54 protein-coding genes and 1 pseudogene (2 of these 55 running past the window's edge) are annotated in these 55,695 nt (G+C 70.8%); 34 read left to right on the top strand and 21 right to left on the bottom strand.

What is annotated here, in order from left to right:
• On the top strand, positions 1-634 hold the 3' portion of the coding sequence (locus AB0M88_RS03720) for a carbohydrate kinase (RefSeq protein ID WP_364094849.1). The gene continues 299 nt to the left of window position 1, outside the view; 634 of the gene's 933 nt are visible here — the last part of the coding sequence; its start codon lies beyond the left edge, outside the window; it ends in the stop codon at positions 632-634.
• Here AB0M88_RS03720 and AB0M88_RS03715 read toward each other — a convergent pair.
• Genes AB0M88_RS03715 through AB0M88_RS03700 form a run of 4 tightly spaced genes read right to left on the bottom strand, consistent with a single transcriptional unit; the run spans position 628 to position 3,228 of the window.
• A complete protein-coding gene (locus AB0M88_RS03715; protein ID WP_364094847.1) occupies positions 628-1,020 on the bottom strand; it encodes a hotdog domain-containing protein in 393 nt (130 codons plus the stop codon). The two genes, AB0M88_RS03720 and AB0M88_RS03715, sit on opposite strands and share 7 nt — an antisense overlap.
• A 10-nt stretch (positions 1,021-1,030) precedes the next feature.
• On the bottom strand, positions 1,031-2,476 hold the full coding sequence (locus AB0M88_RS03710; RefSeq protein ID WP_364094844.1) for a PH domain-containing protein: 1,446 nt from the start codon (positions 2,474-2,476) through the stop codon (positions 1,031-1,033).
• Positions 2,473-2,997: a PH domain-containing protein gene (locus AB0M88_RS03705; RefSeq protein ID WP_364094841.1), complete on the bottom strand. Its 525-nt coding sequence runs from the start codon at positions 2,995-2,997 to the stop codon at positions 2,473-2,475. Before AB0M88_RS03705 ends, AB0M88_RS03710 begins: the two co-directional genes overlap by 4 nt.
• 9 nt (positions 2,998-3,006) lie before the next feature.
• Complete coding sequence (locus AB0M88_RS03700) at positions 3,007-3,228, bottom strand: hypothetical protein (protein ID WP_364094838.1); 222 nt, start codon at positions 3,226-3,228, stop codon at positions 3,007-3,009.
• A 520-nt stretch (positions 3,229-3,748) separates the two neighbouring features.
• On the opposite strand from AB0M88_RS03700, the gene AB0M88_RS03695 reads away from it, so the two are divergent.
• From AB0M88_RS03695 to AB0M88_RS03685, 3 genes are all read left to right on the top strand, one after another.
• Positions 3,749-4,891, top strand: coding sequence for a MoxR family ATPase (locus tag AB0M88_RS03695; RefSeq protein ID WP_364094835.1), 1,143 nt, complete (start codon positions 3,749-3,751; stop codon positions 4,889-4,891).
• A 206-nt stretch (positions 4,892-5,097) separates the two neighbouring features.
• Positions 5,098-6,078, top strand: coding sequence for a DUF58 domain-containing protein (locus AB0M88_RS03690; protein ID WP_364094917.1), 981 nt, complete (start codon positions 5,098-5,100; stop codon positions 6,076-6,078).
• Positions 6,075-7,025, top strand: coding sequence for a VWA domain-containing protein (locus AB0M88_RS03685; RefSeq protein ID WP_364094832.1), 951 nt, complete (start codon positions 6,075-6,077; stop codon positions 7,023-7,025). Before AB0M88_RS03690 ends, AB0M88_RS03685 begins: the two co-directional genes overlap by 4 nt.
• Before the next feature lie 471 nt (positions 7,026-7,496).
• Here the strand turns inward: AB0M88_RS03685 and AB0M88_RS03680 are convergent, their stop codons facing one another.
• The 3 genes from AB0M88_RS03680 to AB0M88_RS03670 form a co-directional block, all read right to left on the bottom strand.
• Positions 7,497-8,408, bottom strand: a complete 912-nt coding sequence (locus AB0M88_RS03680) for an alpha/beta hydrolase (RefSeq protein ID WP_364094829.1) — start codon at positions 8,406-8,408, stop codon at positions 7,497-7,499.
• 63 nt (positions 8,409-8,471) lie between these two features.
• On the bottom strand, positions 8,472-9,119 hold the full coding sequence (locus AB0M88_RS03675) for a response regulator transcription factor (RefSeq protein WP_364094826.1): 648 nt from the start codon (positions 9,117-9,119) through the stop codon (positions 8,472-8,474).
• Entirely contained in the window at positions 9,116-10,363 is a 1,248-nt protein-coding gene (locus AB0M88_RS03670) for a histidine kinase (protein WP_364094825.1), read from the bottom strand. The genes AB0M88_RS03675 and AB0M88_RS03670 overlap by 4 nt, the downstream gene beginning before the upstream one ends.
• Before the next feature lie 86 nt (positions 10,364-10,449).
• Here AB0M88_RS03670 and fabG point away from each other — a divergent pair, with 86 nt between their 5' ends.
• From fabG to AB0M88_RS03650, 4 genes are read left to right on the top strand one after another with little or no spacing between them, the layout of a single operon-like run.
• The gene (fabG, locus tag AB0M88_RS03665) at positions 10,450-11,154 is read left to right on the top strand and encodes a 3-oxoacyl-ACP reductase FabG (protein WP_364094822.1); all 705 of its coding nucleotides are present in this window, start codon (positions 10,450-10,452) and stop codon (positions 11,152-11,154) included.
• 27 nt (positions 11,155-11,181) lie between these two features.
• Positions 11,182-11,949 (top strand): enoyl-ACP reductase FabI, encoded by a 768-nt coding sequence (gene fabI, locus AB0M88_RS03660; RefSeq protein WP_364094819.1) that lies wholly within the window; start codon positions 11,182-11,184, stop codon positions 11,947-11,949.
• Positions 11,950-11,969: 20 nt separating this feature from the next.
• Positions 11,970-12,986 (top strand): ferrochelatase, encoded by a 1,017-nt coding sequence (locus tag AB0M88_RS03655; protein WP_364094816.1) that lies wholly within the window; start codon positions 11,970-11,972, stop codon positions 12,984-12,986.
• Positions 12,986-13,765 carry an HAD-IIA family hydrolase gene (locus AB0M88_RS03650; protein WP_364094813.1) on the top strand — a complete coding sequence of 260 codons (780 nt, stop codon included), beginning with the start codon at positions 12,986-12,988 and terminating at the stop codon, positions 13,763-13,765. The genes AB0M88_RS03655 and AB0M88_RS03650 overlap by 1 nt, the downstream gene beginning before the upstream one ends.
• Here AB0M88_RS03650 and AB0M88_RS03645 read toward each other — a convergent pair.
• Positions 13,762-14,436 (bottom strand): MBL fold metallo-hydrolase, encoded by a 675-nt coding sequence (locus AB0M88_RS03645; protein WP_364094810.1) that lies wholly within the window; start codon positions 14,434-14,436, stop codon positions 13,762-13,764. The genes AB0M88_RS03650 and AB0M88_RS03645 overlap by 4 nt on opposite strands.
• A gap of 66 nt (positions 14,437-14,502) precedes the next feature.
• Between AB0M88_RS03645 and AB0M88_RS03640 the strand changes: the two genes are divergently transcribed.
• Positions 14,503-14,904, top strand: a complete 402-nt coding sequence (locus tag AB0M88_RS03640) for a helix-turn-helix domain-containing protein (protein WP_364094807.1) — start codon at positions 14,503-14,505, stop codon at positions 14,902-14,904.
• On the opposite strand, the gene AB0M88_RS03635 is transcribed toward AB0M88_RS03640, so the two are convergent.
• Positions 14,852-15,655, bottom strand: a complete 804-nt coding sequence (locus AB0M88_RS03635; protein WP_364094805.1) for a TIGR02569 family protein — start codon at positions 15,653-15,655, stop codon at positions 14,852-14,854. The genes AB0M88_RS03640 and AB0M88_RS03635 overlap by 53 nt on opposite strands.
• Positions 15,656-15,724: 69 nt before the next feature.
• Here AB0M88_RS03635 and AB0M88_RS03630 point away from each other — a divergent pair, with 69 nt between their 5' ends.
• Positions 15,725-16,039 (top strand): hypothetical protein, encoded by a 315-nt coding sequence (locus tag AB0M88_RS03630; RefSeq protein WP_364094803.1) that lies wholly within the window; start codon positions 15,725-15,727, stop codon positions 16,037-16,039.
• 104 nt (positions 16,040-16,143) lie between these two features.
• Here the strand turns inward: AB0M88_RS03630 and AB0M88_RS03625 are convergent, their stop codons facing one another.
• Complete coding sequence (locus AB0M88_RS03625) at positions 16,144-16,602, bottom strand: GNAT family N-acetyltransferase (protein ID WP_364094802.1); 459 nt, start codon at positions 16,600-16,602, stop codon at positions 16,144-16,146.
• 107 nt (positions 16,603-16,709) lie between these two features.
• Here AB0M88_RS03625 and AB0M88_RS03620 point away from each other — a divergent pair, with 107 nt between their 5' ends.
• Positions 16,710-17,564, top strand: coding sequence for a L,D-transpeptidase (locus tag AB0M88_RS03620; RefSeq protein ID WP_364094799.1), 855 nt, complete (start codon positions 16,710-16,712; stop codon positions 17,562-17,564).
• Positions 17,565-17,584: 20 nt separating this feature from the next.
• Positions 17,585-17,989: an NUDIX domain-containing protein gene (locus AB0M88_RS03615; RefSeq protein WP_364094798.1), complete on the top strand. Its 405-nt coding sequence runs from the start codon at positions 17,585-17,587 to the stop codon at positions 17,987-17,989.
• 101 nt (positions 17,990-18,090) lie between these two features.
• Here the strand turns inward: AB0M88_RS03615 and AB0M88_RS03610 are convergent, their stop codons facing one another.
• Positions 18,091-18,582, bottom strand: coding sequence for an NUDIX domain-containing protein (locus AB0M88_RS03610; RefSeq protein WP_364094797.1), 492 nt, complete (start codon positions 18,580-18,582; stop codon positions 18,091-18,093).
• Complete coding sequence (locus tag AB0M88_RS03605) at positions 18,575-19,357, bottom strand: hypothetical protein (protein WP_364094794.1); 783 nt, start codon at positions 19,355-19,357, stop codon at positions 18,575-18,577. The genes AB0M88_RS03610 and AB0M88_RS03605 overlap by 8 nt, the downstream gene beginning before the upstream one ends.
• Before the next feature lie 88 nt (positions 19,358-19,445).
• On the opposite strand from AB0M88_RS03605, the gene AB0M88_RS03600 reads away from it, so the two are divergent.
• A complete protein-coding gene (locus tag AB0M88_RS03600; RefSeq protein WP_364094792.1) occupies positions 19,446-20,243 on the top strand; it encodes a DUF3097 domain-containing protein in 798 nt (265 codons plus the stop codon).
• On the opposite strand, the gene AB0M88_RS03595 is transcribed toward AB0M88_RS03600, so the two are convergent.
• The gene (locus AB0M88_RS03595; RefSeq protein WP_364094914.1) at positions 20,230-21,564 is read right to left on the bottom strand and encodes a PLP-dependent aminotransferase family protein; all 1,335 of its coding nucleotides are present in this window, start codon (positions 21,562-21,564) and stop codon (positions 20,230-20,232) included. The two genes, AB0M88_RS03600 and AB0M88_RS03595, sit on opposite strands and share 14 nt — an antisense overlap.
• 203 nt (positions 21,565-21,767) lie before the next feature.
• Here AB0M88_RS03595 and AB0M88_RS03590 point away from each other — a divergent pair.
• Positions 21,768-22,070 (top strand): annotated as a pseudogene (locus AB0M88_RS03590) (EamA family transporter); the annotation flags it as partial.
• Between the two features lie 94 nt (positions 22,071-22,164).
• Positions 22,165-22,602 carry an EamA family transporter gene (locus tag AB0M88_RS03585; RefSeq protein WP_364094789.1) on the top strand — a complete coding sequence of 146 codons (438 nt, stop codon included), beginning with the start codon at positions 22,165-22,167 and terminating at the stop codon, positions 22,600-22,602.
• Here the strand turns inward: AB0M88_RS03585 and AB0M88_RS03580 are convergent.
• A complete protein-coding gene (locus tag AB0M88_RS03580; RefSeq protein WP_364094788.1) occupies positions 22,574-23,881 on the bottom strand; it encodes a serine hydrolase domain-containing protein in 1,308 nt (435 codons plus the stop codon). The genes AB0M88_RS03585 and AB0M88_RS03580 overlap by 29 nt on opposite strands.
• A gap of 100 nt (positions 23,882-23,981) precedes the next feature.
• Between AB0M88_RS03580 and AB0M88_RS03575 the strand changes: the two genes are divergently transcribed.
• Together AB0M88_RS03575 and AB0M88_RS03570 are read left to right on the top strand one after the other, a co-directional pair.
• Entirely contained in the window at positions 23,982-24,431 is a 450-nt protein-coding gene (locus tag AB0M88_RS03575; RefSeq protein ID WP_364094786.1) for an NfeD family protein, read from the top strand.
• A 21-nt stretch (positions 24,432-24,452) separates the two neighbouring features.
• Positions 24,453-25,589, top strand: coding sequence for an SPFH domain-containing protein (locus AB0M88_RS03570; protein ID WP_364094783.1), 1,137 nt, complete (start codon positions 24,453-24,455; stop codon positions 25,587-25,589).
• Between the two features lie 69 nt (positions 25,590-25,658).
• On the opposite strand, the gene AB0M88_RS03565 is transcribed toward AB0M88_RS03570, so the two are convergent.
• The gene (locus AB0M88_RS03565) at positions 25,659-26,639 is read right to left on the bottom strand and encodes a hypothetical protein (RefSeq protein WP_364094780.1); all 981 of its coding nucleotides are present in this window, start codon (positions 26,637-26,639) and stop codon (positions 25,659-25,661) included.
• A gap of 484 nt (positions 26,640-27,123) precedes the next feature.
• On the opposite strand from AB0M88_RS03565, the gene AB0M88_RS03560 reads away from it, so the two are divergent.
• Together AB0M88_RS03560 and AB0M88_RS03555 are read left to right on the top strand one after the other, a co-directional pair.
• A complete protein-coding gene (locus tag AB0M88_RS03560; RefSeq protein WP_364094778.1) occupies positions 27,124-27,798 on the top strand; it encodes a hypothetical protein in 675 nt (224 codons plus the stop codon).
• Positions 27,799-27,849: 51 nt separating this feature from the next.
• Positions 27,850-28,437: a dihydrofolate reductase family protein gene (locus tag AB0M88_RS03555; RefSeq protein ID WP_364094777.1), complete on the top strand. Its 588-nt coding sequence runs from the start codon at positions 27,850-27,852 to the stop codon at positions 28,435-28,437.
• Positions 28,438-28,483: 46 nt separating this feature from the next.
• Here AB0M88_RS03555 and AB0M88_RS03550 read toward each other — a convergent pair whose 3' ends face one another.
• A complete protein-coding gene (locus AB0M88_RS03550) occupies positions 28,484-29,275 on the bottom strand; it encodes an RNA methyltransferase (RefSeq protein ID WP_364094775.1) in 792 nt (263 codons plus the stop codon).
• A 58-nt stretch (positions 29,276-29,333) separates the two neighbouring features.
• Here AB0M88_RS03550 and AB0M88_RS03545 point away from each other — a divergent pair, with 58 nt between their 5' ends.
• Complete coding sequence (locus AB0M88_RS03545) at positions 29,334-29,864, top strand: hypothetical protein (protein ID WP_364094774.1); 531 nt, start codon at positions 29,334-29,336, stop codon at positions 29,862-29,864.
• 24 nt (positions 29,865-29,888) lie between these two features.
• On the opposite strand, the gene AB0M88_RS03540 is transcribed toward AB0M88_RS03545, so the two are convergent.
• Positions 29,889-30,902, bottom strand: coding sequence for a phosphotransferase (locus AB0M88_RS03540; protein ID WP_364094771.1), 1,014 nt, complete (start codon positions 30,900-30,902; stop codon positions 29,889-29,891).
• Positions 30,903-30,954: 52 nt separating this feature from the next.
• Here AB0M88_RS03540 and AB0M88_RS03535 point away from each other — a divergent pair, with 52 nt between their 5' ends.
• Both AB0M88_RS03535 and AB0M88_RS03530 read left to right on the top strand, forming a co-directional pair.
• The gene (locus AB0M88_RS03535; RefSeq protein WP_364094768.1) at positions 30,955-32,103 is read left to right on the top strand and encodes an aminotransferase class I/II-fold pyridoxal phosphate-dependent enzyme; all 1,149 of its coding nucleotides are present in this window, start codon (positions 30,955-30,957) and stop codon (positions 32,101-32,103) included.
• Positions 32,104-32,316: 213 nt separating this feature from the next.
• A complete protein-coding gene (locus tag AB0M88_RS03530) occupies positions 32,317-34,740 on the top strand; it encodes a hypothetical protein (protein ID WP_364094765.1) in 2,424 nt (807 codons plus the stop codon).
• Here the strand turns inward: AB0M88_RS03530 and AB0M88_RS03525 are convergent.
• The gene (locus AB0M88_RS03525) at positions 34,722-35,114 is read right to left on the bottom strand and encodes a signal peptidase I (RefSeq protein WP_364094764.1); all 393 of its coding nucleotides are present in this window, start codon (positions 35,112-35,114) and stop codon (positions 34,722-34,724) included. The genes AB0M88_RS03530 and AB0M88_RS03525 overlap by 19 nt on opposite strands.
• The gene (locus AB0M88_RS03520) at positions 35,098-36,477 is read right to left on the bottom strand and encodes a hypothetical protein (RefSeq protein WP_364094761.1); all 1,380 of its coding nucleotides are present in this window, start codon (positions 36,475-36,477) and stop codon (positions 35,098-35,100) included. The genes AB0M88_RS03525 and AB0M88_RS03520 overlap by 17 nt, the downstream gene beginning before the upstream one ends.
• A gap of 15 nt (positions 36,478-36,492) precedes the next feature.
• On the opposite strand from AB0M88_RS03520, the gene AB0M88_RS03515 reads away from it, so the two are divergent.
• The 8 genes from AB0M88_RS03515 to AB0M88_RS03480 all read left to right on the top strand — a co-directional run bounded on the left by AB0M88_RS03515 (position 36,493) and on the right by AB0M88_RS03480 (position 48,802).
• A complete protein-coding gene (locus AB0M88_RS03515) occupies positions 36,493-37,437 on the top strand; it encodes a hypothetical protein (RefSeq protein WP_364094758.1) in 945 nt (314 codons plus the stop codon).
• Between the two features lie 3,621 nt (positions 37,438-41,058).
• Positions 41,059-42,168 carry a MurR/RpiR family transcriptional regulator gene (locus tag AB0M88_RS03510; protein WP_364094755.1) on the top strand — a complete coding sequence of 370 codons (1,110 nt, stop codon included), beginning with the start codon at positions 41,059-41,061 and terminating at the stop codon, positions 42,166-42,168.
• Positions 42,165-43,475 (top strand): extracellular solute-binding protein, encoded by a 1,311-nt coding sequence (locus tag AB0M88_RS03505; protein WP_364094752.1) that lies wholly within the window; start codon positions 42,165-42,167, stop codon positions 43,473-43,475. Before AB0M88_RS03510 ends, AB0M88_RS03505 begins: the two co-directional genes overlap by 4 nt.
• A 69-nt stretch (positions 43,476-43,544) precedes the next feature.
• On the top strand, positions 43,545-44,525 hold the full coding sequence (locus tag AB0M88_RS03500; protein WP_364094749.1) for a sugar ABC transporter permease: 981 nt from the start codon (positions 43,545-43,547) through the stop codon (positions 44,523-44,525).
• Entirely contained in the window at positions 44,525-45,433 is a 909-nt protein-coding gene (locus AB0M88_RS03495) for a carbohydrate ABC transporter permease (protein WP_364094746.1), read from the top strand. Before AB0M88_RS03500 ends, AB0M88_RS03495 begins: the two co-directional genes overlap by 1 nt.
• 41 nt (positions 45,434-45,474) lie before the next feature.
• Positions 45,475-46,914 carry an N-acetylglucosamine/diacetylchitobiose ABC transporter substrate-binding protein gene (gene ngcE / locus AB0M88_RS03490; RefSeq protein ID WP_364094743.1) on the top strand — a complete coding sequence of 480 codons (1,440 nt, stop codon included), beginning with the start codon at positions 45,475-45,477 and terminating at the stop codon, positions 46,912-46,914.
• A 29-nt stretch (positions 46,915-46,943) separates the two neighbouring features.
• Entirely contained in the window at positions 46,944-47,843 is a 900-nt protein-coding gene (locus tag AB0M88_RS03485; RefSeq protein WP_364094740.1) for a sugar ABC transporter permease, read from the top strand.
• A 20-nt stretch (positions 47,844-47,863) separates the two neighbouring features.
• The gene (locus tag AB0M88_RS03480) at positions 47,864-48,802 is read left to right on the top strand and encodes a carbohydrate ABC transporter permease (RefSeq protein WP_364094737.1); all 939 of its coding nucleotides are present in this window, start codon (positions 47,864-47,866) and stop codon (positions 48,800-48,802) included.
• On the opposite strand, the gene AB0M88_RS03475 is transcribed toward AB0M88_RS03480, so the two are convergent.
• Complete coding sequence (locus AB0M88_RS03475) at positions 48,780-49,670, bottom strand: LysR family transcriptional regulator (RefSeq protein WP_364094734.1); 891 nt, start codon at positions 49,668-49,670, stop codon at positions 48,780-48,782. The two genes, AB0M88_RS03480 and AB0M88_RS03475, sit on opposite strands and share 23 nt — an antisense overlap.
• Positions 49,671-49,862: 192 nt before the next feature.
• On the opposite strand from AB0M88_RS03475, the gene mgrA reads away from it, so the two are divergent.
• Positions 49,863-50,897, top strand: a complete 1,035-nt coding sequence (gene mgrA, locus AB0M88_RS03470; protein WP_364094731.1) for an L-glyceraldehyde 3-phosphate reductase — start codon at positions 49,863-49,865, stop codon at positions 50,895-50,897.
• 6 nt (positions 50,898-50,903) lie between these two features.
• On the opposite strand, the gene AB0M88_RS03465 is transcribed toward mgrA, so the two are convergent.
• Complete coding sequence (locus AB0M88_RS03465; RefSeq protein WP_364094728.1) at positions 50,904-51,737, bottom strand: IclR family transcriptional regulator C-terminal domain-containing protein; 834 nt, start codon at positions 51,735-51,737, stop codon at positions 50,904-50,906.
• A 305-nt stretch (positions 51,738-52,042) separates the two neighbouring features.
• Here AB0M88_RS03465 and AB0M88_RS03460 point away from each other — a divergent pair, with 305 nt between their 5' ends.
• The 3 genes in view from AB0M88_RS03460 to AB0M88_RS03450 are tightly spaced (at most 29 nt apart) and all read left to right on the top strand, a layout consistent with a single transcriptional unit that may run on beyond the window.
• Positions 52,043-53,737 carry an amidohydrolase family protein gene (locus tag AB0M88_RS03460; RefSeq protein WP_364094725.1) on the top strand — a complete coding sequence of 565 codons (1,695 nt, stop codon included), beginning with the start codon at positions 52,043-52,045 and terminating at the stop codon, positions 53,735-53,737.
• Positions 53,738-53,766: 29 nt separating this feature from the next.
• Complete coding sequence (locus AB0M88_RS03455; protein ID WP_364094722.1) at positions 53,767-55,011, top strand: amino acid ABC transporter substrate-binding protein; 1,245 nt, start codon at positions 53,767-53,769, stop codon at positions 55,009-55,011.
• Between the two features lie 5 nt (positions 55,012-55,016).
• Positions 55,017-55,695 carry the 5' portion of a branched-chain amino acid ABC transporter permease gene (locus AB0M88_RS03450; RefSeq protein WP_364094721.1) on the top strand. 182 nt of this gene lie beyond the right edge of the window, so the window shows 679 of its 861 coding nt (coding positions 1-679); it begins with the start codon at positions 55,017-55,019; its stop codon lies off the right edge, out of view.

Here is a 55,695-nt window from a genome sequence, read left to right as displayed (position 1 = left end):
CGGCGAGCCGCCCTCCTACGCCCTGCTCGGCCCGGACGACCTCGCGCCCGGCCTGGTCGAGGGCGCGAGCGTGCTCTACGCCGGCTCGATCGCCCTGCTGCGCTCGCCGTTCGTGGACGCCGCCCGCGCCGCCTGGGCGACCCCCGGCCCGCTGCGCGTCTTCGACCCCAACGCCCGCCCGACCCTGCTGCCCGACGCCGCCGCGGTCGACGCCCTGCGCACCCTGGTCGAGGAGTTCTTCGCCACCGCCGACCTGGTCAAGCTCAGCTCGGCCGACGCCGAGGTGCTCTACGACCGGGCCGCCCCGGCCGACGCGGCGACCCGGATCCTCGGGCTGGGCGCCCGCGCGGTGGTCGTGACCTGCGGCGCGGCGGGCGCCTACGTGGCGACCCCGGCCGGAGCCGCGATGCTCGAAACGCCGGCCGTCGACGCGATCGACGCCACCGGCGCCGGCGACTCGGTGATGGCCGCCCTGATCAGCCGCCTGCTGACCGGCGGCTTCCCGGACACGCTCGACGGCTGGCAGCGCAACGTCCGCTTCGCCCTCGCCGTGGCCGGCCTGGTCGTCGAACGCCCGGGCGGCGCCACCGCGATGCCGACCCAGGACGAGGTGGCCGCCCGCTGGAACTACTGACCCTGCGCCTTCTCGATGAAACGCTGCCGGTCGAGCAGCGTCCGCTCGACCCGCACGTCGGCGATCGTCCGCTCGCCCTCGCGGACGGTCACGTCGAAGGTCAGATTGCGGCCGTCAACCTTGGCCAGGGTCGCGGTCGCGATCACCGTGCGGCCGACCGTCGCGGCCGCCCGGTGATCGATCTCGGCCCGGGTGCCGACCGTGGTGACCCCGCCCGGCATCTGCCGGGCCGTCGCGGCGACGGTGGCCGCCTCGGCGAGCGCCAGCACCCGCGGGGTGGCCAGCACCGGCACGTCGCCCGAGCCGAGCGCCTGGGCGGTGTCGGCGTCGGTGACGGTCAATTCCACCCGGGCGACCATCCCCGGGGCGAACTCCGGAAGCTCCATGCCTGTGAGCTTAGGACTCGACGGGGCGTCGCCAGAACGACTCGTCGGCGACCTCATAGGCCGGCAGCCGGTCGGTCATCAGCGGCGCCGGGCCGCGCGCCAGCCGGGCCCGCGTGGCCAGCTGCTCGGCCAGCGCCCACGCCTCGTGCACGTCGCGGTCGTGGGCCTGCCCGGAGCGGCCACCGGCGGTGTCGGCGACGACCGTGGCCAGCCGGAACATCCGCTGGACCGGCCCCTGCACCACCCGCACGCTCTGCAGGCGGGCGTACGGCACCAGGGTCATCTCGCGGGTCAGCAGGCCCCAGCGCGACACGAACACCTCGGGAGTCAGCCCGACGCCCATGTAGCGCAGCGCCAGCGGGTGCCGCCAGCGGGCCCGCGGCGGCGGCGGCGAGGTGGCCAGCGTGACCAGGTCGACCCCGGGCAGCACCTCGGCGACCAGATGACGGGCGGTCCCGAAGTCGCCCACCGGCAGCAGCCGGTCGGAACGCTTCTCGTCGCGCCCCTCCCGCCCGGCGAACCCGGCGATGTCGAGCCGGGCGTGCAACCATTTCTGCGCCCGCCAGAGCAGCGGCCAGGTCAGCGACACCGACTGCACCCGGTTGAGCGGCACCACCTGGCTGCGCGTCTCCAACAGCCCGTAGCGCACCAGCAGCCGCCCGCCCGGATCGCTGGCCAGCCGGAAATCCCAGTCCTGCAGCACCCGGCGCACCGGCTGCAGCAGCACGCCGGCCATCGCCGTGACCGTGCTGGCGATGCCGACGAAGGTCCAGGTCGGCGCCAGCGCGAACTGGGTGACCACGAACGCCACGCCGACCGGCAGCAGAAACGCCTGCGGCGTCAGGAGCTGGCTGATCACCAGGTCACGGTTGGCGACGCGGAGCAGCGGCCTTTCGAGAGCGGGCACGCCGGGTGCCGCCGCTTGCGCTCCGGCGACCGGTTGCGCCTGCGAGGGCGTACGCCCGGCGAGCGCGAGCAACCGCTCGCGCAGGGCCGCCGCGTCCCGCACGGTGAGGTAGGCCAGAGGCGCCTCGGTCTTGTGGCCGCCCACCACCTCGAGCCGGAGCTCGGCCAGGCCGGTGAGCTGGGCCAGCAGCGGCCGCCGCAACTCCACCGACTGCAGGCGTTCGAGCGGGATCGCCCGGTTGCGGCGCCAGAGCAGCCCGTCCTGGATGCGCAGCTCGCGGCCGACCACGTGGTAGCCGGTGTTGAGCCAGTTGACCACCGAGAACAGCACCACGAGCAGGGCCAGGCCGGCCACGACCAGGGTGAACCTCTCCAGCCCGACCTCGCGCAACGTGTTCCAGCTCAGGGCACCGGCGATCACGACGATCGACTTGAAACCGTGCAGGAACGGGCTGAGCGGGTGAAGCCGCCGGCGCGGCTCGCCGGCCGCGGGGGCCGGGTCGCCGGCCGCGGGGGCCGGGTCGCCGGTAGTCGGGTCGCTGGTCGTCACAGGCCCTCGGCCCGGTCCTCGCCGAGGGCGGTCAGGCGGTCGCGCAGGCGGGCCGCCTCGGCCGGCGGCAGGCCGGGAACCCGGGCGTCGGTGGCCGCGGCGGCGGTGTGCAACTGGACGGTGGCCAGCCCGAACGCCCGCTCCAACGGCCCCGCGGTGACGTCGACGAATTGCATCCGCGCATAGGGCACGATCGACAGCCGGCGCACCAGCAGCCCGTGACGGACGAGGAGATCCTGGTCGCGCTCGGCGTAACCCCAGGCGCGCACCGCCCGCACGGTGACCCAGGCCCGCCAGATCGCATAGACCACGGTGACGACCATGCCGGCCGGCCACGCCCAGTAGGGCGACAGCGCCCACCCGATGCCGAGCCCGCCGAGCACCACCGCCGCGAACGTGCTGCGCGCGATCAACTCCACAGTGATCAATTTGGGCGAGACCCGCTGCCAGGCGACCGTGTCGGGCCACGGCTCGAGAGCGTCGGCGGGGCCGGGCGCGGCGGCAACGGGCTGCTCGGTCACAGCGCCAGCCTAGGAGATCGGCGCGTCCGCCGCCGCACCGAAGGGCGTCACCTCGCGCAGGAAACCCCGCACCTCGAGAAACCCGCCCAGCGATTCACGATGATCGTCGCAGGCCAGCCAGGTCTTCCGGTATTCCGGCGCGTGCAACTTCGGGTTGTTCCACCGCAGCTGCCACGTCGCGCCGGCCCGGCACGCCTTGGCCGAACACTGCACCGCCGGCCCCTCACCCATCACCCAACGATAGCCGCGGCCCCACCTCAACCACCGCACCGCGGGGTCTGGGGGCTCGGGCCCCCAGGGGAAAATAAAAGAGCGCCCTCAGGTCCGCGCATCTTGCGGACAGAGGACGCCTAGGCGTCTGTTACGTCGCCGGGCGACCACGGGGGAAGCCGCCCGGCGACGAGACGAATGTTACACGGTTCTGCGGAGGGCGCATCCTCCCAGTACGGGTGCCCGTTCCGGCGCATCGCGCAGAAAGATCGACACGACCGGACCATGGCGTCTGCCTGCGACGCCGCGTAATAGCCGCGCCCTGTTCGGTGGACAACTCCGAAATTTGTCGGACCCGGCTGGTTGCCTGGACCCCACCCAGTGCCGGGGTGGGGGAGGCGCGGGCTGCTCGGGTCGCGGGGCACTCGGGGGTCGTCGCGGGGCCACGGCGACGAAACGGGCCTACCGGCGGCACTCTCCCAGGTCGGTCGTGTAAGTCTTGAGCGTCGATAGCCGTTCGCGACCCTGCTGTGGAGGACCGGTGGCCCAGCCGACCACGCCCGAGACCGACCGCCCCGAGGCGCCCGTGCCCCCGGCGCAGGACGCGACCCAGCTCGAACGCGCCATGTTCGAGGTCAAGCGGGTGATCGTGGGGCAGGACCGGATGGTCGAGCGGATGTTCGTCGCCCTCCTCGCCCGCGGCCACTGCCTGCTCGAGGGCGTTCCCGGCGTGGCCAAGACCCTGGCCGTCGAGACGCTGGCCCGGGTGGTCGGCGGCACGTTCTCGCGGGTCCAGTTCACGCCCGACCTGGTGCCGGCCGACATCGTCGGCACCCGCATCTACCGGCAGTCGAGCGAGAAGTTCGACGTCGAACTGGGGCCGGTGTTCGTCAACTTCCTGCTCGCCGACGAGATCAACCGGGCGCCGGCCAAGGTGCAGTCGGCGCTGCTCGAGGTGATGGCCGAGCACCAGGTGTCGATCGGCGGGCAGACCCACGAGGTGCCCGACCCGTTCCTGGTCATGGCGACGCAGAACCCGATCGAGCAGGAGGGCGTCTACCCGCTGCCCGAGGCCCAGCGCGACCGCTTCCTCATGAAGATCCTGGTCGGCTACCCGACCGACGCCGAGGAGCGCGAGATCGTCTACCGCATGGGCGTGAACCCGCCCGAGGCCAAGGCGGTCTTCACCCCGGAAGACCTGCTCGGCCTGCAGCGCCGGGCCGACCAGGTGTTCGTGCACAACGCGCTGGTCGACTACACGGTGCGGCTGGTGCTGGCGACCCGCGCCCCGGCCCAGCACGGCATGCCCGACGTCGCCCAGCTCATTCAGTACGGTGCGAGCCCCCGCGCCTCGCTCGGCATCGTGCGGGCGACCCGCGCGCTGGCCCTGCTCCGCGGCCGTGACTACGCGCTTCCCCAAGACCTGCAGGACATCGCGCCCGACATCCTGCGGCACCGCCTGGTGCTGAGCTACGACGCGCTGGCCGACGACATCCCGGCGGACCACATCGTGGCGCGCATCATGCAGACTGTGCCGATGCCCTCGGTCGCCGCCCGCCAGGGCACGTCGCCCGGCCAGCAGTTCACCAACGGCCAGCCGCCCAACGGCCAGATGCCGGTGAGCGGGGTGCCGGCCGGCAGCCATCCCTACCCGCAGGCGGCGGTGTGGCCGGCCCAGCAGTGACGCAGCCCCCGCCCGGCGACGGCCGCCCGCCCGCCAACGGCGGCACCGGCCCCACCGCGCCCGGCGGTGCCGGCTGGGCCGCGAACGGCGGTGGCGGCTGGGCCGCGAACGGCGGTGGCGGCTGGGCCGCGAACGGCGGTGGCGGGGCGGCGGCCAACGGTGGTGTGCGGTCGGCGGCGGGCGGGGAGGGCCGGTCGTCGGCCGGCATCGAGGACTCGACCGCGCGGGCCGAGGCGGTGCTCGGGCGGCTTCAGCTGCTGGTGACGCGGAAGCTGGACGGGTTGCTGCAGGGCGACTACGTGGGGCTGCTCCCGGGGCCGGGCAGCGAGGCCGGGGAGTCCCGCGAATACCGGCCGGGCGACGACGTGCGGCGGATGGACTGGCCGGTCACCGCGCGCACCACGCTGCCGCACGTGCGCCGGACGGTTGCCGACCGCGAGCTGGAGACCTGGCTGGCCGTCGACCTGTCGGCGAGCCTCGAGTTCGGCACCGCGCGCTGGCTCAAGAGCGACCTCGTGCTGGCCGCGGCGACTGCTATGGCGCATCTGACGGTTCGGGGCGGTAACCGGATCGGTGCGGTCGTCGGGACCGGCTCCGGCGTACGCCCGCCGGAGCGTGCCGCCCGGTGGCGCCGGAAGCCGGCCGCCGCGCCCGAGTCGCACCCGCAGGCTCCGTTTGTGCGTCTGCCGGCCCGGCCGGGCCGCAAGGAGGCGCAGGGGCTGCTGCGCGGGATCGCCCGCACCCGGATCCTGCCGGGCCGGGCCGACCTCGGCGCCCTGATCGAAATGCTCAACCGGCCGCCGCGGCGCCGGGGCGTGGCCGTGGTGATCTCCGACTTCATGGCGCCGGTCGAGGGGTGGGAGCGGCCGATCCGCAAGCTCGGGGTGCGGCACGACGTGCTCGCCGTCGAGGTTGTCGACCCGCGCGAGCTGGAACTGCCCGACGTCGGGGTGCTCACCCTGGCCGATCCCGAGAGCGGCCTGCTGCACGAGGTGCAGACGGCCGACCCGGAGCTGCGCCGCCGCTACGCCGAGGCGGCCGGCGAGCAGCGCGCCGCGATCGCCCGGGCGCTGCGCGCGGCCGGCGCCTCCCACCTGCGCCTGCGCACCGACACCGACTGGCTGCTGGACATGGTCCGATTCGTGGCCGCCCAGCGACACGCCCGCACGCGAGGGACCACGCGATGATCCGTTTCCTGTCGCCCTGGTGGCTGCTGACGCTGCTGCCCGTGGCGCTCACCGCCGCCTTCTACGTGTTCCGGCAGTTCCGCCGCCGGCAGTACGCGATGCGGTTCACCAACGTCGACCTGCTGCGCACGCTGGCGCCCCGCGGCCTGGGCTGGCGCCGGCACGTGTCGGCGCTGGCGTTCCTGCTCAGCCTGCTCGGCCTGGGGCTGGCCATGGCCCGGCCGTCGGTCGACCAGAAGGAGCCGCTGGAGCGGGCCACGGTGATCCTGGCGATCGACGTGTCGCTGTCGATGGAGGCCGACGACGTGGCGCCGACCCGGATCGAGGCGGCGCAGGAGGCGGCCCGGGCGTTCGTCAAGGAGCTGCCGCCGAGCTACAACCTGGGGCTGGTGTCGTTCGCGAAGTCGGCCAACGTGCTGGTGTCGCCGACCAAGGACCGCAACGCGGTGATCGCCGGCATCGACGGGTTGTCGCTGGCCGAGGCGACGGCGACCGGCGAGGCCGTGTTCACCTCGCTCGACGCCATCAAGTCGGTGCCGGCCGACGGGGCCGCCGGCGCGCCGCCGGCCCGCATCGTGCTGCTCTCCGACGGCTATCGCACGTCGGGCCGGTCGATCGAGGACGCCGAGACGGCGGCGTCGCAGGCCAACGTGCCGGTGTCGACGATCGCGTTCGGCACCGACAACGGGGTCGTCGACATCCGGGGTGCGCTGCAGAAGGTCCCGGTCGACCGGGTGTCGCTGCAGCAGCTGGCCGACAAGACCAAGGGCCACTTCTACGAGGCGGCGTCGGTCAGCGAGCTCAAGAAGGTCTATGAGGACATGGGCAGTTCGATCGGCCACCGGGTGGAGTCACGCGAGGTGACCCAGTGGTACGCCGGTGCCGCGCTGCTCTTCGGCTTGTGCGCGGCGGCGCTGAGTCTTCTGTGGACGAGCCGTCTGCCCTAGCTTGCCGGGCGGTGTCATGACTCGTGGTCGTCCGTGGCCCGCGAAGCCTCGCGGGCATCGGATAACCACGGGCCACAACACCGGCCCTGGAACCTCAGGGGTGGACGAGTACGAACAGGACGACCACCCAGGCGGCGGCGAGGGTGAAGCTGAGGGGCGCAACGAAGTTCTTCATGGTTCGACTTCTTCCGCTGCAGTGACGTGGCGAATGGTTCACGCGCGCTTGTCACAGTCGCGGCCGGCACCCGGGCATCCTTGAGTCGCGGCGCGCACGACAACCCGGCCTGGACGCGCGAAGGCGGCAACCAGCCAGGGGATGCGGGGGCGGACGAGAGGATCTTCAGCGGCTCAGAGGCGCTGAATGATCAGGCCCGGCCACGACTAGGAGGATCGCTATCTCGCACAGCGATCACCTCCTCAAAGTCGCAGCAAACTCACAGGCCGACCGGAACTGTACCCCTTAAGGCACAGCTAAGAAACGCGCCCCGGCACGTCGTGTCGAGGACCACCCGAGAGGACGATGTCGGTGACCGCTCGGAGGGTGGCGCTGCCCGGAACCAGGTAGTAATCGTGACCGGCGACACCGTCGGTGGGCAGCAGGTGTGCGCCGAAGCCGGACGAGGTCGGGCGCTTGCCCAGGCCCAGCCCCAGGATACGCAGCTGGGGGATCCGCCGGATCCAATCCGCGGGAGCCTGAGCCGCCCAGACGGTCGCGCCGCCGAGATCCGAGGCATGGTTCACGCCGAGCCCGGGCGAGCCGAGGGTGACCACGTCGCGCACCTCGGGCAGGTGCCGGGCGGCCATTCCGACCACCATCGAGCCGTAGCTGTGTCCGATAAGTGACACCGAAGCGGCCGGGCTCTGGGCGAGCACATCGTGCACGAAGGTGGTCAGCGCGGCCGCCCCGGTGCGGGCCCGGCCCTCGGTCGCGGCGGCCAGGTCGATGCCGTCCGGCGTGTCGTAGCCGAGCCAGGAGATGACCGCGGTGTCCCGGCTGCGCTTGCTCAGCTGCTCGTACAGGGTTTTGCCCTGCACGCCGGGAGCGCGCCGGGCGACCCCGCCGAGGCCGCGCTCGAAGTCGGTCAGCGTCGTGCCCACGCCGGGCACCAGGATCGCGATGTGCTTGGCGGTCGACAGGTCGCCGAACACCTCGGCGGCGCGGCCGTCGCCGGCCGGGTCGAAGAAGAGGAAGCGGCGTCCCTCGCCGGCCCAGGTCGCGTACGGGCAGCCGGTGGCGAGCATGCGCACGGCCGTCTCGCGGTAGGCCTCCGAGAACGCCGGCAGGTGCTGGACGGCCGGCGTGGGAGTGGCCGCCGAAGCCGGCCGGGGCACCGGGTTGAGGGTGGTGGCGAGCAGCAGGGTGACGACCGGAAGGATTCGCATGGGCCGTAGATTCCGGCCGCATATAGACCCCGATCGTCACACCGGAGAGGTCACTTGCCGGTGCTACCCGGGTATGACGAGACCCGTCTCGTAGGCGAAAACGACCGCCTGGGCACGGTCGCGGAGGTTGAGTTTGGCCAGCACCCGGCCGACGTGGGTCTTCACCGTCTGCTCGGCGACCACCAGGTCTTCGGCGATCTCGGTGTTGGAGCGGCCGCGGGCGATCAGGCGCAGCACGTCAGTCTCGCGCGGGGTCAGGGCGTTGAGGGCGGTCGGGCGGGGCTTGTTGGCGGCCGGGCGGGCGGCGAACTCGGCGATCAGGCGCCGGGTCACCGACGGCGCGAGCAGGGCCTCTCCCGAGGCCACGACGCGTACGGCGTTGATCAGGTCAGCCGCGGGAGCGTCCTTGAGCAGGAAGCCGCTCGCACCCGCCCGCAGTGCCTCGTAGACGTAGTCGTCGAGGTCGAACGTGGTCAGGATCAGGACCTTCGGGCCGTCGGCACCGAGGCGGCGGGTCGCCTCCAGGCCGTCCATGACCGGCATGCGGATGTCCATCAGCACCACGTCGGGCCGCAGGTCGCGCGACTGCCGCACCGCGGCCTCGCCGTCGGACGCGTCGCCCACCACCGCGATGTCGGGCTGCGCGTTGAGCAGCGCGCCGAAGCCTTCGCGGACCATCGCCTGGTCGTCCGCGATCAGCACCTTGATCATGCACCGGTCCCCTCGCCAGCCCCCTGGTCACCGATCGGCAGGATGGCGCTCACCACGAACTCGCCGCCCACCGGTCCGGCCGACAGCGTGCCACCCAGCAGCGTCGAGCGCTCACGCATCCCCGCGAGGCCGTGTCCGCGGGAGCCGCCGCTCGGCTCCCGGAGCGGGGGTTTTCGCGGCAAGGGGTTGCTGACGAGGAGGAGCAGGCGGTCGGAAGTGCCGCGAGCCCGGACGGTCACCGGGCCGTCCGGCGCGTGGCGCGCCGCGTTGGCGAGGGCTTCCTGCACGATCCGGTACGCCGCGAGCCCCACCGTCGGCGGCACCCCGTTGAGCCCCTCCGACTCGACCGCCACGTCGAGCCCGGCGGCGCGGGCGGTCTCGACCAGCGCGTCGACGTCGGCGAGTCCGGGCTGGGGCTCGGTCAGCGTCTCCTCCTTCTCGGAGCGCAGCACGCCGAGCAGCCGCCGCATGTCGGTCAGGGCGTCGCGGGCGGCCGACGCGATCGTCGCCAGCTCGGCCCGGGTCTCCTCGGTCATGCCGGGCACCCGGAACGGCGCGGTCTCGGCCCGCACGGCGATCATCGACATGTGGTGGGCGACCACGTCGTGCATCTCGCGGGCGATGCGGGTGCGCTCCTCGAGGATCGCCCGCTTGGCCCGTTCGAGCTCGGTGAGCTCGTTCTGCTCGGCGACCAGTTCGCCGGTGCGGCGGCGCCGGGCGAAGATGTCGCCGATCGACGCGATCGCGACCAGCAGCACCGCGGCGCCCCACGCGTTGGCCGGCGGGGCATAGAGGAAGACCGTGCCCACGCTCAGCGCGGTCGCCCAGAACGTCAGCCACGACTCCCGGCTGACCACGGCCAGCCGGCCGAGCACGAACAGGAAGACGAAGATCTGCACGGGGTTCCACGGCCAGGGCTCCTTCGGCCCCTCGTTGACCGTGCCGAGGAACATCATCAGGAAGGCCAGGCGCCAGGCCAGGACGGGCCGGGTGTACGCGGCGACGGCCGGCAGCACGGAGCCGACCGCGAGCGCCCACACCGCCAGGGGCACCAGCGAATGCCGGTTGGCCAGCAGATATTGCCCGGCGGCCGCACCCAGTCCGATGAGAGCCAGCAACGCGATCGGAAGCGCGTACGAAATGAAGCGAACGCGTGCCGCGGGTCGCGGCACCTCCTTGCCGAAGAAGAGCCGGCGCAACGGCCCCATCACGGCGCGCCCGGCTCCCGGACCGCTAGTCTCCATCCCGGCAGGTTACGGCGGGCGGCTGGCCCCGTCGTCCTACCGAGGTGCCACCCCGGCACCCCTACCTGGGTATGAGGAGCGTTGTCGTGGCTCGGACGGTGTTGGTGACCGGAGGTAACCGGGGGATCGGCCTGTCGATCGCGCAGGCGTTCGCGAAGGAAGGCGACCGGGTCGCCGTCACGCACCGCGGCTCCGGTGCTCCCGAGGGCCTGTTCGGCGTGCAGTGCGACATCACCGACTCGGCACAGGTCGACGCGGCGTTCACCACGATCGAGAAGGAACTGGGCCCGGTCGAGGTGCTGGTGGCCAACGCCGGCATCACCGACGACACGCTGCTGCTGCGCATGAGCGAGGAGCAGTTCGACCGGGTGATCGACACCAACCTGGCCGGCGCGTTCCGGGTCGCCAAGCGCGCGAGCGGCAAGATGCTGCGGGCCAAGTGGGGCCGCATGATCTTCATTTCGTCGGTCGTCGGGCTCTACGGCGGCCCGGGCCAGGTCAACTACGCCGCGAGCAAGGCCGGCCTGGTCGGTCTGGCCCGCAGCATCACCCGCGAGCTGGGCAGCCGCAACATCACGGCCAACGTGGTGGCGCCCGGCTTCATCGACACCGAGATGACCGCGGTGCTGTCCGAGGCGCGGCAGGCCGAGATCATCAAGGCGGTGCCGGCCGGGCGGCTGGCCACGCCGGACGAGGTGGCCGCCGCGGTGGTCTTCCTCGCCTCCGGGCCGGCCGCGTACATCAACGGCGCCGTGATCCCGGTCGACGGCGGCCTGGGCATGGGACACTGATTTTTTCCTTTTAGGGGGCTTTTTCCGTTGTCTGGACTTCTGGCCGGTAAGCGGCTGCTCGTCACCGGTGTGATCACCGACGCCTCGATCGCCTTCTCGGTGGCGAAGATCGCCCAGGAGCAGGGCGCCACCGTCGTGCTGACCGGATTCGGCCGGCTGTCCCTGGTCGAGCGGATCGCCAAGCGTCTGCCGTCGCCACCCCCGGTGATCGAGCTCGACGTGACCGACCCGGCTCATCTTCAGGCGCTCCCGGAGAAGGTCCGGGAGCACATGGACGGCATCGACGGTGTCGTCCACTCGATCGCGTTCGGGCCGCAGAGCGTGCTCGGGGGCGAGTTCCTCAACGCGCCGTGGGACGACGTGGCGAAGGCGCTACAGGTCTCGACGTACTCCTATAAAGCGCTCGCCGCCGCCTGCCTGCCGCTGATGCGGTCCGGCGGAAGCATCGTGGGGTTGACCTTCGACGCGACGAAGGCGTGGCCGGTCTACGACTGGATGGGCGTGGCCAAGGCCGGGCTCGAGTCGGCGTCGCGCTACCTCGCTCTGCACCTGGGCAAGCAGGGCATCCGCAGCAACCTGGTCTCGGCCGGCCCGCTGCGCACGATGGCGGCCAAGTCGATCCCCGGGTTCGAGCAGTTCGAGGACGCGTGGGCCCAGCGGGCGCCCCTCGGATGGGACCTGCACGACACGTCGGCGGCCGGCAAAGCCGTGTGCGCGCTGCTCTCGGACTGGTTCCCGGCCACCACGGGTGAGGTCGTTCACGTCGACGGGGGTTACCACGCGCTAGGCGCGTGACCCGGGAGGAGAATGGCAGGGTGGAGTACGACGCTTTCGTCCTGCTGTCCTTCGGCGGGCCGGAGAAACCGGACGACGTGATGCCGTTCCTGCGCAACGTGGTGCGCGGTCGCGGCGTGCCCGAGTCGCGGCTTCTCTCGGTGGCCGAACACTACATGCACTTCGGTGGTGTCTCGCCGATCAACGAGCAGTGCCGTTCGTTGCTCGCCGCGGTCTCACCCGGCCTGGGCATGCCGGCCTATTGGGGCAACCGGAACTGGCACCCCATGCTCGAGGACACCGTGGCGCGGATGCGCGACGACGGGGTGACCCACGCCCTCGGGTTCGCCACCAGCGCGTACGGCGGATATTCGTCGTGCCGGCAGTACTGGGAGGACATCGCCCGGGCCCGCGCCTTCGTCGGGCCCCGGGCGCCCCAGATCACCAAACTGCGGCAGTTCCACGACCATCCCGGATTCGTCGGGCCGCACGTGTCGGCGGTTCAGGCCGCGCTGGCCACCCTGCCCGCCGATCACCGCGAAACGACCCGGATCGTCTTCACCGCACACTCGATCCCGGTCGGCATGGCCGAACAGGCGGGCCCGCACGGCAACCGCTACACCGCCCAGCTCAACGAGACGGCCGCCCTGGTGCACGCGGGCGCCGCCCCCGACCTGTCGTGGGACCTGGTGTGGCAGAGCCGCTCCGGCCCGCCCCAGGTGCCGTGGCTCGAACCCGACGTCAACGACCACCTGCGGGTGCTGGCCGAAAAGGGCATCACCGACGTGGTGATCAGCCCGATCGGGTTCGTCTCCGACCACCTCGAAGTGCTCTGGGACCTCGACAACGAGGCCGCTTCAACAGCGAGTTCGCTGGGCCTGGGCTACGTCCGCGCGGCCACCCCCGGCACCGACCCGCGGTTCGTCACGATGGTCCGCGAACTGGTCGAGGAGCGCACCGCCGGGCGACCCCGGGCGCGGCTCGGTACGCTCCCGGTCTGGGACGACTGCCCCGGCGGTTGTTGTCCCACGCTGCAGCGACCCCCACGAGGAGACTGATGCCTGAGCGCAAGGCCGTCGAGAGCTGGCTCACCGACATGGACGGGGTGCTCGTCCACGAAGGTGTGCCGGTGCCGGGCGCCCCGGAGTTCGTCAACCGGATGAAGACGTCGGGCAAGCCGTTCCTGATCCTCACCAACAACTCGATCTACACGCCGCGCGACCTGCAGGCCCGGCTCAGCCGCATGGGCTTCGACGTGCCCGAACAGTCGATCTGGACGGCCGCCCTGGCCACCGCGCAGTTCCTGGCCGACCAGCGGCCCGGCGGCACGGCGTACGTGATCGGCGAGGCCGGCCTGACCACCGCGATGCACGCCGCGGGCTACGTGCTGACCGAGTTCGACCCCGACTACGTGGTGCTCGGCGAGACCCGCACCTACAGCTTCGAGGCCATCACCAAGGCCATCCGCCTGATCGACGACGGCGCCCGGTTCATCTGCACCAACCCCGACGCCACCGGCCCCTCCAACGAGGGCGCCCTCCCGGCCGCCGGCTCGGTCGCCGCCATGATCTCCAAGGCGACCGGCGTCGAGCCGTACTTCGTCGGCAAACCCAACCCGATGATGATGCGGTCGGCCCTCAACACGATCGAGGCCCACAGCGAGAGCACGGCGATGATCGGCGACCGGATGGACACCGACGTCCTGTGCGGGCTCGAGGCCGGCCTCGAAACGATCCTGGTGCTGACCGGCATCAGCACGCGCGCCGAGAGCGAGCGCTACCCGTACCGCCCGTCCCGCATCGTCAACTCGGTCGCCGACCTCATCAGCGAGGTCTAGGTCAGGCCCTGGAAATGCGCGCCCGCGAGCGCCGTCCGGGCGTCCCGGAAGCGGGCCAGCACCTCGCGGCGGCTGTAGGCGGCCAGGGCCGGATCGGTGTCGGAGCGGAAATGCCAGCCCGGGTGGTCGAACTGGGCCGGGTCGTGCAGCAGGTCGCCGAGCAGGAGCACGCGATCGGCCGTTCCCGGATCGGTGACGAGCAGGCAGGTGTGGCCCGGCGTGTGCCCGGGCGCCGGGACCGCCTCCAGGCCGGGCGGTAGGGCACCCAGGGAGCCGATCGCGCCGGTCAGCGGGGCGAGCACCCGGTCCGGATCCGGTCCGACGCCGCCCGGACGGGCGCACCAGTAGGCCCACTCGCGCTCGTCGACGAGGTATCGCGCGTTCGGGAAGGCCCCGGTCCAGCCGACGTGGTCGCGGTGCAGGTGGGTGAAGACGACCAGGTCGACGTCGGCCGGCGTGACATCGTGCCGGCCGAGGTTGTCCAGCAGCTCACCGCCGGGGCCGAGGCCGAGGTCGACCAGGACGGTCCGCTCCGGCGTACGGATCAGGAACGAGCCCACCCGCGCGACGATCTCGCCCCCGGTCCAGCCGCTCCCCGGGAAGAAATCCTCGGGACGGCCGCGCACCTCGGCGTCGGCCACAAAGCTGATCTCGGTTTCTCCCAGCATCATGGCCACACTCTCGGCCGGGCAGCGCCCGGCCGCCAGAACGCACTTGCAGGTGCGTAGCGTCGGCTCATGGCGACCAGACTCCGGGCCGGCTCCCTGCTGCCGGTCGAGAGCGACCGAAACTGTCCCACCACGTGCTCTACCCGGCAGACACTGGCCCGGCTGGCCGACCGCTGGACGGTCGTCCTGCTCGACAGCCTGGCCGGCGGCGAGAAGCGTTTCGCCGAACTCCGGGCGGCCGCGCCCGGCATCAGCGAGAAGATGCTGACCCAGACCCTCCGGAGCCTCGAACGCGACGGGCTCCTCGTGCGGCGGGTGCTTCCGTCCGTCCCGCCGGGCACCGAATATCACCTCACTGCCACCGGACGCTCGCTGCTCGGACCACTGGCGGCGGTCCGGGCCTGGGGACGCGAGCACATCACGGCGGTGGAGACGAGCCGGGCCGCGTACGACGAAGCACGGCGTGGATGACCGGGCGGTAGGCGTCCAGATGGCCGGCCAGGCCGGAGGTCCGGTCGTGGGTGACGATGCGGTAGACCAGAGCGCGGATCAGCATCTGCGGCCACTCCGGCTGGTGTGACCAGCGCTCGGCCAGGTCGGGACCGGCGCCGTACCAGCAGAGGGCGTCGGCGACCGCGACCGCGGACGCCCACGACGGGGGACGCCAGTAGAGCGGCCAGTCGATGACGGCCGGCGGCCGGCCCGGGGCGAACAGGACGTTGCCGGCCAGGTCGCCGTGGACCGCCTGGGCCGGCAGGCCGACCGGGTGGCGCGCCTCGAGCAGCGGCCGCAGCAGCTCCCGGGCGACCGGCGAAGCCTCCAACGGAGATTCCTCCCAGGCGACCCGGTCGCCGTCGGACCAGGGGTCGTCACGAACGTCGAGGAACGCGGGCCGGGCGACCTGAGCCAGCGCGGCGTGGAAGGCGATCCCGGTGCGGAGTACGTCGTCGGGCCGGCTCACGTCCGGCTCGCCCGGGAGGAAGCGGGACGCCTCCCAACCGTCCGAAACCCACTCGCCGTCCAGGGTCCGTACGGGCCGGGCCACCTGGAACTCCGGGTCTTCGGGCAGCTGGTCGAGCACTTCGGCCCGCCACAGCGTCTCGGGCAGGTATTCGACCGGTTTGAGGACCAGGTCGCCGGCTCGCCACGTACCCCCTTTGCCGCCGGCCAGGCGAACCGGCTCGCCCACCGCGCCGAAGGCTTTGACCGGAGGCGTGATCACGCGATCAGTATTCCTTGACCACTAGGGTGATGATGCGGACGGACGACACCGCGGGGGAGAGGCAGTTCAATGACACCGGACGAGCACTACATCCGAGCCGAGCAGTTGGCCGGCCAGGCCGCCGGCACCTTCCAGATGATCATCGACACGAGCGCCGAGCGCTCGATCGACGCCGACATCCGGGCCGCCTGGTTCGCCGAGATGGGCGTCCTCGCCCGGCTCGCCCAGGTCCACGCCACCCTCGCCACCCGCACGGCCCCCGCCCCGGCCTACCCGCCGCCCTACCAGCCCGCCGGCGCCTATCCCGAGCAGCCCGTGCCCTATCCGGGCCAGCCCGCCCCGGCCCCGCAGTCGCCGCCGGCCTGGACCCCGCCCGGGATCTGACCACGGTCAGGACGGCCAGCCCGCCACGACGTCGTCGGGCCTCGCACTGCCGTGACGGCGTCGGCCGGCCGGCCCCGGACCGGCCGACCACGAGCCGGCCGGTGCTAAACGGAGAGCTCGTAGTGGCGCAGGCGGACCGGGGCGCCGGCCGGCGTGGTCCAGGCGGCCGTCGTCGAGTGGGTGTGCCGCCAGCCCGCGGCTTCGTACAGGGCGATCGCCGAGGAGCGGCCGTCGTCGACCACCTCGAGGACCAGGGGGCGGCGCACCGACGCGGCCGCCGCCAGCAGGGCCGAGGCGACCGCGCGGCGGCGGGCCGCCGGCGGAACGAACAGGCGGGCCAGCTCCAGTTCGCCCGACGGCCGGTTCACCAGCAGGGCGTGGCCGGCCAGCGGGACGTCGTCGAGCGACGCCACCCAGGCGGCGGCCAGTTCCGGCGGGGTGAGCCAGGCGGCCGGGTCGGCCGGCCAGTTCGTGGGGTAGCCGTCGGCCTCGTGGACCTCACGGAGCGCGGCCACGCAGGCGTCCAGGTCGGCCGGGGTGCGGGGGCGGATCGACACGTCCATCCGATCATCATGCCGGTGGGCCGAACGGTCTGATCGGGGTCCTTCGAAGAGGTGGCCGGGCCGACCCGGGTGCCGCGTCGATGGGCCGAGGGCCTAGCGTGGGCGGCGTGTCGCGTCTGCTTCGTCCGTCCCGGATCGTGCCGGCCGCGCTGGTTCTCCTCGTCGCGGTGGCCGTCGCCGTGTGGGCGCTGCGGTCGCCGGGCACGACCACGCACTGGGTCCAGCCGGCGGTCCGGCCCTCGGCCCCGGCGAGCAGCGCGCCCCCACGCCAGCTCGTCGTCCGCAAGGCGCCGCGCGACCTTCCCGTGATCAGCTACACCAAGGTGCCGGGCGGGTTCCCGGCCGATCAGGCGTCGGCGTCGACCACGCCGCTGACCGAGGGCGTGCAACCCAACGACCGGGTGGTGGTCTACGACGCGCCGGGCGGGCAGCCCCGGGCCTACCTGCCGGCCGAGATCAGCGGCGTCGACGTGACCGTGCCGGTGGTCGGCCGCGACCAGGGGTGGACGGCGGTGCTGCTGCCGTCGGTCGACCGGACGATCGGCTGGCTCGCCCCGGGCCACGACTTCTCCACCGCCCAGCTGCACGACCAGCTGATCCTCAAGCGGGGCGACCACGAGCTGACGTGGCTGCGCGACGGCGTACGCAAGGGAAGCTGGACCGTCGCGACCGGGGCCAGCCAGACGCCGACGCCGTTGGGCCGCACGTTCGTGCTCGGGCGCACGGTGACCGACGGCGACGAATACGCGGGGCTCGACGCTCTCGTGCTCGGCGCGGTGCCGGAGCAGAAGGAGGCGCTGGCGCCCGGCCTGCAGGACGGGCACACGGCGATCCACAGCTGGTATCACGCGTCGGTCTTCGGCCACGACATCTCCAACGGCTGCATCCGGGTGCCGAAGACGGGCCAGAAGGCGCTGCTCGACGAGATCCCGTCCGGCACCAGCGTGAGCATCGTCGCCTGAGGAACGGGGTGCAACAGGCCGTGCCTGACACTGTGATCGCGGCTGCCTGGGTGGTCGTGCGGGACCGGCGGGTGCTGGTCGTCCGCGCCTACGACTCGGACGCGTTCTATCTGCCCGGCGGCAAACCGGAGCCGGGCGAGTCGTACGCCCAGGCCGCCGCCCGCGAGGTCCTGGAAGAGGTCGGCATGGTCGTCGACCCCGCGGCCCTGACCGCCTTCGCCGACTTCGTCGCCCCGGCCCACAACCGTCCGCCCGGCACCCGGGTCCGCCTGATCTGCTTCGAGGGCGGCGACCCCGGCGGCGACCCGAAGCCGGCCAACGAGATCGCCGAGCTGGCCTGGTTCGGCGAGGGCGACGCCCAGCGCACCGCACCCGCGATCCGTCTCGTGCTGGCCCAGCTGGTCAGCGAGGGCCGCATCGACTGAAACCAGCGCCTGCCAGGCGCCCCGGCGCTGCGTGATGGCAGGCCGAACGTCGTATCGAACCGCTCGACGGCGAACGGTGCGACCTCGATATGACCGAAGGTCTAGGCGCGGGCGAAGAAGCGGTTGGCGATGGCCGTGTGGATGCTGAAGCCGAGTTCGGCCGGGCCGTACAGGATTTCCCAGCCGAGCGACTCGTCGTTGGCGGAGGGCGGCTTGAGATCGGACGCCGACGCGAGCGGGGGCAGCAGGCCGAAGACGAGCAGCGTGCCGTCGGGGGCGCTCACCGTGTCGAACAGCTGGACCGTCGCCGGGTCGGCGGTCAGGCCGGTCTCTTCCTCGAGTTCGCGGACCGCGGCCGCCTGCCACGTCTCGTCGACCTCGACGTAGCCGCCCGGCAGCGCGAGGAGTTCGCGGGCCGGCGGGATGGCCCGGCGCACCGCGAGCAGGCCCGAGCCGACCGGCTGCACCGCGACCGCGACCGGCTTGGGGTTGAGATAGCTGGTTTCGCCGCAGGCCGCGCAGCGCCGCGGCCACGGCTGGTGGCGGGTGAACCGCGCCCCGCAGAACGTGCAGTGCGCGAACTTGTCAGGCATGGAGCGGCGAATTGCAGGCGGCCACCAGGGCTTGGCGGCACGCGTTGGTCAGCGGGCGCAGCGCGGCGTCGCGCTGCTGGGCCTCATAACCGTTGACCGCGGCGCCGGGCGCGTTGAGGTCGGCCAGCGCGAGCACCTGGTCGAGCACGCTGGCCCGGGCGAACAGGCGGCGGGCCCGCGGGTCGAAGCCGGGCGGCAGGGTGGCCGTGCTCTCCGGGCGGCGCAGCGCCTGCAGGGCGCCGGCCAGCTCGGGTTTCCACTGGGCGATGTCGAGCTTGGTGAGCTGGGCGGTGGCCTCGCCGAGCGCGACGGTCAGCTCGCCCTCGGCCTCGGCCGCGCCGAGCTGGAAGACCGGCTTGTATTCCTGGACCGGGAAGAACCGCCACAGCACCGTCTCGAACTCCATGCCGGAGCCCGAGACGTGCCGCTGCACCTGCGGGACCACGCCGAACGACGGGGTCATCACCGCCTCGCCGGTCAGCAGCGCGGCGCCGGTCAGCTCACCCGGGCCGGGCAGGCCGCGCGGGTCGCCGGGCGCCGGCAGGACCAGCCGGATCTCGTCGGGGTGCAGCTTGGCGAAGACCGGCAGGGCCTGCGGCAGGGGCACGTCGGTCCAGGTGCCGGGGGCGTCGGCGACGAGGTGCTCCTCGTCGGCCGCGATCTCGTCGGACACCTCGTCGAACGGCACCAGGCCGGCGCGCCAGGCGCGCACCCAGGTCACGAACCGGGTCGAGCGCCGCGCGGTGCGGACGGCCGCATCAGCAGCGGGGGACATGCGAGCAAGGGTACGTGCCGATTGGGAAGGTTGTCTCGGCCGGAGCGTCATAATCCACGTGTCCCAACGCACGGGTTACCGTGCGGACATGTATGGGGAGGATGTACTCAAGTCCGATTGGCGCAAGCGCCGTAAGGTGCCCCAGGTGGAGGCCGAGCCCGACCTGGTCGTGGAGGACGCCGATTCCGGATTCTGCGGTGCCGTGGTGGGTTTCGAATCAGGCGCGGTCGTGCTCGAGGACCGTTTCGGCAAACGTCGGAACTTCCCGTTGTCGCCCGCCGCTTTTCTGCTCGACGGCAAGGCGGTCACCCTGACGAAGCCGGCCTTGCCCGCGGAGAAGAAGACCAGGATCACCGCCTCCGGCTCGATCGCCGTGGACCATGTCCAGGCCCAGGTGGCCAAGGCCAGCCGGATCTGGGTCGAGGGCATTCACGACGCCGCGCTCATCGAACGCATCTGGGGCGACGACCTGCGGATCGAGGGCATCGTGGTCGAACCGCTGGACGGCATCGACGACCTGGCGGCGGAGGTGCGGAATTTCCGCCCCGGACCGCGACGAAAGGTCGGCGTGCTCGTCGACCACCTGGTGCCGGGCTCCAAGGAGAGCCGCATCGTCGCCGCCGTCACCGACCCGAACGTGCTGGTCACCGGCCATCCGTACATCGACATCTGGCAGGCGGTGAAGCCGCAGCGGGTCGGCCTGTCGAAGTGGCCGGTGATTCCGCCCGGCCGCCCGTGGAAGGAGGGCATCTGCCAGGCGGTCGGGGTGCGCGAGCCGGCCGACATGTGGCGGCGCATCCTCAAGTCGGTGAGCAGCTACAAGGACGTCGAGACGCCGCTGATCAACTCGATGGAGCGGCTGATCGACTTCGTCACCGTCCCGTAAAGGCGTCCGCGAGTCGTTCCCCGACGGACGCGAGGCGGTCCGGTGGCTGGGCGGCATAGCCGATGACGAGGCCGGGCGGCCCCGGCGCGATCCGGTGCCAGGACAGCGGGTGGACGAGCACCCCGGCCGCGGCGGCTTGAGCGGCCAGCACGGTGTCGGGCGTGTCGCCGTCCATCATGACCAGCAGGTGCAGGCCGGCCGCGACGCCCGCGACGCGGGCGCCCGGCAGATGGGTGCGGAGACCGGCGAGCAGGGCGTCGCGGCGGCGGCGCTGACGCGTACGCACGTGCCGCAGGTGCCGCTCGTAGTCGCCCGAGGCCAGCAGCCGGGCCAGCACCAGCTGGGGCAGCGCCGGATTGCCGAGGTCGGTGGCGTGCTTCGCGGCGAGCAGGTCGGCCTGCCGGCGGCGGGGCGCGACGAGCCAGCCCAGGCGCATCCCGGGCGCGAGCGATTTGCTGACGCTTCCCGCGTACGCGACGTGGTCGGGCAACGCCCCCTGCAGGGCGGCCACCGGGGTGCGGTCGTAGCGGTGTTCCGCGTCGTAGTCGTCCTCGACGATCAGTCCGCCCCCGGCCGCCCAGGTCAGGAGCGCGCGGCGCCGGGACGGGCTCAGCACGACCCCGGTCGGGAACTGGTGGGCCGGGGTCAGCACGGCCACCGGCTCGGTGAGGGCGTCGACCCGGACGCCCTCGTCGTCGACGGGCGCGGGCACGCTGCGTACGCCCCAGTGCGCGAGTTGATCTCGCGCCCCTCGGGATCCGGGGTCCTCGACCGCGACCGCGGTCGTTCCCGCCGCGTGGAAGGTCTGCGCCAGCAGGCCGAGTGCCTGCGCGACGCCGCTGACCACGATCACGTCGTCGGGTTCGGCGCGCACGCCCCGGGTGCGGGCCAGCCAGGCCGCCAGCTCGGCCCGCAACCGCGGGGTGCCGCCCGGATCGCCATAACCCAGGTCGGCGGCGGAGACCTCGGCGAGAACCGCGCGCTCGGCGCGCAACCATCCCGTACGCGGAAAGGCCGCGAGATCGGGCACGCCCGGCGACAGGTCCAGATCGATGCCGTCGGCCGGCGGGAGCGGCAGCCGCAGCCGGTCGAGCAGCCGGCGGCGGTCGCGCGGCTCGCCGGCCGGAGTGCCCTGGGCGATCACCACCGTGCCGGCGCCGGTCCGCGCGCCGGCCAGCCCTTCGTCGATCAGCCGCTGGTAGGCCTCGACGACGACGCCGCGCGAGATCCCCAGCTCCTCGGCGAGGCGCCGGGTCGCGGGCAGCGCGGAACCGGTGGGCAGCCGGCCCTGGCCGATCGCGTCCCGCAGGCCCTCGGTCAGCCAGGTGGTCAGGCCGTGCCGGGGCGCGTCCTCTTTGACCAGCTGAAGGAAGTCGCTTCCGGGAATTGGTCCACTCCTTGGTGCTCCGATTGGTCCTTCAACTGGACCATACGCGGGTTGAACCTGGTGACGTGACCGCTACTGTGCTCGTCCCGCCGCGTACGGAATCTCAGCTTGCCGCCGGCCTGGCCGGCGCCCTCGGCATGGTCTTCGTCGGCGGCAGCGTCGCCGTCTCCGGAGCTCTCGCCGGGGCCCCGGTCCTGACCGTGCAGGCTCTCCGCTACGCCGTGGCCTGCCTTTTGCTGCTGGTGTTCGCCCGCCGGTCGGGGGTGCGGCTCGTGCGGCCGCGGGGCGCCGAGTGGCTGTGGCTGGGCGGGGTCGTGGTGACCGGAATGCTGTTTTTCAACGTGGCGCTGGTGCAGGGCGCCCGGCACGCCGAACCGGCGGTGCTCGGGGTGGCGGTGGCGTGCGTGCCGATCCTGCTCGCGGTGGCCGGGCCGATGCTGCAGGGGCACCGGCCGCTCCCTCGGCTCGTGCTCGCGGCCGCGGTCGTGACTGCCGGAGCGGGGACTGGTCCAGGGGCTGGGCCGGGCCGATCACGTGGGGCTTCTGTGGGCGCTGGTGACGTTCGCCTGCGAGGCCGGGTTCACGCTGCTGGCGATGCCGGTGCTGGGGCGCGTCGGACCGTTGGGGGTGTCGGTGCACTCGACGTGGATGGCCGCGCTGGTGTTCGCGGCCGGCGGGCTGTTCTTCGAGGGGCCTTCGGCGGTCTTGCGGCTGTCGGCGGACGACCTGTTCGCCGGGGCCTATCTGGCGGTCGCGGTTACGGCGGTCGCGTTCGTGCTCTGGTATACGTGCGTGTCGCGGCTGGGGGCGGCCCGGGCCGGGCTGCTGACCGGGATCGCGCCGATCGCGGCCGCGGTGACCGGGGTGTTGATGGGCGGGGCGATGCCCCGGCCGCTGGTCTGGGCCGGAGTGCTGACCGTCGCTTGTGGGCTGGGGCTGGGGCTCAGGCGAGGTGCCGGGGGTCGCGGCTGAAGACGAAGGTCGCCACGTCGATCTTGTCGACCTGGCCGGTCTCGGGGTCGCGGAGCACGGCCAGAATCTCGCCCTCGTTGTCGCCGTCGACGCCCCGCCAGCGGTCCGGAGCCTCCCGGACGAACCGCGAACCATGCCCGTCCGCGGTCATCTCCACCGCGTCGCCGTCGGCCGTCACCTCGTACTCCCGGCCCATCCACCACCAGCGCCCGCAGATCTCCGCCGCCTCGCCCTCGGCCGGCACCGGCGGCTGCCACATCGCCCGGGCGGCCGGCTCGGCGCCGACCACCGCGTCCAGCGCGGCCAGGCCGACCTCCTTGATGCTGGTCCCGGTCAGGCTGTACGAGTTGGCGAACACCACCACCCCGAGCCGGGACTTGCGGTGCACCGACAGGTGGGCCAGGTAGCCCGGCATCGAACCCCCGTGCCCGACGTAGACCCGCTCGCCGACCCGGAACAACTGCGGGCCCAGCCCGTGCCCGCCGGTCCACGACTCCAGATCGTGGATCACCACCGGCGTGCACATCTCGTCGACCGTCTCCCGGGCCAGCACCGCCGGCGCCGGATCGGTCAGGAAGGCCGCCCACTTCGCCATGTCGGTCGCGGTCGACCAGAGCTGGCCGGCCGGCGCCATCGCCCCGGCGTCACAGCGCGGCTCTTCGTGCAGCGTGCCGCCCAGCTGATGCACCACATAGCCGCGGGCGAACGGTTCGACCGGCAGATAGGTCGTCCGTTTCATGCCCAGCGGGTCGAGCACCCGCTTGGCGGCCAGCGACTGCCAGCTCTCCCCGGTCACCCGCTCCAGCACCGCCCCGAGCAGCCCGTACGCCAGGTTGGAGTAGCGGAAGCGGCGGAACGGGGCGCCGTACAGCTTGTCGTAGCCCAGCTCGGCCAGCAGCTGGTCGACGTCGCCGCCGTCGCGCCGCTCCCACCACGCGCCGTCCGGCTCCCGCTGCAGGCCCGACACGTGCCCGAGCAGCTGGCGCAGGGTCACCCCGCCGACCGGGGTGCCCGGCAGGTGGCGGTACAGCAGGTCGTCAAGGGCGAAGAACCCTTCGTCGCGCAGCTGCATCACCATCGCCGCGGTCATCGTCTTGGTGATCGAGCCCAGCCGGTACTGCGTCTTCGCGTCCGGCCGGGGCTGCTCGCCGATTCCGGCGAAATGCAGGACCGCGCGGTCGCGGACCACGGCGAGCGCGAGGGACGGCGTACGCCCCTGGGCCTGCGCGCGAGCGGCGATCTCGTCGACCCGGCGTGCGGTGTCCGGCAGCAACGACACGGTGGACCCCTTCGATAATTGACTCATGGGCTTAACTGCCCGCCTCGGTTTCCGGAAACGCGGGATCGCAGTATGTGCGTACACGTGTCACGATCGAAGGGTGGAAGCGATTCTCTGGATCGTGCTCGGCGTCGTACTCGCCATCGCCGAGGCTTTCACGGCGTCCCTGTTCATCATTTTCTTCGCAGTCGGCGCTCTGGCCGCGGGCGGAGTGGCCGCGCTCGGTGCGCCCCTGCTCCTCCAGGTGATCACTTTCGCTGTGGTTTCCGGGCTGTCGGTGGCCGCGCTGCGGCCGATCATCCTGCGACATGCCAAGTCGTCGGCCGAGACCGGCGACACCCCGTTCGGGCTGGAGGCGATCGAGGGCGGTCACGGCACCGTCCTCGAAGAGGTCGACGGCGATCAGGGAATGATCAAGATCGACGGCGAGATGTGGCAGGCCCGCGCGTTCGACCATCAGGAGAAATACCTTCCCGGCGAACGCGTGCGAGTCATCAAAGTCATCGGCGCCACCGTCATCGTGTGGCGTGACGATCTGCCGAATTTTTAGAGCCGAAAATAGAGAGGCGCCATGGAAGCAGTGATCGGTGTTCTCATCCTGGTGATCCTGATCTTCGCCATCACCACGCTGGTGCGGTCGGTCCGGGTCGTCCCGCAGCAGCGGATGGACGTGGTCGAGCGCCTGGGCAAATACAAGCGGACGTTGAGCCCGGGCCTCAACCTGCTGGTCCCGTTCGTCGACTCGGTCCGCAACAAGCTGGACATGCGCGAGGCGGTCGTCTCCTTCCCGCCCCAGCCCGTGATCACTTCCGACAACCTGGTCGTCTCGATCGACACGGTTCTCTATTACAAGATCGTCGACCCGGTCCGGGCCACCTACGAGATCTCCGGCTATCTTCAGGCGATCGAGCAGCTGACCGTCACCACGCTGCGCAACGTGATCGGCTCCCTCGACCTCGAGCGGGCCCTGACCAGCCGCGACGAGATCAACCGTCATCTGTCGAGCGTGCTCGACGAGACGACCGGCCGCTGGGGCATCAAGGTCACCCGGGTCGAGATCAAGGCGATCGAACCGCCGCCCAGCATCCGTGACTCGATGGAGAAGCAGATGCGGGCCGAGCGGGAGCGGCGCGCGACGATCCTCAACGCGGAAGGCCACAAGCAGGCGGCGATCCTCACCGCCGAGGGTGAGAAGCAGGCCTCGGTGCTGCGGGCCGACGGTGACCGGCAGTCCCGCATCCTCCAGGCCGAGGGCCAGGCCAAGGCCATCCGCACGGTCTTCGACGCGATCCACCAGGCCAACCCGTCGCAGAAGGTGCTGGCCTACCAATACCTGCAGGCTCTGCCCCAGATCGCGAACGGCACCGCCAACAAGGTCTGGATCGTCCCGACCGAACTGAGCAAGGCCCTCGACGGCATCGGCGGCGCGCTCGGCGGCCTGGCCAACATGGTCGGCGACGTGCCGACCTCCGGGGTCGACGCCGCATCGGTCGAGCGCGAGGCGGCCGAGGCCGCCCGGGCGGCAGCCGCCGAGGCGGCCAAGGTCGACGAGGCCGTACGCACGGCGGAGGCCCAGGTCAGCGGCGACACCCCAGCGGTCGACCCGGACCGCGCGGCCGCCCTGCCGGCCCCCGACCCGATCCCGCCGTCGGCCGCCCTGGGCAGCGCCGACTACAACGGACAGCAGCAGGAGCCCGAGCGGGCCTGATTCCCGCCGCGCACGAAAATGGCCGGTCCCGCCTCATCGCGGGGACCGGCCATCGTCGTCTTTCCGGCGTCAGTCGGCCGCGGACGCCGACTTCGACGGGTCGGCGGTGGCGCTGTCGGACGGCGCCGCGGTAGCGCTGTCCGTCGGCTCGGCGGTGGCGCTGTCCGTCGGCTCGGCGGTGGCGCTGGCCGACGGGTCGGCGCTCGGCGGTGCGGTCTGGTCGGCGCCGCCGTTGTCGCCCGCACCGGCGCCGGCACCGGCGATGCCGGCCGCGGTCTTGGCGTCGGCCAGCGCGAGGCAGGCCTGCAGGAGGCTGGCCTGGGCCGAGGTCACGGCGGCCTGCGCGGCGGCGTTACCCGCCTGGTCGCCGGCCTGGCCCGCCTGGTCACCGGCGTCGCCGGCATTGCCGGCATTGCCGGCGTCACCTGCGGCCTCGCTCGCCGAGGCGGACGGGTCGGCTGCCTTGTCGCCGGCCTTGGCCGCGGCCTTCTTCTTCGCCGCGGCTACCGCCTTGGCCCACTTCTTCGCCAGCTGCTTGTTCTTGGCGGCCGCGGCGGCCTTGGCCGCCTTCCCGGCGGCGGCCTTGTGGCCAGCGGCCTTGTCACCAGCGGCCTTGTCGCCAGCGGCTTTGTCGCCAGCGGCTTTGTCGCCGGCCGCTTTGTCGCCAGCCGCTTTGTCGCCGGCCTTTCCGGCCGCGTCGTCGCCCGCCGCGGCTTGATCGTCGCCGGCGTTCTGGTCGGCGCCGTTCTGCGCGTTCTGGTCGGCCGCCGCCGCGTCCGCCGCGAACGTGTCGCACGCCGTTTCGAGGGCCGCCGCCGACGCGAGCGCCGCGTCGTCCGCGCCCTGCTCCTGCTGCGGCGCCAGCTTCTCGCCGTCGCAGAGCACGTCCCCGCCGTTGATCTCCAGCTTCGCGCACTTGGACACGTCGAACTGCTGCCCGTCCACGGTGACGATCTTCGCCGCGGCCGGCGTCGTGCTCGCCGACGCGAGCTGCACGCCGGCCAGCCCGCCCGCGGTCAGCACACCCGCGACGACGACCGCCCCGATCACTTTGCGCCGGTTCCCATTACCCCGGATCCTTCGGTACGCCCGCGATCTCATCATCACTCCTCGTCGAGACTTGATGTGCCGGATGCGTGCCAGTACGGACCTTTCCGCCGTACCGGTTCAACGCGTTCCGTCGATGCCGCTCCGCCGAGCCCTCCGCGGCACCGGTGTCTTCGCAGGCCAGACGGTCTGCGCGAGCTGTCTGGAAAAACTTCAAAAAACACCATGATCAATGGCCGAAGCCGGCATCTTCCGACGGCCGCCATCACTCTCCGTTCGTATCCACAGTGCAGCCTTGACACCGGCGGGGCCTGTCCACAGCCCTCCCCGTGATCTTCAAATTCGCGCGACAATCGACACGGGGGAGGCCCCCAAGGTGGTTTTTGGGGATTTGGCCGCATTCTTGGCGCGCGTTTGTCATGCTGCTCGCGCAGGATTCCGACGGTTACCCCTGGGCCGCTCGGCTGAGCCCACACGAGGCGGCGCCATGAGCATCAGCCATCACCACACGGCGAGCGGTCGGCCGCTGCGGGTCTCTCCGGCCTGGGTCGGGGGTGCGCGTCCGGCCGCCGGCGCGACGGTCCATCCGCATCTTCCCGTACGCGAGGCGGTCTGGATCTGGTCGGTCCGCCGTTACGCCCGTCTGGCCCTCTGGGCACTGCCCGCGGCCGCGCTGCTGGTCGGCTGGAGTTCGCTCGGCGTCAACCCGATCCCGGGCACGCTCGTCGTCGAGTTGGCCGCCGCCTGGCTCAGCCTGGTCGCCATGATCGCGCTGGCCGGGTTGCTGGCCGGATCGCGTACGCATCGTCCCGCCCTCGCCGGCCTCCTCTTCGGCCTGGCCGGGTTCCTGATCGCCCTGCCGGTGGCGGCGTTGCCGGCCGGCGTGGCGGCCGACGGCTCGCCGTTGACCGCCGGGACGATGCACACGGTGACCTTGGCCGGGGCGGCCTGCAGCGCCGGTGGCTGGCTGTTGCTGGGCTGGGCGGTCTTCCGGTCCAAGCTGGTCAACCCGGCCGACGGGGTGCTGCTGATGCTGGCCGCGGCGGCGATCGGAGCCACCCCGTTCGCCAAGGGGCCCCTACCGACGGTAGGGGCTCTTCTTCTGCTGGCCGCCGGCACCGGCCTGGCCTGGACCGGCAGCCGGCTGATACCGCGGGTTTGACGCTTCCCGCCGGTGGCATGCTCAGGGAGCACGCCGCTGGAAGGAGCGCTCATGCCCAAGGTCGTCGCCGACATCTCCGTGTCGCTGGACGGTTTCGTCACCGGTCCCGACGCCGGTCCCGAGCTCGGCCTGGGCCGCGGCGGCGAGGGCCTGCACACCTGGGCGCTCGAGCCCGACGCCGTCGACCGTGAGGTTCTCGACGAGGCGGTCGACGCGACCGGCGTGGTCGTCATGGGCCGCCGGCTGTTCGACATCATCGACGCCCCCGACGGCTGGAACGACGAGATGGGCTACGGCGCCGGCCGCGCCGCCCAGCCCCCGCTGCTCGTTGTCACCCGCACGCCGCCGGCCGAGGTCCGGCTGGCCGACCGCACCACGTTCATCGTCGGCGGCATCCGGTCCGCGGTCGCCAAGGGCGTCGCCATGTCCGACGAGCGCGACGTGGTCGTCATGGGCGGCGGCCACACCGTCCGAACCGCCATCGAGGCCGGCGTGGTCGACGAGCTCCGCCTCCACCTGGCCCCGGTCCTGCTCGGCGGCGGCACACCCCTGTTCACCGGGGCCGGACCCCGCTCGTTGCGCCAGATCCACGTCCGCGCGTCGGCCCACGCCACCCACCTGACCTACCGGCTCGACTGACCGGCCGTCCGCTGATGGACATTCTCGATCGCTGCGCGCGTGCGGGTCATCGGGTCAGTTCGTAGAAGGCGAGCGCGGCCGCCGTCGCCACGTTCAGCGAGTCGACCTCGTTGTGCATGGGGATCACGACGCGGACGTCGGATGCCGCCAGGGCGCGGCGGGTCAGGCCGGGACCTTCGGCCCCCAGCATCAGGGCGGGGCGGTCACGCTGGGCGGGGGTCAGGCTTGACAGGGGTACGGCGTCCGCCGCGGGAGTCATCGCGAGGAGCGTGAAGCCGGCCTCGCCGATCCGCGACAGCGTGCCCGGCCAGTCATCGGACTTGGCGTACGGGATGGCGAACACCTCGCCCATGCTGACCCGGACCGCGCGCCGGTAGAGCGGGTCGGCACAGTCGGGGGAGAGGATCACGGCGTCCATGCCCAGGGCGGCCGCGCTGCGGAACAGGGCGCCCAGGTTGGTGTGGGTGTTCAGGCCCTCGAGCACGGCGATGCGGCGAGCGCCGGCCAGCACCTCGGCGACCGGCCGCGGCGGCTTGCGGTGGAAGGACGCCAGGATGCCGCGGTGCACGTGGAAACCGGTGATCGATTGCAGGACCGACGGTGAGGCCGCGTACAGGGGAGAAGCCGGCGGCAAGCCGGTCAGCTGATCCACCCGTTTCTCGTCGACGAGGGCCGACCGCATCTCGTAGCCGGCACGCAGCGCCCGGTGGATGACCAGCTCGCCCTCGGCGATGAACAGGCCGTTCGGCGGCTCCCATTTCGTCCTCAGCTCGACGTCGGTGAGAGCCCGGTAGTCGGCGATCCGCTGGTCGTCGGGGTCGGTGATGAGTTCCGGCACGGAAGCATTATCGTGGGAGGCGATCAGTCCAGGATCCTAGGACGCTTATAGTTTGGGCGTGTCCACTGGCGCCCAGCTGATCGCTGCCCATGACCTGATCGTTCGGGCCGACTACGGCCAGATCTATATCGAATCGTCGGCGACCGAGGACGACGACGGATGGGGCGATCTCGATCCCTACAACGCCGCGTTGGACGATGCCACCGAGTCGGGGCGTTTCGTCGGCGTCCGCCCCGGGCTGATCGATCTCCTGACGCCGGGCCAGTGGAACTTCCAGACCCCGATGCGCCTGGAGATCTGGTCGGCCGAGCCCGCCGACGACCGCGACGAGTGGGATCACGAGGTCGACGGGGATCTCGACGTGCCGGACGGGTGGATCTCGTTCGCGGCGTCCGGCGGAGGATATCCGGAGCGCATGGAGATTCCCTCCGGCGACTACCGCGTGCGGGTCTCCGGCCGGGGCTTCACCCAGGTGGGGCGGGCCGGGGCCGAAGGGGACGACTCCTACCGGCTGCGGCTGTGGCCCCGCGACCGGGCCACCGCTCCGGTGCTGCGCAAACGGTGGCCGGGCTGGGACGTGCACCGCTGAGACACCGGCCCAGCCGACGGGAGGCTAGCGGCTCAGCAGCTCCCGGATGGTCTCGACCGAGCGCGCGAAGTAGCGGTGGCCGGGCGGGCGGGTGAGGAAGTCGGCCAGCGAATAGAGGTCGAGGGCCTGGCTGATCTGGCGCCAGCCGGGCGGAAGTGAGCCGCCGTACTCGGTGAAGCCGTGCAGGAAGGCGTCGGCGAAGCCGGGCGGCCGCTCGTGGCGCAGCAGGTTGCCGACGTCGAACAGCGGGGAGCTGCTGAACGCGAACTCCCAGTCGAGCACGGCGGTCACCCACCAGCGGCCGTCGTGCTGCTCGGCCAGGATGTTCTTGGGATTGAAATCGGCGTGCACCAACTGGCGGGAGCCGCGCAGGGACGCCAGGGGAGGGGCGGCCCTTTCCGCGTACCGTAGGAGAGCGTTTTGCTCCGCATGGGTGAGATGCCCCTCGGCATTGCCTTCTTTGAGGCAACGCTCGACGAACTCGGGCAGGCCCTCGGTCGGATCGACGCCCGGCGGCCCCGGTTCGAGATCACTGCCCGAGAAAAAGCCGGGCGAATCGAAAGAAACCGTGCCGAGCGTGGCGAGAACCGCGCCGGTGGAACGGCCCAATTCGGCCGCCTCGTCGACGCTCAGCCTGGGCAGCACCTCGCTCATCGGGCGCCCCGGCATAAACGTCATGAGCAGCACCGATTCGCCGGCACTGCGGCCGTCGGGGTCGGCGGCGACGATCGTCGGCACCGGCACGACCTGGCCGAGACGCCAGGCCAGTGCCGTCTCGACCGCGCACGCGTTGAAGCGGCGGTAGCGGCGCAGAACGAACGCCTCACCGCCGTCGACGATTATTTGTATATTCTCGTTACTGTATCCGCCGGTCAGTGGTTGCGCGGCGACGATTCTTCGGTTCGGCAGTGCGACAGCCTCGATCCAACGGCTGATCCCGGGCTCCAGGCGCATGAACTCATCAAATCCGCTTCCACGACCGAGAACCATTAAAAGCGGGTGAAGAATCGGCATACCACGGTCGCGGAGTCCCAGCATTTGGTTTATCCTCCGGCGCGCCTTGACGCGCGGGCGCTGCGAGGATGTCGGAATGACCGCGGAACTCACCGTCGCCCCCCTCGCCGAACTGCGTCTGCGCACCAGCGTGAAATGGCGCAATTACCCCGAAGACGTCCTGCCGCTGTTCGTGGCCGAGATGGACTACGACCTCGCCCCGCCGGTCGCCACGGCGTTGCACGCCGCGATCTCCCGGTCCGACACCGGATACGCACCGGCCTCGGCCGAGCTGGGGAAGGCGTACGCGGGTTTCGCGTCCCGGCGGTGGGGCTGGGAGGTCGACCCGGCTCAGGTCACCAGCGTCACCGACGTGGGCGTGGGGGTGATCGAGGTGCTGCGTCAGCGGGTCCGCCTGGGCGACGTGGTGGCGATCAGCCCGCCGGTCTACCCGCCGTTCTTCGACTGGGCGCCGGAGGCGTCGGCCCGGCTGCTGTCGGTGCCACTGGTTGCGGGCCGCCTCGACCTGCCGGCGATCGAACGGGCGTTCGCGACCCACCCGGCGGCCTACGTGCTGAGCAACCCGCACAACCCGGTCGGCCGGGTGCACACATTCGACGAGCTGGGTGCGCTCGTGCGGCTGGCCCGCCTCTACGGGGTTCTGCTGATCAGCGACGAGATCCACGCGCCGCTGGTCCTGCCCGGCGCCGTCTTCACGCCGCTGCTGTCGGTGCCGGGCGCGGCCGAGGTGGCGGTCGCCGTGGTGTCGGCGAGCAAGGCGTTCAACCTGGCCGGCCTGAAATGCGCGGCGATCGTGACGGCGTCCGACCGGACGGCCGCACTGGTCGCCCGGATGCCGGCCGAGGTGCACGAGCGGACGGGGCATCTGGGCGTTGTGGCGTCGATCGCCGCGTTCTCCTCGGGCGACTCGTGGCTGGACGACTTGATCTTCTCGTTGGCGGCCCGGCGGGACCAGCTGGCCGATCTGCTGGCGACGAGGTTGCCCGCGGTGCGGTGGACACCGCCCGAGGCGACCTACCTGTCGTGGCTGGACTGCTCGGCCTGGGGCGGGGACGGGGTGCCGGCGGCCCGGTTCCTGGCGGAGGGGCGGGTGGCGGTCGAACCGGGCACGCGGTTCGGGGCGGCCGGGGCCGGCTTCGTGCGGCTCAACTTCGCGACGAGCCCGGAGATCCTGGACGAGGCCGTTTCCCGCCTGGCCGGCGTTCCCACTGTGGAGGCGGGCTGAAAATTGTCGTACCCCGGTGGTTGAGTCGTCCCCGCCCAGCGCCGGGGTGGGGGTTGGGCGCGGTGGCCGAGGCCCGCGATTTTTGCAAGATCGGGTGTTTCGGGCCGGGTGGGGGTGGCGTCCGGTCTGTGACGTCGTCAGGTCGGGCGCACAGGTCGGGCTCTCCGGCAGTACGGTTGTACTGTTCGTGTCCCGCGTCTCGGGGGTGTGTCTGTGTCGTCCGGTTCGGGGTCGGGTTCCGGGGCTGATCAGCACCTGCTGGCGCTTCTGCGGGCCATCCGGTTGCGCCAGGCGGCGCCCGACGCGGTTGCCGCCGGGGCGGCCGACACCGCCGCGGCCCTGACCGATCCGGACAGTCTGGGGCAGGGCGAGCAGCCGGCGCTTCCGGCGAGCGAGCAGCCGCCGCGGCCGGGCTGGGCCATGCCGCACGAAGCCCACACCGACGAGGACGACCGGGCGGGGGCCGAACCCGCGACGCCCCAGGAATTCGGCCCCGAGGCGACCGCTGAATTCTTCGGACGGCCCGCGACCGCTCCGATGCCGGCCGACAAAGCCGCCGCCGCTGAGGAGCCGACGCCGGGAAAGCCCGCGGCGGCCGAGTCGTCGCGCGGCAAGCCGGGTGCGGCGTCGCCTTTCGATCACGGGCCGCAGCTTCGGCCGGCGGGGCTTCCGCCGATCGATACGCGACGGCACCCGGGCGACGACGTCGATGCTCGGCGGCACCCGGGCGACGACGTCGGTGCTCGGCGGCACCTGGGTGACGACGTCGGTGCTCGGCGGCACTCAGGTGACGGCGTCGATGCTCGGCGGGACCTGGGTGACGACGTCGATGCTCGGCGGCACCCCGGCGACGACATCGAGGCGGCCGGCGGCCGGGCGGCGCTCGACCGCACGGGTGGGGCAGGTGACGACGTCGCGCCCGCGCCGCCCGGTGCTGGTCCGGTGCGGGCGGTTGAGGGCGGGGGCGCTGGTCCGGCGCGGTTGGGCGAGGGCGCGGCGGCTCCTCTCATCGCGGGCGAGGGCTCTGGTTCAGTGCCGTCGGTCGAGGGCCCCGGCCAGGCGCGGGCGGTCGCGGGCGATCGCGAGGGGGCCGGTCAGGTGCGGCCGGTCGACGGCGGGGCGGCCGGTCTCACTGCGGGCGCCGCTGGGGGCGCGGGTCTCAACCCGGGTGCCGGCGCGCGGCGGCCGGCCGATGGCGCGGGTCTCGACGCCGCTGAGGGCGCGGGTCTCAACCCGGGTGCCGGCGCGGGGCGGCCGGCCGATGGCGCGGGGCTCGACGCGGCTGGGGGCGCGGGTCTCGACCCGGGTGGAAGCTCTGGCGCGGTGCGGTCGGCCGGGGGGCCTGGGGGCCTGGGGCGTACGGTTGCCAGCCGGTCGTCCGACGCGGCCGGCGCCGCGCCGGGGGCGCAACCATCCTCTCAGCTGCGTGGGCCTGCCGAGCCTTTGCCGCCTCCGCCGCATTCGCAGGTGGCCGGGATCGGGCGGATCGGGGCGGCGATCGACGGGATGGATCCGGCCGATGATGTGCTGTTGCGGGAGACGCAGCGGCTGCTCAGCACCAGCCTGACGTTCGCAGGTGGGCCGGGGGAGGTGGCGGAGCGGTTCCGGGCGGCGCTGGCGCGGGCGCAGCCGACCCTGCTCGCGGCGCTTCCGGGCAACGCGGAGACGCAGGCCGGTCAGCTGGCGCGGGGGCTGACCTGGCTCGTGCACCACCTCGACCAGCCGCCGAAGCTGGTCACCGGGTGCGGGCTGCTCGGGGCGGCGCTCGCCGAGTGCGGGGTGCGGCCCTATCAGCTGCAGCTGGTGGGGGCGGCGCTGGCCGAGGCGATCCGGTCGGGGATGCCGGCCGGCGCGTGGCGGCAGGACTTCGACCTGGCGTGGCGGTCGACGTGGCAGCACGCCTACGAGTGGATCGTGCACGGGGAGACGCTCACGCAGTATCAGCCGACGGTCTGGACCGCGGTCGTCGTCGAGCATGAGCTGCGGCGGCACGACCTGGCGGTGATCCGGCTGCGGCCCTACCTGCCGATGCCGTTCCGGCCGGGGCAATACGCGCGGGTCGAGGTTCCGGAGGTGCCGGGCGTCTGGCGGCCCTACTCGCTGGCCGGGAAGCCGCGCCGGGACGACCTGATCGAGCTGCACGTGCGGGCCAAGGCGCGCAGCGGGGTCAGCGGGACGCTGGTCTACAGCACCGAGGTCGGCGATCACGTGCGGCTGAGCCGGGCCGAGGGCAACATGGGCATCCCGTCCGAGCCGGACCGCGACCTGCTGATGATCGCGGGGGACACGGGGGTCGCGCCGCTGAAGGCGCTGCTCGCCGAGCTGGCCGACACCGGGGATCCGCGGTCGGCGGTGCTGTTCTGGGGCGTACGCAATCTGGACGAGCTCTACGACATCGACGAGATCGCGGAGATCGCGCGGGCGGCGCGGCGGGCGACGGTGGTGCCGGTGGTGTCCGAAGGCGACCCCGGGCCTTACGCGTCGGGCCTGGTCACCGACGCGGTCGCGGCCTATGGCGAGTGGTCGGGGCACGAGGTCTATCTGGCCGGGCCGCCGCTGATGCTGGCGGCGACGTCGGCCGCCCTGCGACTACTGGGAGTTTCGCCCGATCACATTCATCATGACGCTCCGGAATGATCGACCGCGTAACCCGGAAGTGACGGCCAGCGGACGGTCACGACCACCGACGGCTCCTCGGCGACCCACGAGTGGTCGACGCCCGGACCCCACAACACGTAGTCGCCGGGCGTCGTCAGCACCACCGTCCGGTCCGGCAGCTCGACGTGGAAACGCCCGCTGATCAGCATCAACAGCGCCGTGCGCTCCTCGCCCTCGACCCACTGGGCGCGCCGGTCACCCTTCGGATGCCGCCCCCACTTGATCTCCACGTCGGCGCTGTGCCGAGGATCCTCCGGCGGCTTGAAGTAGCCCAGAAGCCAGCCGCGGTCGCCGGGGGCGTCCACGTCGGCGTTGCCGACATAAACCTCGCCTAGCTTACGCAACGGCGTCATCCAGCACCTTCGCGTACGCCGGTGGCGCGTAACTCGGCCCACCCGGCGTGAGCACCGCCTCCCGGTCGGCCTGCGCCCAAGCGGACGGTGGGACCGCGGCCCGCAGCGCCGTCAGCACCGGCGCGTCGTAGTCGATCATCGACAACGCGACCAGGGACTCCTCGACCTCGCCGACGCACTCGAACGGCTTGTGCGCGTCGATGCCGAGGAGCTCCAGGAAGCCGGGAACCTGGTCCTCGCCGGCCTGGTTCTCGCCGGCTTTGTCGCCCGCGAACAGGTCGTGGCCGAAGATGCCGACCAGCCGTTCGCGGGGCATCGCCGGGGCCATGGCCAGGAAGACGAACCGGCACTTCGGGCAGTTACCGCACCAGCGCGCCGTCGGGTCATGCAGCAGGAACGCCTTGTTACAGCTCGTGACGACGTCGTCGTAACGGTCGTGCCGCGCGTACAGCTGGGCGATGTGCAGCTCGGAGAGCGTGCGCAGCAGCGAGAAGTAGGGCTCGGTGAGCCCGGCGTGGGCCGTGACCGCGGCCCGCAGCAGCCCTTCGGCCTCGGCCCCCTTAGACCACTGGTGGTTGATCTCGTGACCGTTCCAGATCAGGTTGGGGTCGGAGGCGGACCGCTCGTTCGACATCACCACCGGTCCGAGGCCGTGCAGCGTGGCGGTGGCGATCGCAATGAGTGAGTTGATGGCGGTCACCGGGATGTGACCGTTGAGCGCGCCGGCCTTGTTGAGCTCGAACAGCCGCGGGTCGAGCCGCCTCTTCGCCTCCAGGGCCCGGAGGCCGGAGGCCTCGTTGACCGCCTTGATGACCCAGTTGGGGTTGACCGAGAACGGGACCGGGTCGAGGCCGGCGTCGCGCAGGATCTCCAGGGTGACGATGGAGTCCTTGCCGCCGCCCACCGGAGAGAGCGGCCTTTTGTCGGCGTTGTCGGTTATTTTCGAGGACTTCCCGGTCACGCCGGGCGTTTCCACGCCCAGTTCCAGGACGTACGGGAGGTGGTTGCGGTAGGCGTACTCGGCGAGCCCCTTGGTGTAGACCGCCGTGAACAGGTCTTTTGCCGCCTGGGGGACCGGTTTTGGCGCTTCGATGCGTGGCGGGGCGCCTACCTTGTAATAGCTGACTCCGGCCACCACGTGCAGCAGGTCGAGGACCTTGTAGAACGCCTCCGGCGGCTCGTGGTCGACGACCGGGAACGTGATCGTTTCCGTGAACTCGAGCGGCTCGGGGCCGTCGAGCAGATAGTCGAACGTCGCCGTCCCGGTGGCCGGGTCGAAGGCGTACGTCGGAAAGCGCATCGCGTCGAACTGCACCCGCAAACTCCCGTCGGAAGACCGAAGCGCAATACTAGTGCGACTCATCGAGGAGGCTTGCGCGTGCGCCTGGCAGACCTGAAGGGCCGGTCGGTGGCGGTGTGGGGCACCGACGCGTCGGCGCTGGCCGCGCTGCGGGCGATCGCCGCCGTGCAGCCGTCCCGCCTGCTGGCGGTCGACGACCGCGCCGACTACGCCTCCCTCCCGTGGGACTCCGCGCTGGCGCCACTGGCCGGGGGCGACCACGCCTTCCCGGCGCTGGTGACGGCCGATGTGATCGTGGGCTGCGTTCCGGGCCACCCGTGGCTGGAGGCGATCGAGTCGCGGGGAATCCCGGTTACGTCCGGCAGCGCGCTCTGGATGGCCGATCACGCTTCGCGCACGGTCGCGGTGACCGGGAGCCCACTGGCGGCGGCGTTGATCGCCCATCTGCTGGCGGCTTTTGATCGCCCGGTCGTGACCGGCGGGCCGCTGCTCTCCCTGCCGGCCGGTTCGGAATATGTGGTGGCGCTGACGGCGGCCGAGTGCGCCCGGTTGACGTCGTCACCGAGGGTGGCCGTGGTGGCCGCGTTGTCTGCTCCCGTCTCCTCTCCGCTCTCTTCTCCGGTCCCCTCTCCGCTCTCCTCTCCGCTTCCCTCTCCGCAAGATCAGCTGAATCTCCTGCGGCACGGTCCAGAAATGATCGTGGTCAACGGCGCCGACCTGCCCTTGCGCGACGCGATCCGCGGCATAACCGACATAAACCGCTTCCCGCCGATCCCGGCCGGCGCCGAAGACTCCCGCTTCCGGGTCGAAACCGACGCGATCTTCTGCAGCGACGACGCCCTGTTCCCGCGCGCCGCGCTACACCTCCCGGAGGAGTCGGCCGGGCGTGACTTGTGCGTGGCCCTGGCCGTCTTGGACGGGCTGGGAGTGGATGTCGTGGGCGCAAAGTCGGAGCTGGCAGCGGCAGTGTCTGCGTTCGAGCCCGCTTCGGACGACAAGGAATCGCCCGACCCGGCCGTTTGATCTCCTTTTACCGCGGCTTTCCCGGTCGCTGGCGCAGTTCCAGACGGCAGATCCCATCGGGTTCTGGCGGCCGGCGTGGAATGCTTGAGAGTTTGATCCTGCCGTGCGTGCGTAGCTGTTCTTCCTTTGCCGCGCCCGCTCGCGCCTTCTCGCCCCTTTTCGAACAAGAACGGTTACTGGAGATATCTGCGATCGCCTTCGAAGGCCTTGCGTGGTTTATGCCGGTGTGCCTATTCGCTTGGGCCGCGCGATTTACTGGTTGAACGAGTGGCGTCTCTTTGGTTTAGGAACGGCACTCTTGCCCTGCCGCTCGGTGCGGACGGGAACACGGCTCGACCCACATTCTCGGATCTGTGCTAGGCGTCGGATTCTGAGCAGGCGTGAGAATCCTCAAAGTTCGCGAGGCCTCTTGTCGCTCGATCTCGCTAGGGCCGCCCGCGCTGGCTGGGCTGTTCGGCCCCGCCGGGTAATCGGCCCCGCCGGAGTGTCCGGTGTGGCCGGGTATTCGGTTTTGCCGGGATGTCCGGTGTGGCCGGGTATTCGGTTTTGCCGGGATGTCCGGTGTGACCGAGGTGTTCGGTTCTGTCGGGGTGTCGGGGGGTGGCCGAGGTGTTCGGTTCTGTCGGGGTGTCGGGGGGTGGCCGAGGTATTCGGTTCTGCTCGGGGTGTCGGGCGTGGCCGAGGTATTCGGCTCTGCCGGGGTGTCGGGCGTGACCGGGTGTCGGGCGCGACCGGGTGTTTGGTTGGGCCGGGTGTTTGGTCTGGATCGCCGGCTTCCGCTGACGTGCCTGCTTTCGTTGGATTCGGCCCGGCCCGGCTGAGTGGCTTGGCGGCGGCTCCGGGCGTGCCGCGGTATTCGGTTCGGCCGGCGCGTGCGATAGGGCCGCCTTGCAACCGCGCCGAAATGCTCTATCCCGCCGGGCCTGGGGCTGGTCGGGACCCATGACGAGGCCCGGGGCTTCGGGGTGCTGGGTGCTCGCGCCCGCGGGGGAACTCGGTCTTCTACGGCGTGCGGATAGTTTGGGATGCTCGGCCGTTCGGCCTGGCTGAGGTGTTGGGCCCGACCGGGCGTTGACTCCCGCCGGGGTGCTCGATCCACTTGGGACACGGGGTCTCGCGGGAGGCCCGGTTGCGGTGTTCGGTCCCGCCGGAAGGCCTGGCTGCGGTGTTCGGTCCTGCCGCGAGGCGGTTGCGGTGCTCGGGGCTGTGGGGAGGCCGGGTTGCGGGTGCCCGGGTCGATCGGGATCGGTTGCGGTGCTCGGCGCCGTGGGGAGGCCGGGTTGCGGGTGCCCGGGTCAGTCGCGATCGGTTGCGGTGCTCTCCGCCGTGGGGAGACCTGGCTGGGGGTGCTCGATCCGGTCGGGAGACCTGGCTGTGGTGCTTGGTTCCGTGGGGGCCTGGTCGTGGCACTCGGGACGGTCGGCAGGCCTGGCTGGCGACGCTCGGTTCCGCCTGGAGGCGTGGCTTGCGCTCGTCCAATCGGGAAGCTCAGCTTGCGGTACTCGTTCCCGCTGGGCCGATCGGTTTCGGCCAGGTGCTCGGCTCGGCGGAGGCCTTCGGCCTGGCCGGTTGCTCGGCTCGGCTGGGATGTTCGGCTCGGCTGGGAGGTTCGGTTGGCCCGAGGCGTCCGGCTTGCAAACGGCGCTGCGACTGACCCGGGTGCTTGCCTCGGCGGCTGCTTCGGACCCGGTTGCGGGGGTGCGGTGACTTCGCATGCATTGTCTGCTGGGCGAAGCGCCGTTTGGCGTGCGGTCGATCCGGCATCGTCGGCTTCCTCGGGCGGCAGTCGGGCTGGTGTCGACACGCGATCGGGTTCGCTGGACGACCCAGTCAACGGCCTCGGCCGACTGGTGGCTTCTGCGAGATCGTGCGAGTGGGGCGTCGCGGCCGGCTTGACGGGCAGAGTCTCTTCCTGCAGGACCAGCCGCTGGCGGTCGTCACTCGTTGTTCCGTCACGCTCCGGCCGGCGCCCGCGTTGCTGGTCGAGGAGCGGGACCGGTTGAGGGGTGGCAACGATGTGACCGGTCGCGCTGGTCATTTCCGGTCTGCCGTCGCCCTCGGGATGCAGGCGGCGTTGCTTTGCGGCATAGCGACGGGCCAGGCCCCAGGAGCGGTGGATTTCATGCACGCGGCGAAACTCGTCGCGCTCAGGAGAATAATTTCGCGCCGCAGTCCGGTCGCGCATCCGAGCCAATTCCGATGAGTTAAACAACTGTAGCTGCCGCACGAAAGAATTATCCCAAAGGATCAAGCTCCCGCGTCAGCATTCGATCATGCAAAAATCAAAAAATTCGCGAGTAGATGCTCACTGGTCGCCACCTATCCCGCCCCTGTTGGGTGGGGACGAGTTAAGCACAGGGGTCTGACATCTTTTAGTCGCTGTCCACAGGCGAGGGCCCACACCTTCCCCCGCCCGTCTTGGGTGGGGCGAGTTAATCAGCCGGGTCTGACACTTTTTGATTGTTGTCCACAGGCTGGCCCGTCTTTCCCTTGCTCTGCTAGGTGGAAGTGAGCTAAGCGTCCGGGTTTGACAGAACTTGTCAATAGATGTCATCAATTCGCCCGGTGGCGTGCTGCCTGCGGTCCGAGGCGGGGCGGGGTGGTTGACCGCGGACGGTCGGGACTGAGGTCGGGCCGTCGATGGATGGTGCGGTTGCCTCGGTCCCTTGAGGGGCCGGCGGGCTGCGTGGCGGGCGGCTGCGGGGGCCGGACGGGGTGCGCCACCCGCCACGAACTGCATCTGTGGCGCGGGGCCGTGCGGCTGCGGTGCGGCCGGCTGCGGGGGCCGGCTGGCTGCCGGGGGCCGCGCGGCTGTGGGGGCCGAGCGGCTATGGGCGCCCGGCGGGGTGCGGGCGCCGGGCCGGGGTGCGGCGCCGGGCGGGGTGGGGCGGCCAGCCAGGGTGCGGGGCCGGGGGCCCGGGCGGGGTGCGGGGGCCGGCGGGGTGCGGGGCCGGGCGGCTGCGGCGTCGGGTCGGCTGCGGGCGGGCGGCTGGCTTGGTACTGCGGCAAGCGGTCCGGTCTCCAAGGTGAGGGCCGCTTCGGGGCCGTTCAGAGCGGGTCAGGTCGGGCGTGAGGTGGCGGTGCGCTATGTGAGCGGCGGGCTTGGTGAAGGTCGTCGCTCTCAGTGAGCGATGGGCGGGCGGGGCGTGGGCTGGGTCGGGGCGGCTGGGGTGGGTGGCGGTAACGGCCGGGGCGGGACGGTGTGCCTTGCCGGCGGCGCGGGTGACCAGGGTGGGGACGCGTCGGCCTGGGCGGGGAGAAGTCGGGGATGGGGGCGGCGGACGCCGTACGGGAAAGGGTTTGAGCTTGATTTGTAAGGTTTCCGAATCGTTTCAAATGCTCGGGGGATGGGCTGAACAGAGGAGTCCGGCTGGGCCGAACGGTGTCCGGCGGCTGTCGAGCGGTGGATGACAAAAGCGGACCAAACGGCGCTAGTGATGGCGGTCACGTCTTAACGGGGATTTGGGGATCGATGGGCGTCAAGTGGGGGTGGCGTCACCGGTCTTCATCACCGCAGGTCAGGTAACGGTTTGAAAACTTCGCCCATGGCCTTGACAGGAAGGTCTCTTTAGTAAGAACTTTTACCGCGACAGTAAACAGTCCTTCCTGAAAGGGTGGCCAATGAGCGAGCCTGAGGTTGACGGCGCCGCGGCGACCGCGGTTGTCGGATCCCTGGTTCGTGAGCGGGGCGGCCAGCGGGGGGAGCAACGGGGAGGCCAGCGGGGGGAGCAACGGGGAGACCGGCAGGTCACCGGGGTGGGGGGAGACGGGGGTCCGGGCGTCACGGGAGGCCCCGGAGTCGACAACAAGATCAACTCGGACGGGACGCTGGTCCGGGTGCGGTCGCTTCTTCCCGAGTTCACCGGGGCGCTGCGCCGGGTGGCCGAGCAGGTGCTCGCCGACCCGGCCGCCGCCTCCCGGGCCACCATCGTCGAGCTTGCCGAGCGCAGCGGCACCTCGCCGGCGACCGTCACCCGGTTTTGCCGGGCGCTCGGCTTCGACGGGTACGCCGACCTGCGCCTCGGCATCGCGGCCGAGACCGGGCGCGCCCGAAGTGCCGGGTGGACCGTGGACATCGGGCGCGAGATTCAGCCGGGCGATCCGCTGGAGCGGGTCCTCGGGCAGATCATGGCCTCGGACACGCAGGCCATGAACGACACCGCCGCTCTCCTGGATCTGCGGGAGGTCGAGCGGGCCGCGGTCGCGATCGCGAGTGCGCCGCGGGTCAACATCTTCGGGGCCAGCGGCAGTGCGCTGGTCGGCGAGGAGATGCAGTTCAGCCTGCACCGCATCGGCGTTCCGGTGTGGGCCTGGACCGACGTGCACAACGGCCTGGCCAGCGCCGCACTGTCGCGCGCCGGTGACGTCGCGCTCGGCATCTCGCACAGCGGGGAGACCGGGGAAACCATCGAGCTTCTCGCGGAGGCCAGCAGCCGCGGGGCCACCACCATCGCGCTCACCAGTTTTCCGCGCTCGCCGCTGGCCGAGCTCGCGGACATCGTCCTGATCACCGCCACCCAGGCCACGACGTTCCGGCCGGACGCGCTCAGCGCCCGGCATCCCCAGCTGGTCGTTCTCGACCTTCTCTACGTCGCCGTCGCGCAGCGGACCCACGAACGTTCGCACGCTGCGTTCCAGCGCACCGCCCAGGCCGTACACGGTCACAAAGCGGCCAAAGATGGATCAACGAACAAAACAGATAAGACCGAACACAAAATGGAGGAAGCGTGAAGCGCAAGATCGCGGTTGCCGCGGCCCTCGCCGCGACTCTGCTCGCCACCGCTGCCTGTGGCGATAAGAAGAGCGACGACACGACCTCGGCCAACGGGGCCGTCGACGGCAAGGGCAAGACCGTCAAGGTCTGGCTCATGGTCGACGCCCAGACCGGATGGAAGGCCGTCGTCGACGACGCCAGCAAGCGGTTCACCGCCGCCACCGGCGCCCAGGTCGACGTCGAGTACCAGCAGTGGGCGGACCACCTCACCAAGCTGGACGCGACGCTGGCCGGCAACGACGTTCCGGACGTGGTCGAGCTGGGCAACACCGAGTTCGCCAAGTACGTCACCACCGGTGCGTTCGCCGGCCTGAACAAGGGCGACTTCGAGAACTCGGGCACCTGGCTGACCGGCCTCGACGGTGCCTGCGAGCTGGACGGCAAAACCTACTGCGTGCCCTACTACGCGGGCGCCCGGGTTCTGCTCTACCGCACCGACCTGTTCAAGAAGGCCGGGATCGCGGCCGCGCCGACCACCTACGACGATTTCCTGGCCGACGCGCAGAAGCTGCAGGACACCAACAAGAACGACAGCAAGTTCGGTGCCTTCTACATGCCGGGCAAGTACTGGTACGCCGCGATGTCCTGGGTCTACGCGAACCAGGGCACGATCGCGAAGCAGGACGGCGGCAAGTGGGTCGGCCAGCTCGAGCAGCCGGCCGCGCAGCAGGGCCTGCAGAACTGGGTCGACGTGGTCAAGAAGTACTCGAAGGCCGACATCACCAAGGACGAGAGCGACCAGGCCGGTGTCTTCGGCCAGGGTGGCGAGGCCGGCATGTTCTACGGCAACACCTGGGAGCAGGGTTCGGCCGAGCAGGTCGCCAAGGACCCCAACGACCCGAACTCGCCGAAGATCGACACCAAGGTCAAGGGCAAGCTGGCCGCCGCGCCGATGCCGGGCATCCCGTCCTTCCTGGGCGGCTCCAACCTGGGCGTCACCAGCAAGAGCCAGAACTCCGCGCTGGCCGCCCAGTGGATCAAGTACTTCACCGACAGCACCTCGATGGACGGCCTGATCAAGGCCAACGCGCTGCCGAACTCGACCGCGCTGCTGGACAAGACCGCGACCGAGAACCCGTCGCTGGCCGCGGCCGCCAACGCCGCCAAGACCAGCTGGTTCCCGCCGAACTCCGGCAAGTGGGCCGACGTGGAGAAGGCGAACGTCCTTCCGCAGATGCTGAGCGACATCCTCACCGGTAAGAAGTCGGTGGCCGACGCCACCAAGTGGGCCGACCAGCAGATCGACACCACGCTCGCCGAGTAACGAGCACGCGCCGCCCGCCTGTCCTCAGGCGGGCGGCGCCTTCGCCTTTTCTAGGGAGGGAAGCAGAAGATGACCGCCGTCGACTCCCCGACGACCGCGCGCCCGGCCGGGGCGGGCGGCGCAGCTCCGGCCGGCGCGCGCCGCCGCCGGCTGCGCCGCCGGGGCGAGAACTCCACGGCCTGGCTGCTGGCGCTGCCGGCCCTGATCCTGCTCGTCGGCCTCCTCGGGTGGCCGATGCTGAAGATGATCCTGCTGTCGTTCCAGAACCTGACCCTGCGCCAGCTGTTCACCAACGAGTCGCCGCCGTTCGTCGGGTTCGACCAGTATCAGAAGGTCCTCACCGACCCGGTGTTCTGGACCGTGGTCTGGCACACGGCACTGTTCACGGTGGTCTCGGTGGTGTCGACGGTGGTGATCGGCCTCGGCGTGGCGCTGACGATGCGCCGCGTGCACGCGTGGGTCCGGATCGCCATGGTCGTCGCGATGATGTTCGTCTGGTCGATGCCGCAGCTGGTCGCCGCCCAGAGCTTCCGGTGGATGACCGACTCCGACTTCGGCGTCGTCAACTACCTGATCTCCAAGATTCCGGGCGTCGACTTCCAGAACCACGCCTGGTTCGTCAGCACCCCGCAGGGCTGGATCGTGATCACCACTCTGGTGGTCTGGGGCGGCATCCCGTTCCTGGCCATCACGCTCAACGCGGGCCTCACCCAGGTGCCCAAGGAGCTGCTCGAGGCGGCCACCATGGACGGGGCCAGCGCCTGGCAGGCCCTGCGCAGCATCACCTTGCCGATCCTCAAGCCGCTGCTGACGATCGTCACCACGCTGTCGGTGATCTGGAACTTCGGCCTGTTCACCCAGGTCTGGGTGCTGCGCGACTCGAAGCCCGAGCAGTCCTTCCAGACGCTGGCCACCTACTCCTACTCGCAGGCTTTCGGCCAGGCGAAGTACAGCCCCGGCTCGGCCATCTCGGTCATCACGGTGCTCCTGCTGCTCGGCGTGATGGTGCTGTACATCCGGCAGATGTTCAAGATCGGAGAGGTGGACTGATGGTCGCCACCACGCCCACGCCCGTGCCGCTCAAGGCCAAGCGCCGGCGGCGGGCCGCCTCCTCGGACTCGGTCGTCACGACCGGCCGTAGCCGTACGGGGACGATCCTGGCGAACGCCTTCGGGATCGTCTTCGCGCTGGTGATGATCTTTCCCGTGTACTGGGTGCTGAACACCGCGTTCAAGCCGTCGAACGAGATCCTGGTCTTCCATCCGACGTTCTTCCCCCGGCACCCGACCCTGGACAACTTCAAGTCGGCCATCAAGGCGCCGCTCTTCCTCACCGACATGGCGAACGGCCTGATCATCACGGTCGTCGCCGTGTTCGCCGCGCTGGTCGTCGGGTTCCTGGCCGCCCTGGCCATCGCGCGGTTCCGCTTCTACGGCCGCAGGGGGCTGATCCTGGTGATCCTGGCGGTGCAGCTGGTGCCGCTGATCGCCTTGATCATCCCGTTGTTCCTGGAGCTGCAGGGCGTGCACTTGACCAACAGTCTGGTTGGTGCCAGTCTCGTCTATCTGGTCCTGATTCTTCCGTATACCGTCTGGACGCTGCGTGGCTTCATCTCCGGCATCCCGCGCGAGCTCGACGAGGCCGCGCTCATCGACGGGTGTAATCGGTTCCAGACCTTCTGGCGCATCATCCTCCCGCTCACAGGTCCCGGTTTGGTCGCGACAAGCGTCTACGGCTTTATTCAGGCGTGGAATGAATACATCATCATCAACACGCTGAACAACCCACAGAAACAGAACCTGATGGCCTGGCTCCTGCAGAACCAGACGATGCGCGGTACCGCATGGGGCCCCCTCATGGCCGGTGCGATCATTACCTCCATCCCGGTGGTGATCTTCTTCCTGATCATCCAGCGCAACATCGCGACCGGCCTCACGGCCGGGGCGGTGAAGGGCTAGATCAGGGTCAAGTACGACCTGTTAAGCACTGAGGAGACGCTGTGACTGACATATTCGCCAAGCCCGAGCTCGACCGCCGTACCCTGCTGCGCCGGGCCGGCGCTGTCGGTCTGCTCGCCGCACCGGGCGTGAGCATGCTGGCCGCCTGCGCCGGCGGTGGCGACGACACCACCCAGAAGCAGTCGAAGGGCACGGTCTCGGCGGACAACCCGCTGGGCATCGACCCCAAGGTGGGCATCGAGATCCTGATCTTCGACGGCGGTCTCGGCACCAAGTACTCGACCGACGTCGACACCCCGCTCTACAACAAGAAGTGGGCGGACTCGAAGGTCACCTTCCAGTCGACCCAGACGGTCTCGACGGTCGTCAAGCCGCGGCTGAACGCCGGCAACCCGCCGGACATGGTCAACAACTCGGGTTCCGACCTGATGGACTTCGGCGCGATCGTGAACGCCGGCCAGGCGTCCGAGCTGACCGACCTGTTCGCGGCGCCGTCGCTCGACATCCCGGGCAAGAAGGTCTCCGAGACGCTGGTTCCGGGCGCGATCGAGATCGGTTCGTACAGCGGCAAGCCGTACGCGGTGAACTACTCCTTCACCATCTACGGCCTCTGGTACAACAAGGTGCTGTGGGACAGCAAGGGCTGGACGCCGCCGACCACCTGGGCCGACTTCACCGCCCTGTGCGACAAGATCAAGGCGGCGGGCATCACGCCGTTCGGCTTCGCCGGCGCCAACGCGTCCTACTACATGGTCCGCGCGATCCTGACCAGCGCCGTGAAGATCGGCACCGAGTCGGTCACCAAGGACATCGACAACCTGAAGGCCGGCGCCTGGCAGAACCCGGCCGTCATGCAGGCCGCGCAGGCCTGGGGCGAGATCGGCAACAAGTACATCGACAAGAGCTTCCTCGGCCTCAAGCACACCCAGGTGCAGCTCCAGCAGGACCAGAACAAGCTGGCGATGTACCCGTGCGGCTCGTGGCTGGAGAACGAGATGGCCGCCGACACCCCGAAGACCGGCTACCAGTACGCGGTGATGCCGATGCCGAGCGTGACCACCTCGGACCAGCTGCCGGCGACGGCGATCAACGCGGCCGCGGGTGAGATCTACTTCGCCCCGGCCAAGGCGAAGAACCCGCAGGGCGGCAAGGAGTACCTGCGGACCATGCTGTCGAAGGAAGCGGCCAAGGGCTTCACCGACCTCACCAAGTCGCTGACCGTGGTGCAGGGCGCGACCGACGGTCTCACCCTCTCGCCCGGCCTGACCAGCGCCAACGACATGCTGACCAAGGCCGGCAAGGACGTCTTCGTCGGTTACCTGTTCGACACCTGGTACAAGCCGCTCGACGACGCGTCCCGCGACGCGGCCAACGAGCTGATGTTCAAGGGCGGCGACGCGAAGAAGTTCTGCGACACGATGGAGGCCGCCTCCCAGAAGGTGGCCGGCGACTCCTCGATCAAGAAGTTCCCTCGTTCCTGAGATAACCCGTACCAGATAGGCAGGGCGTCATGCGGCACGGCAAGTACCCCTTCATCATCGGCTTCCTTGTCGTGCCGCTGGCGCTCTACGGACTGTTCGTCATCTGGGCCTATGTCCAGATGTTCAAGCTGTCGTTCACCAGCTGGACCGGCTTCGGGCGCGCGGACGGCAACGGCTTCGCCAACTACAAGCGGCTGTGGCACGACACGGTGTTCTGGGCCGCGCTGCGGCACAACCTGTTCCTGCTGATCCTGCTGCCGGTCATCGCGATCGCGATCTCACTGTTCTTCGCGTTCCTGCTCAACGTCGGCGGCAACTCCAGGGGCGGCGTCACGCGGGGCGTGTGGGGCTCCAAGGGCTACCGGATCATCTTCTTCTTCCCGCAGCTGCTGGCGCTGGTCATCGTCGCGGTGATCTTCGGCCGGGTGTTCGGCTCGGACCGCAGCGGCATGATCAACGGCCTGTTCCCCTCGTCGTGGCATCCGTGGTTGTTCGTGGCCGACGAGCGGTGGGCGCTGACCTGCCTGCTGATCGTGTTGGTCTGGCAGCAGATCGGCTTCTACGTGGTGCTGTTCTCGGCCGCCATGGGATCGATCGCCCCCGAGATCTACGAGGCGGCGGCCCTGGACGGCGCCAGCCGGCCGGTGCTGTTCTTCCGGATCACCATCCCCCTGCTCTGGAACACGCTCCAGGTCGCCTGGATCTATCTGGGCATCGCCGCCTTCGACGGGTTCGCGGTGGTCAGCCTGATGACGGTGAACCAGGGCGGCCCGAACAACGCCACCATGCTGCTGAGCATGGACATCTACAAGAACGCGTTCAACGGGGCGGCCGGGTACTCGTCGGCGATCGGTGTCGTGCTGTTCTTCCTCACCCTGACCTTCGCGGCGCTGACCCTGCGGGTCACCCGGCGCGACGTCGAAGCCTGAGCCGGTAGGAGGCGAGAGACATGTCCAACCTCACCGAGGCCGTCCCCGCGGTGCCGGCCAGCAAGCCCCGCGCGGCCGGACGCAGGAGCCAGCGTGGTGGCAAAGTCAACCCGCTCGGCGCGGTCGCGCACATCGCGCTGATCCTCTGGGCGCTGGCCACCGCCGGGCCGCTGATCTGGGTCATCCTGGCGTCGTTCAAGAACAACACCGAGCTGTTCCTGGGCAAGCCGTTCGCGCTGCCGCACCATTTCTCGTTCTCGACCTATGCGCACGCCTGGTCGACCGCCCACATCGGCCAGTACTTCCTGAACAGCGTCATCGTGGTCGCGTTCAGCACCGCCGGCACGATGATTCTCGGCGCGATGGCCGCCTATGTGCTGGCCCGCTACAAGTTCATCGGGAACCGCATCATCTATTACGTGTTCATCTCCGGCCTGGCGTTCCCGACCTTCATGGCGCTGGCGCCGCTGTTCGGCATCCTGCAGAACATCAAGGTTCCCAGCGACAGCGGCAGCCTGCTGGGCACCCAGGTCGGGCTGATCCTGGTCTACATCGCCTATTCGCTGTCGTTCACGGTGTTCTTCCTGGTCGCCTTCTTCCAGACGCTCCCCAAGGAGATCGAGGAGGCGGCCACCGTCGACGGCGCCGGGCACATCCGGCGGTTCTGGCAGATCATGATGCCGATGGCCCGTTCCGGCCTGGTCAGCATCACGATCTTCAACATCGTCGGGCAGTGGAACCAATATCTGCTGCCGACCGTGGTGATGTCCGGGCCGGGCTCGGACAGCAAGTGGGTGCTCACCCAGGGCATCGCGAACATCAGCACCAGCGCCGGTTACCACGCCGACTGGAGCACGCTGTTCGCGGCGCTCACGCTGACGATCCTGCCGATGGTCGTGGTCTACGCGATCTTCCAGCGGCAGATCCAGTCCGGCCTCACCTCGGGCGCGGTGAAGTAAGCGAAGTAAGCAGAGCTTCGGCGGCCGGCCCGAGCGGGGCGGCCGCCGGCACCGCGATCGAGACCGGCCAGGACGCCGCGTCGGCCGCCTCGAGGGCGGCCACGTGCAACCCGGCGGCGTGCGGCTTGCGGGTCACCGGGGCCGGCACCAGCGCCACCCCCAGCCCCTGGTGCACGAAGTCGAGCAGCGTGTGCACGTCGTTGACCTCGACACACAGGCGGCGGACGGTGTCGTGCCGGGCGAACACCTGATCGTTGATCCGCCGGGCGCCCCAGTCGGCGCTGAAGTCGATGAAGTCCTCGTCGAGAAGATCTGCGATCTTCACCGAGGAAAAAGCGGCGAGTGCGTGCGAAGGGTGGCAGAGCAGCACCATCTCCTCGGTGGCGACGGGCAGCAGGCGTACGCCGTCGGGAGCCGGGCCCGGCAGCGCCACGAACCCGAGGTTGAGCCGCCCCAGCCGCACCTCCTCGACCAGGTGACCCGAACCCGCGTAGCGCAGCCGGATCTCGACCCCCGGGTGGGCGCGCCGGAACCCGGCCAGCACGGGCGGCAGGTCGATCACTCCGAGGCACTGCTCGGAGCCGACCGTGAGGCTGCCGCGGAGCAGACCGCGTACGGCATCGACCGCGTCGCGGGCCGCGGCCGCGCTCGCCAGGGTCCGATGGGCCTCGCCGAGCAGCGCTCGGCCCGCGTCGGTCAGATCGACCCGCCGGGTGTGCCGCACGAACAACTCGGCGTCGAGCTCGCGCTCGAGGGCCCGGATCGAGGCCGACAGCCCGGACTGGGCCACCCGCAGCCGCTCGGCGGCCCGGGTGAAGTGCCGCTCCTCGGCGACCGCGACGAAGTACTCCAGGTGCCGTAACTCCACGATCCAGCAGTCTACGTGCTGAATTCGAGCGGTTTCTTCTGTTGGACGCGGGGCGTTCGCGGTATCAGGGTGGGAGAGACTGCCGAAAACCTGGCAACCCCGGGCCTAGGCGGGTCGGGGGCGTTGCCCGTTCCGGATCCGGTGCGGGCAACGCTGCCGCCGCCATTTCCGACCACACCGAAGAGGAGCATCGTGGCTACCACTTACGTCGCCGACCAGGCCCGCTACGACACCATGGAATATCGCCGGACCGGCCGCAGCGGGATCCAGCTGCCCGCCGTGTCGCTCGGCCTGTGGCACAACTTCGGCGACGACAAGCCGCTCGAGACCCAGCGGGCCATCCTGCGCCGCGCGTTCGACCTGGGGATCACCCACTTCGACCTGGCCAACAACTACGGCCCGCCGTACGGCTCGGCCGAGTCGAACTTCGGGCGGATCCTGGCCACCGACTTCGCGCCCTACCGGGACGAGATGATCATCTCGACCAAGGCCGGGTACGACATGTGGCCCGGCCCGTACGGCGACTGGGGCTCCCGCAAATACCTGACCGCCTCGCTCGACCAGTCGCTCAAGCGGATGGGACTCGACTACGTCGACATCTTCTATTCGCACCGGGTCGACCCCCGGACCCCGCTCGAGGAGACCATGGGCGCGCTCGACGCGGCCGTCCGCGCGGGCAAGGCGCTCTATGTCGGCATCTCGTCGTACTCGGCCGACAAGACCGAGGAAGCGGCCGCGATCCTGCGCGACCTGGGCACGCCGCTGCTGATCCACCAGCCGTCGTACTCGATGCTCAACCGCTGGACCGAGACGAACGGCCTGCTCGACCAGCTGGAGGAGGACGGCGCGGGCTGCATCGCGTTCTCGCCGCTGGCCCAGGGCATGCTCACCGACCGATACCTCAACGGCGTGCCCGAGGGCTCCCGGGTGACCGAGGGCAAGTCGCTCTCGTCCGACCTGCTGAACGAGGAGAGCCTGGAGAAGGTGCGGGCGCTCAACGGGATCGCCGAGCGCCGTGGCCAGACCCTGGCCCAGATGGCGATCGCCTGGGTGCTGCGCGACCCGCGGATGACCTCGACCGTGCTCGGCGCGAGCAGCGTCACCCAGCTGGAGAACAACGTGGCCGCGCTCGGCAACACGTCGTTCTCGGACGACGAGCTGGCCGAGATCGACAAGTACGCCACCGAGTCGGGCATCAACCTCTGGAAGCAGTCGAGCGACAACTGACCACTCTCAGTATGGGAGGCCGGCGGGTGCGGGACTGCCCGCCGGCAGGTGTTTCTGGGGGCGGGACTGCCAGACGGCCCAGTCCGCCCCGATCGCCGACGCCGCACGCTGCAGGTGCGGCAGGTGTTCCTGAGTAAGGGTGCTGACCTCGGTCTCCACCGCGTTGACGGTCACGTTCATGGCCGCCCGCACCACGCCCTCGCCGTCGCGCACCGGCACCGCGATCGACCGGATGCCGGGCGCCAGTTCGTTGTCGGCCAGCGCCCACCCGCGGGCCCTCACCTCACGCAGTGTGCTCTCGATCTGGGCCGGCGTGGGCGTCACGTACGGCCGGACGCCGGAGCGGCTCGGCGTCACCAGCACCTCGGCCAGTTCGTCGGGTGGCAGCGCGGCCAGCAGCACCTTGCCCTGTGAGGTCACCACGGCGGGGAAGCGGGTGCCGATCTCGACCCGCAGCGCGATGATCTTGGGGACCGCCACGCGGGCGGTGTAGACGATGTCGGACCCGTCGAGCTGGCTGATCGAGGACGACTCGTGCGTGTGCCGCACCAGGTCCTCCATGTGCGGGCGCGCCACGTCCCACAGGGACTGGGCGCCGACGTACGCCATGCCGAGCTCCATCACCCGCGGCGTGAGCATGTAACCGCGGTCGGTCGCGCGGACGTAGCCGAGTTCCTCGAGGGTGAGCAGCAGCCGGCGCGCGGTCGGCCGGGCCAGCCCGGTGGCGGTCGCGACCTCGGTCAGGGCCAGCCGGGGCCGGGCGGCGTCGAACGCCCGGATCACGTCCAGACCCCGGGCCAGCGCCTCGACGAAGTCGGGCCCTTCACCACGTCTCGGCATAGTTCTCTCCCCGCTCGGTCCGTGTAGCGAACACTAGTCCGCCGCTTCGATGCAAATGTTTCAAGACGGTGTCTTGACATCGACCTGGTCGCGGAACATTGTGATTTCACTCGCGTCCGTCTAGCGGACGATCGTCCGTTAACCGGACGCGTGGCCCACCGCGGCGACACGTCGACCACGCATCCCACCCACCTCACCGACGCCTCAAAAGACCCCAAATTCATCGGCATCGGGCGATGACGCCTGCCCGGACGCCCGTCCGGAATGCGGTCCTCGCCACCCGAGAGCGAAGGCAGTCAACGCACATGAGCAGTGAGAACACCATCGGACTCTCCCGGCGCAACGTCCTGCGCGGCGGCGCGGTGGCCGGAGCGGCCGCCGCCGCGGCCGCCGTCACCGGCGGCACGCCCGCACTGGCCCACGACGACTACAAAGAGGGCTCCCTGCGCGCCGACCTGGTGCTGCACAACGGCCGCATCCACACCATGGACCGGCACAACCGCGTGGCGAGCGTCGTCGCGATCGCGGACGGCAAGATCGTCTACGTCGGGAACGACGAGCGGGCGGCCAAGCGGCTGTTCGAGGGCAGCCCCCGCACGATCGACCTGCGCGGCCGGGTCGTCGTGCCGGGCCTCATCGACTGCCACAACCACATCGTGCTGATGGGCAACCGGCCCGGCTACCACACCCCGCTGGAGAACGCGTACTCCGTCGCCGACGTGCAGAACACCTTCGCGCAGCGGGCCCGCAAAGCGCCGAAGGGCGCCTTTATCACGACCATCGGCGGGTTCCACTTCAACCAGCTCCGGGAGGGACGACTGCCCACTCTGGCCGAGCTGGACAAGGCGCTGCCGGACAACCCGGCGTACATCAGCATCGGCTTCTCCGGGCCGAGCGTGACCAACACCGCCGGCAAGAAGTTCTTCGAGGCGGCGAAGCTGCCGGTCACGGTGGGCCCGGACGGTTCCATCGCGTCCGGCACCGAGACCGGCAAGGCCACGCTGGCGCTGCGGCAGACCCTGCTCAACGACGACGAGCGCAAGCGCTCGACTCTCGACGCCATGGCGTACGCGGCGAGCCTGGGCCTGACCACCCACCTCGACCAGGGCGCGTTCCAGGCCACCGGGACCCCCTCGGACGGCGCCGCCCACGAGGACAACTACACGATGAACCTGCCGTTCCTGTCGATCTACGACGAGGGGCGGGCGCTGGTCCGGCTCCGCATCAACTTCCTGCACCAGGACACCGACACCAACGTCACGACGCTTCAGCAGCGGCTGCTCAACGCGTTCAAGTTCTTCGGCAACGACATGGTCCGCACCGGCGCGATCGGCGAGTTCATCGCGGCCAGCTACTTCGGCGGACCGGTCTTCGTCGAGGCGGCCCGGCGCACCGCCAAGGCCGGCTGGCGGGTCGAGGTGCACTCGCTGAGCGGGAGCGACTTCCAGACCCAGATCCAGGGCTTCGAGCAGGTGAACGCCGAGACCAGCATCAAGGACCTGCGCTGGGTGGTCGCCCACGTCCCGCAGATCACCGAGGAGTACGTCAACCGGCTCAAGAAGCTCGGTGGCGGCGTCAACCTGACCGGCTGGCAGTACCTGGCCGGTGCCGGCCCGCAGTCCGGGCCGCCGTTCCGCATGATCGTCGACAACGGGATCCCGGCCGGGATGAGCTCCGACGGCATGCAGATCGCCCCGATGAACCCGTGGATCCACGCGTACTACGCAACCACCGGCAAGAACGCGCTCGGCAACCAGATCAACCCGGGCCAGCAGATCACCCGGCAGGAGCTGCTCACCCTCTACACGCGAGCCAACCAGTGGTTCCTCGGCGGCGAGGACGAGCAGCTGCTCGGCTCGCTCGAGGTCGGCCGGCTGGGCGACGTGGCGGTGCTCAGCGACGACTACTTCGCCGTCCCGGCCGAGCGGCTCAGGCAGATCCGGTCGGTGCTGACCGTGGTCGGCGGGGCGGTCGTGCACGACGCCGGCGACGTCCGCTGACCCGGCGCGTACGAAAGGAGACCCGGAACATGCGCACTCGGTCTTGGACCGCTCTGGCCTCGGCCGTCGTCCTGGCGGCGGCCCTGGCCCTGGCCGCCTGCAACCGCGGCGGCAACGACGCCGGCGACGCCGGCAAGCCGATCGTCGTCGGCTCGACCCTCTCGCTCACCGGCGCCTTCGCCGCCACGGGCCAGATTCACAAGATCGCCGGAGAGGAGTACGTCGACCGCCTCAACGCGGCCGGCGGCCTGCTCGGCCGCAAGGTCCAGTGGAAGGTCCTGGACGACCAGTCCGACCAGGCCAAGGTCAGCCAGCTTTACGAGCGTCTGATCACCCAGGACAAGGTCGATCTGATCATCGGACCGTATGCCACCCCGAACATTCTTTCCGCGATGGCGGTCGCCCAGCGGCACGGCTACGTGCTGCCCCAGCACACCGCCGTCCTCGCCCCGCAGCTGACCTACGACTGCCAGTTCCCGGCCTGGTCGATCGGCCCGACGCCGAACCAGTTCATCCCGACGCAGCTGTTCGACGCGCTGGCCACCCTGCCCACCCCGCCGAAGAAGATCGCCGTGCTGACCAGCCAGAGCGGGTCGGCGGCCTTCGTCTCGGACGGCTTCGGCGACGACAAGGCGGGCGTGCTCAGCATCGCCAAGGACCGCGGCCTCGACGTCGTGGTCAACGTGCACTACCCGCCGACCACCACCGACTGGGCCCCGATCGCCACCCAGGTGCGCGACGCGAACCCCGACCTGGTGATCGACAACGGGTTGGGCGTCGACGCGGTCAACATCCTCCAGGCGATGAAGCAGCTCAACTACACGCCCAAGAAGATGTTCTCGCTCTTCCCGGCCCCCGGGCCGCTGCTCGCCGCCGGGCCGGCCGCCGACGGCATGCTCTCGGTCTCGATGTTCGAGCCCAACCAGCCGACCCTGACCAAGCTCGGCCCGGACGCGACCGCGATCGTCGGCGACTTCACCAAGCGGGCCCAGGCGGCCAAGCTGCCCTACACGGTCTTCGAGACCCAGGCCGCCGCGTCCTGGAACGCGTGGCAGATCCTCACCGACGGGGTAACCGAGGCCGGCACGCTCGACCAGCACAAGGTCTGCGACACGCTGCACGCCAAGGGGGCCGACACGGTCTTCAGCGGGCACCTCACCTTCGATCCCAAGGACCACAACTTCTGGCCGACGACCCAGACGCTCAAGCAGATCCAGAATGGCGACTGGGTGACGGTCTGGCCGGCCGACAAGGCCGCCGCCCCGCTCAAATGAACATCGTGCAGGCCGTCCTCAGCGGAGCGCTGATCGGCGGCCTCTACGCCCTGATGGCCGTCGGCTTGTCGGTCACCTGGGGAGTCCTCCGGGTGATCAACCTGGCCCATTTCGGCCTGATCCTGATCGGCGCGTACCTGACCTTCCAGATCGCCACCTCGTGGGGGATCGACCCGCTGCTCAGCCTGCTGGTCACTGGGCCGGCCATGTTCGTGGCCGGCGCCGGGCTGCAGTGGATCTTCGACCGGCTGGCCCTCAGCGAGTTCAACTCGCTGCTGGTCAGCTTCGGACTCCTGATCATCATCATTCAGCTGTCGGGCAACATCTGGTCGGCCGACTTCCGGCGCATGACGGCACAGGTCAATCCGTACGCGACGCAGTCCGTCACGATCGGGCGCCTCGTCTTCGGCGTGCCGACGCTGTTCGCGTTCGTGCTCGCCGGGATCGTCGTGCTCGGGGCCCACCTGGTGCTCCGGCACACTTTCGCCGGACGGGCCATGCGGGCGATCGCCCAGGACAGCGCGGTCGCCGGGGCGTTCGGGGTCAACCACCGGCGGCTCAGCCTGGCCCTCGGCGGGGTGGTCGGGCTGACCGCGGCGCTCGCCGGGACAGTGTTCGCGCTGTCCAACGCCATCACGCCGGACACCGCGTACGAGTGGTTCGGCACCGTCTTCGCGGTGGTGA

It is taken from the genome of Actinoplanes sp. NPDC051411 (genome assembly GCF_040682075.1).
Taxonomy (GTDB): Bacteria; Actinomycetota; Actinomycetes; order Mycobacteriales; family Micromonosporaceae; genus Actinoplanes.
This window is presented reverse-complemented; position numbering and strand designations above follow the sequence as displayed.

What these genes read in the sequence shown, in the direction of transcription:
- AB0M88_RS03670 (WP_364094825.1), bottom strand. Translation starts at nt 10,363, where the DNA reads ATGGAGACTAGCGGTCCGGGAGCCGGGCGCGCCGTGATGGGGCCGTTG.
- AB0M88_RS03460 (WP_364094725.1), top strand. Translation starts at nt 52,043, where the DNA reads ATGAGCAGTGAGAACACCATCGGACTCTCCCGGCGCAACGTCCTGCGC.
- AB0M88_RS03480 (WP_364094737.1), top strand. Translation starts at nt 47,864, where the DNA reads ATGTCCAACCTCACCGAGGCCGTCCCCGCGGTGCCGGCCAGCAAGCCC.
- AB0M88_RS03525 (WP_364094764.1), bottom strand. Translation starts at nt 35,114, where the DNA reads ATGACGCCGTTGCGTAAGCTAGGCGAGGTTTATGTCGGCAACGCCGAC.
- AB0M88_RS03540 (WP_364094771.1), bottom strand. Translation starts at nt 30,902, where the DNA reads ATGCTGGGACTCCGCGACCGTGGTATGCCGATTCTTCACCCGCTTTTA.
- AB0M88_RS03570 (WP_364094783.1), top strand. Translation starts at nt 24,453, where the DNA reads ATGGAAGCAGTGATCGGTGTTCTCATCCTGGTGATCCTGATCTTCGCC.
- AB0M88_RS03520 (WP_364094761.1), bottom strand. Translation starts at nt 36,477, where the DNA reads ATGAGTCGCACTAGTATTGCGCTTCGGTCTTCCGACGGGAGTTTGCGG.
- AB0M88_RS03645 (WP_364094810.1), bottom strand. Translation starts at nt 14,436, where the DNA reads ATGATGCTGGGAGAAACCGAGATCAGCTTTGTGGCCGACGCCGAGGTG.
- AB0M88_RS03485 (WP_364094740.1), top strand. Translation starts at nt 46,944, where the DNA reads ATGCGGCACGGCAAGTACCCCTTCATCATCGGCTTCCTTGTCGTGCCG.
- AB0M88_RS03510 (WP_364094755.1), top strand. Translation starts at nt 41,059, where the DNA reads ATGAGCGAGCCTGAGGTTGACGGCGCCGCGGCGACCGCGGTTGTCGGA.
- AB0M88_RS03680 (WP_364094829.1), bottom strand. Translation starts at nt 8,408, where the DNA reads ATGCGAATCCTTCCGGTCGTCACCCTGCTGCTCGCCACCACCCTCAAC.
- AB0M88_RS03465 (WP_364094728.1), bottom strand. Translation starts at nt 51,737, where the DNA reads ATGCCGAGACGTGGTGAAGGGCCCGACTTCGTCGAGGCGCTGGCCCGG.
- AB0M88_RS03600 (WP_364094792.1), top strand. Translation starts at nt 19,446, where the DNA reads ATGTATGGGGAGGATGTACTCAAGTCCGATTGGCGCAAGCGCCGTAAG.
- AB0M88_RS03640 (WP_364094807.1), top strand. Translation starts at nt 14,503, where the DNA reads ATGGCGACCAGACTCCGGGCCGGCTCCCTGCTGCCGGTCGAGAGCGAC.
- AB0M88_RS03610 (WP_364094797.1), bottom strand. Translation starts at nt 18,582, where the DNA reads ATGCCTGACAAGTTCGCGCACTGCACGTTCTGCGGGGCGCGGTTCACC.
- AB0M88_RS03535 (WP_364094768.1), top strand. Translation starts at nt 30,955, where the DNA reads ATGACCGCGGAACTCACCGTCGCCCCCCTCGCCGAACTGCGTCTGCGC.
- AB0M88_RS03560 (WP_364094778.1), top strand. Translation starts at nt 27,124, where the DNA reads ATGAGCATCAGCCATCACCACACGGCGAGCGGTCGGCCGCTGCGGGTC.
- AB0M88_RS03675 (WP_364094826.1), bottom strand. Translation starts at nt 9,119, where the DNA reads ATGATCAAGGTGCTGATCGCGGACGACCAGGCGATGGTCCGCGAAGGC.
- AB0M88_RS03495 (WP_364094746.1), top strand. Translation starts at nt 44,525, where the DNA reads ATGGTCGCCACCACGCCCACGCCCGTGCCGCTCAAGGCCAAGCGCCGG.
- AB0M88_RS03650 (WP_364094813.1), top strand. Translation starts at nt 12,986, where the DNA reads ATGCCTGAGCGCAAGGCCGTCGAGAGCTGGCTCACCGACATGGACGGG.
- AB0M88_RS03630 (WP_364094803.1), top strand. Translation starts at nt 15,725, where the DNA reads ATGACACCGGACGAGCACTACATCCGAGCCGAGCAGTTGGCCGGCCAG.
- AB0M88_RS03685 (WP_364094832.1), top strand. Translation starts at nt 6,075, where the DNA reads ATGATCCGTTTCCTGTCGCCCTGGTGGCTGCTGACGCTGCTGCCCGTG.
- AB0M88_RS03715 (WP_364094847.1), bottom strand. Translation starts at nt 1,020, where the DNA reads ATGGAGCTTCCGGAGTTCGCCCCGGGGATGGTCGCCCGGGTGGAATTG.
- AB0M88_RS03625 (WP_364094802.1), bottom strand. Translation starts at nt 16,602, where the DNA reads ATGGACGTGTCGATCCGCCCCCGCACCCCGGCCGACCTGGACGCCTGC.
- AB0M88_RS03500 (WP_364094749.1), top strand. Translation starts at nt 43,545, where the DNA reads ATGACCGCCGTCGACTCCCCGACGACCGCGCGCCCGGCCGGGGCGGGC.
- AB0M88_RS03455 (WP_364094722.1), top strand. Translation starts at nt 53,767, where the DNA reads ATGCGCACTCGGTCTTGGACCGCTCTGGCCTCGGCCGTCGTCCTGGCG.
- AB0M88_RS03605 (WP_364094794.1), bottom strand. Translation starts at nt 19,357, where the DNA reads ATGTCCCCCGCTGCTGATGCGGCCGTCCGCACCGCGCGGCGCTCGACC.
- AB0M88_RS03700 (WP_364094838.1), bottom strand. Translation starts at nt 3,228, where the DNA reads ATGGGTGAGGGGCCGGCGGTGCAGTGTTCGGCCAAGGCGTGCCGGGCC.
- AB0M88_RS03555 (WP_364094777.1), top strand. Translation starts at nt 27,850, where the DNA reads ATGCCCAAGGTCGTCGCCGACATCTCCGTGTCGCTGGACGGTTTCGTC.